This window comes from Desulfobacter postgatei 2ac9 (assembly GCF_000233695.2).
In the GTDB taxonomy this organism is placed as follows: Bacteria; Desulfobacterota; Desulfobacteria; order Desulfobacterales; family Desulfobacteraceae; genus Desulfobacter; species Desulfobacter postgatei.
Genome location: NZ_CM001488.1, coordinates 3,752,287 through 3,809,092, shown reverse-complemented (window position 1 = coordinate 3,809,092; position 56,806 = coordinate 3,752,287). Strand labels below are relative to the sequence as shown.

The 56,806-nt window shown below is 48.9% G+C and carries 58 protein-coding genes and 2 pseudogenes (1 of these 60 cut by a window edge); 11 read left to right on the top strand and 49 right to left on the bottom strand.

What is annotated here, in order from left to right:
• Window positions 1–11 precede the first annotated feature (11 nt).
• Genes DESPODRAFT_RS17625 through DESPODRAFT_RS17615 form a run of 3 tightly spaced genes read left to right on the top strand, consistent with a single transcriptional unit; the run spans window position 12 to window position 3,099 of the window.
• Window positions 12–980, top strand: a complete 969-nt coding sequence (locus DESPODRAFT_RS17625) for a universal stress protein (protein WP_004075481.1) — start codon at window positions 12–14, stop codon at window positions 978–980.
• A gap of 35 nt (window positions 981–1,015) precedes the next feature.
• Complete coding sequence (locus DESPODRAFT_RS17620) at window positions 1,016–2,191, top strand: acetyl-CoA C-acetyltransferase (protein ID WP_004075479.1); 1,176 nt, start codon at window positions 1,016–1,018, stop codon at window positions 2,189–2,191.
• 56 nt (window positions 2,192–2,247) lie between these two features.
• A complete protein-coding gene (locus tag DESPODRAFT_RS17615) occupies window positions 2,248–3,099 on the top strand; it encodes a 3-hydroxybutyryl-CoA dehydrogenase (protein WP_004075477.1) in 852 nt (283 codons plus the stop codon).
• 107 nt (window positions 3,100–3,206) lie between these two features.
• Here the strand turns inward: DESPODRAFT_RS17615 and DESPODRAFT_RS17610 are convergent, their stop codons facing one another.
• The 5 genes from DESPODRAFT_RS17610 to DESPODRAFT_RS17590 form a co-directional block, all read right to left on the bottom strand.
• Window positions 3,207–3,845: a class I SAM-dependent methyltransferase gene (locus DESPODRAFT_RS17610; protein WP_004075474.1), complete on the bottom strand. Its 639-nt coding sequence runs from the start codon at window positions 3,843–3,845 to the stop codon at window positions 3,207–3,209.
• Window positions 3,846–3,863: 18 nt separating this feature from the next.
• On the bottom strand, window positions 3,864–4,043 hold the full coding sequence (locus tag DESPODRAFT_RS17605) for a FeoB-associated Cys-rich membrane protein (RefSeq protein WP_004075472.1): 180 nt from the start codon (window positions 4,041–4,043) through the stop codon (window positions 3,864–3,866).
• Between the two features lie 24 nt (window positions 4,044–4,067).
• A complete protein-coding gene (gene feoB, locus DESPODRAFT_RS17600) occupies window positions 4,068–6,275 on the bottom strand; it encodes a ferrous iron transport protein B (RefSeq protein ID WP_004075469.1) in 2,208 nt (735 codons plus the stop codon).
• A 1-nt stretch (window position 6,276) separates the two neighbouring features.
• Window positions 6,277–6,510 (bottom strand): FeoA family protein, encoded by a 234-nt coding sequence (locus DESPODRAFT_RS17595; protein WP_004075466.1) that lies wholly within the window; start codon window positions 6,508–6,510, stop codon window positions 6,277–6,279.
• A gap of 215 nt (window positions 6,511–6,725) precedes the next feature.
• On the bottom strand, window positions 6,726–8,243 hold the full coding sequence (locus DESPODRAFT_RS17590) for an AMP-binding protein (protein ID WP_004075464.1): 1,518 nt from the start codon (window positions 8,241–8,243) through the stop codon (window positions 6,726–6,728).
• Between the two features lie 374 nt (window positions 8,244–8,617).
• On the opposite strand from DESPODRAFT_RS17590, the gene hutU reads away from it, so the two are divergent.
• The gene (gene hutU / locus DESPODRAFT_RS17585; protein ID WP_004075462.1) at window positions 8,618–10,636 is read left to right on the top strand and encodes a urocanate hydratase; all 2,019 of its coding nucleotides are present in this window, start codon (window positions 8,618–8,620) and stop codon (window positions 10,634–10,636) included.
• A 45-nt stretch (window positions 10,637–10,681) separates the two neighbouring features.
• Here the strand turns inward: hutU and DESPODRAFT_RS17580 are convergent, their stop codons facing one another.
• The 10 genes from DESPODRAFT_RS17580 to DESPODRAFT_RS17535 all read right to left on the bottom strand — a co-directional run bounded on the left by DESPODRAFT_RS17580 (window position 10,682) and on the right by DESPODRAFT_RS17535 (window position 19,845).
• The gene (locus DESPODRAFT_RS17580) at window positions 10,682–11,518 is read right to left on the bottom strand and encodes a metal ABC transporter permease (RefSeq protein WP_004075460.1); all 837 of its coding nucleotides are present in this window, start codon (window positions 11,516–11,518) and stop codon (window positions 10,682–10,684) included.
• Window positions 11,505–12,275: a metal ABC transporter ATP-binding protein gene (locus tag DESPODRAFT_RS17575; protein ID WP_157488532.1), complete on the bottom strand. Its 771-nt coding sequence runs from the start codon at window positions 12,273–12,275 to the stop codon at window positions 11,505–11,507. The genes DESPODRAFT_RS17580 and DESPODRAFT_RS17575 overlap by 14 nt, the downstream gene beginning before the upstream one ends.
• A gap of 38 nt (window positions 12,276–12,313) precedes the next feature.
• Entirely contained in the window at window positions 12,314–13,243 is a 930-nt protein-coding gene (locus DESPODRAFT_RS17570) for a metal ABC transporter solute-binding protein, Zn/Mn family (RefSeq protein ID WP_004075457.1), read from the bottom strand.
• A gap of 50 nt (window positions 13,244–13,293) precedes the next feature.
• A complete protein-coding gene (locus DESPODRAFT_RS17565) occupies window positions 13,294–13,740 on the bottom strand; it encodes a DUF1178 family protein (protein ID WP_004075456.1) in 447 nt (148 codons plus the stop codon).
• 45 nt (window positions 13,741–13,785) lie between these two features.
• Window positions 13,786–15,132, bottom strand: a complete 1,347-nt coding sequence (locus DESPODRAFT_RS17560) for a B12-binding domain-containing radical SAM protein (RefSeq protein WP_004075455.1) — start codon at window positions 15,130–15,132, stop codon at window positions 13,786–13,788.
• Complete coding sequence (ahbB, locus tag DESPODRAFT_RS17555; RefSeq protein ID WP_004075454.1) at window positions 15,122–15,601, bottom strand: siroheme decarboxylase subunit beta; 480 nt, start codon at window positions 15,599–15,601, stop codon at window positions 15,122–15,124. The genes DESPODRAFT_RS17560 and ahbB overlap by 11 nt, the downstream gene beginning before the upstream one ends.
• A gap of 55 nt (window positions 15,602–15,656) precedes the next feature.
• Window positions 15,657–16,778, bottom strand: a complete 1,122-nt coding sequence (mtnA, locus tag DESPODRAFT_RS17550; protein WP_004075453.1) for an S-methyl-5-thioribose-1-phosphate isomerase — start codon at window positions 16,776–16,778, stop codon at window positions 15,657–15,659.
• Window positions 16,779–17,047: 269 nt separating this feature from the next.
• Window positions 17,048–17,848, bottom strand: a complete 801-nt coding sequence (gene trpA / locus DESPODRAFT_RS17545; protein ID WP_004075452.1) for a tryptophan synthase subunit alpha — start codon at window positions 17,846–17,848, stop codon at window positions 17,048–17,050.
• On the bottom strand, window positions 17,841–19,070 hold the full coding sequence (gene trpB / locus DESPODRAFT_RS17540) for a tryptophan synthase subunit beta (RefSeq protein WP_004075450.1): 1,230 nt from the start codon (window positions 19,068–19,070) through the stop codon (window positions 17,841–17,843). The genes trpA and trpB overlap by 8 nt, the downstream gene beginning before the upstream one ends.
• A 40-nt stretch (window positions 19,071–19,110) precedes the next feature.
• On the bottom strand, window positions 19,111–19,845 hold the full coding sequence (locus DESPODRAFT_RS17535) for a GntR family transcriptional regulator (RefSeq protein WP_004075448.1): 735 nt from the start codon (window positions 19,843–19,845) through the stop codon (window positions 19,111–19,113).
• A gap of 316 nt (window positions 19,846–20,161) precedes the next feature.
• On the opposite strand from DESPODRAFT_RS17535, the gene DESPODRAFT_RS17530 reads away from it, so the two are divergent.
• Window positions 20,162–20,692: a hypothetical protein gene (locus tag DESPODRAFT_RS17530; RefSeq protein WP_040016080.1), complete on the top strand. Its 531-nt coding sequence runs from the start codon at window positions 20,162–20,164 to the stop codon at window positions 20,690–20,692.
• A gap of 89 nt (window positions 20,693–20,781) precedes the next feature.
• On the opposite strand, the gene DESPODRAFT_RS17525 is transcribed toward DESPODRAFT_RS17530, so the two are convergent.
• Window positions 20,782–21,093: a HigA family addiction module antitoxin gene (locus DESPODRAFT_RS17525; protein WP_004075444.1), complete on the bottom strand. Its 312-nt coding sequence runs from the start codon at window positions 21,091–21,093 to the stop codon at window positions 20,782–20,784.
• Window positions 21,094–21,721: 628 nt separating this feature from the next.
• Here DESPODRAFT_RS17525 and DESPODRAFT_RS20705 point away from each other — a divergent pair.
• Window positions 21,722–22,045, top strand: a complete 324-nt coding sequence (locus DESPODRAFT_RS20705) for a hypothetical protein (protein ID WP_040015765.1) — start codon at window positions 21,722–21,724, stop codon at window positions 22,043–22,045.
• Between the two features lie 622 nt (window positions 22,046–22,667).
• On the opposite strand, the gene DESPODRAFT_RS17505 is transcribed toward DESPODRAFT_RS20705, so the two are convergent.
• The 6 genes and pseudogenes from DESPODRAFT_RS17505 to DESPODRAFT_RS22000 all read right to left on the bottom strand — a co-directional run.
• Window positions 22,668–23,330 carry an AAA family ATPase gene (locus tag DESPODRAFT_RS17505; protein ID WP_004075442.1) on the bottom strand — a complete coding sequence of 221 codons (663 nt, stop codon included), beginning with the start codon at window positions 23,328–23,330 and terminating at the stop codon, window positions 22,668–22,670.
• Entirely contained in the window at window positions 23,327–23,749 is a 423-nt protein-coding gene (locus tag DESPODRAFT_RS21345) for a hypothetical protein (protein ID WP_040016078.1), read from the bottom strand. Before DESPODRAFT_RS21345 ends, DESPODRAFT_RS17505 begins: the two co-directional genes overlap by 4 nt.
• A 114-nt stretch (window positions 23,750–23,863) precedes the next feature.
• Window positions 23,864–24,703: a hypothetical protein gene (locus tag DESPODRAFT_RS21340; protein WP_040016077.1), complete on the bottom strand. Its 840-nt coding sequence runs from the start codon at window positions 24,701–24,703 to the stop codon at window positions 23,864–23,866.
• Entirely contained in the window at window positions 24,696–25,274 is a 579-nt protein-coding gene (locus DESPODRAFT_RS17490; protein WP_040016076.1) for a hypothetical protein, read from the bottom strand. Before DESPODRAFT_RS17490 ends, DESPODRAFT_RS21340 begins: the two co-directional genes overlap by 8 nt.
• Before the next feature lie 511 nt (window positions 25,275–25,785).
• A complete protein-coding gene (locus DESPODRAFT_RS20185) occupies window positions 25,786–26,283 on the bottom strand; it encodes a hypothetical protein (RefSeq protein WP_157488531.1) in 498 nt (165 codons plus the stop codon).
• Between the two features lie 204 nt (window positions 26,284–26,487).
• A pseudogene (locus DESPODRAFT_RS22000) lies at window positions 26,488–26,679 on the bottom strand (IS481 family transposase); the annotation flags it as partial.
• Between the two features lie 275 nt (window positions 26,680–26,954).
• Between DESPODRAFT_RS22000 and DESPODRAFT_RS17475 the strand changes: the two are divergent.
• A pseudogene (locus DESPODRAFT_RS17475) lies at window positions 26,955–27,218 on the top strand (transposase domain-containing protein); the annotation flags it as partial.
• Window positions 27,219–27,246: 28 nt separating this feature from the next.
• Here the strand turns inward: DESPODRAFT_RS17475 and DESPODRAFT_RS20450 are convergent.
• The 15 genes from DESPODRAFT_RS20450 to DESPODRAFT_RS17405 all read right to left on the bottom strand — a co-directional run bounded on the left by DESPODRAFT_RS20450 (window position 27,247) and on the right by DESPODRAFT_RS17405 (window position 41,366).
• Complete coding sequence (locus DESPODRAFT_RS20450; RefSeq protein WP_245531960.1) at window positions 27,247–27,573, bottom strand: hypothetical protein; 327 nt, start codon at window positions 27,571–27,573, stop codon at window positions 27,247–27,249.
• Window positions 27,574–27,660: 87 nt separating this feature from the next.
• Window positions 27,661–28,434, bottom strand: coding sequence for a tRNA threonylcarbamoyladenosine dehydratase (locus tag DESPODRAFT_RS17470; protein ID WP_004075425.1), 774 nt, complete (start codon window positions 28,432–28,434; stop codon window positions 27,661–27,663).
• Complete coding sequence (locus tag DESPODRAFT_RS17465; protein WP_004075423.1) at window positions 28,431–29,243, bottom strand: TatD family hydrolase; 813 nt, start codon at window positions 29,241–29,243, stop codon at window positions 28,431–28,433. Before DESPODRAFT_RS17465 ends, DESPODRAFT_RS17470 begins: the two co-directional genes overlap by 4 nt.
• A gap of 2 nt (window positions 29,244–29,245) precedes the next feature.
• Window positions 29,246–29,707, bottom strand: a complete 462-nt coding sequence (aroQ, locus tag DESPODRAFT_RS17460) for a type II 3-dehydroquinate dehydratase (protein WP_004075421.1) — start codon at window positions 29,705–29,707, stop codon at window positions 29,246–29,248.
• 122 nt (window positions 29,708–29,829) lie between these two features.
• A complete protein-coding gene (locus DESPODRAFT_RS17455) occupies window positions 29,830–30,429 on the bottom strand; it encodes an indolepyruvate oxidoreductase subunit beta (protein WP_004075418.1) in 600 nt (199 codons plus the stop codon).
• Window positions 30,430–30,448: 19 nt separating this feature from the next.
• Entirely contained in the window at window positions 30,449–32,296 is a 1,848-nt protein-coding gene (gene iorA, locus DESPODRAFT_RS17450) for an indolepyruvate ferredoxin oxidoreductase subunit alpha (protein ID WP_004075416.1), read from the bottom strand.
• Window positions 32,297–32,323: 27 nt separating this feature from the next.
• Window positions 32,324–32,632: a hypothetical protein gene (locus tag DESPODRAFT_RS17445; RefSeq protein WP_004075413.1), complete on the bottom strand. Its 309-nt coding sequence runs from the start codon at window positions 32,630–32,632 to the stop codon at window positions 32,324–32,326.
• A 188-nt stretch (window positions 32,633–32,820) separates the two neighbouring features.
• Entirely contained in the window at window positions 32,821–33,879 is a 1,059-nt protein-coding gene (locus DESPODRAFT_RS17440; RefSeq protein ID WP_004075411.1) for an AMP-binding protein, read from the bottom strand.
• Window positions 33,880–33,883: 4 nt separating this feature from the next.
• Window positions 33,884–34,921, bottom strand: coding sequence for an o-succinylbenzoate synthase (locus DESPODRAFT_RS17435; protein WP_004075410.1), 1,038 nt, complete (start codon window positions 34,919–34,921; stop codon window positions 33,884–33,886).
• Window positions 34,922–34,947: 26 nt separating this feature from the next.
• Complete coding sequence (menB, locus tag DESPODRAFT_RS17430; protein ID WP_004075408.1) at window positions 34,948–35,772, bottom strand: 1,4-dihydroxy-2-naphthoyl-CoA synthase; 825 nt, start codon at window positions 35,770–35,772, stop codon at window positions 34,948–34,950.
• Complete coding sequence (menD, locus tag DESPODRAFT_RS17425; RefSeq protein ID WP_004075406.1) at window positions 35,769–37,508, bottom strand: 2-succinyl-5-enolpyruvyl-6-hydroxy-3-cyclohexene-1-carboxylic-acid synthase; 1,740 nt, start codon at window positions 37,506–37,508, stop codon at window positions 35,769–35,771. The genes menB and menD overlap by 4 nt, the downstream gene beginning before the upstream one ends.
• Before the next feature lie 116 nt (window positions 37,509–37,624).
• A complete protein-coding gene (locus DESPODRAFT_RS17420; protein WP_004075404.1) occupies window positions 37,625–38,455 on the bottom strand; it encodes a DUF8832 domain-containing protein in 831 nt (276 codons plus the stop codon).
• Between the two features lie 239 nt (window positions 38,456–38,694).
• Window positions 38,695–39,441: a peptidoglycan-binding protein gene (locus tag DESPODRAFT_RS18880; RefSeq protein WP_004075402.1), complete on the bottom strand. Its 747-nt coding sequence runs from the start codon at window positions 39,439–39,441 to the stop codon at window positions 38,695–38,697.
• A gap of 92 nt (window positions 39,442–39,533) precedes the next feature.
• On the bottom strand, window positions 39,534–40,157 hold the full coding sequence (locus DESPODRAFT_RS17410; protein ID WP_004075400.1) for a hypothetical protein: 624 nt from the start codon (window positions 40,155–40,157) through the stop codon (window positions 39,534–39,536).
• A 300-nt stretch (window positions 40,158–40,457) separates the two neighbouring features.
• Window positions 40,458–41,366, bottom strand: coding sequence for a DUF3089 domain-containing protein (locus tag DESPODRAFT_RS17405; RefSeq protein ID WP_172635741.1), 909 nt, complete (start codon window positions 41,364–41,366; stop codon window positions 40,458–40,460).
• Between the two features lie 193 nt (window positions 41,367–41,559).
• Between DESPODRAFT_RS17405 and DESPODRAFT_RS17400 the strand changes: the two genes are divergently transcribed.
• Window positions 41,560–43,140 carry an IS66 family transposase gene (locus DESPODRAFT_RS17400; RefSeq protein ID WP_004075397.1) on the top strand — a complete coding sequence of 527 codons (1,581 nt, stop codon included), beginning with the start codon at window positions 41,560–41,562 and terminating at the stop codon, window positions 43,138–43,140.
• 353 nt (window positions 43,141–43,493) lie between these two features.
• On the opposite strand, the gene DESPODRAFT_RS20180 is transcribed toward DESPODRAFT_RS17400, so the two are convergent.
• The 6 genes from DESPODRAFT_RS20180 to DESPODRAFT_RS17375 all read right to left on the bottom strand — a co-directional run bounded on the left by DESPODRAFT_RS20180 (window position 43,494) and on the right by DESPODRAFT_RS17375 (window position 49,967).
• Entirely contained in the window at window positions 43,494–43,661 is a 168-nt protein-coding gene (locus DESPODRAFT_RS20180) for a hypothetical protein (protein WP_157488528.1), read from the bottom strand.
• Between the two features lie 6 nt (window positions 43,662–43,667).
• On the bottom strand, window positions 43,668–45,362 hold the full coding sequence (locus tag DESPODRAFT_RS17395; protein WP_004075394.1) for an AIPR family protein: 1,695 nt from the start codon (window positions 45,360–45,362) through the stop codon (window positions 43,668–43,670).
• Window positions 45,363–45,811: 449 nt separating this feature from the next.
• Entirely contained in the window at window positions 45,812–46,318 is a 507-nt protein-coding gene (locus tag DESPODRAFT_RS17390; protein ID WP_004075391.1) for a hypothetical protein, read from the bottom strand.
• Window positions 46,319–47,035: a hypothetical protein gene (locus DESPODRAFT_RS17385; RefSeq protein ID WP_004075389.1), complete on the bottom strand. Its 717-nt coding sequence runs from the start codon at window positions 47,033–47,035 to the stop codon at window positions 46,319–46,321.
• Between the two features lie 428 nt (window positions 47,036–47,463).
• On the bottom strand, window positions 47,464–48,459 hold the full coding sequence (locus DESPODRAFT_RS17380; protein ID WP_245531959.1) for a ParA family protein: 996 nt from the start codon (window positions 48,457–48,459) through the stop codon (window positions 47,464–47,466).
• Between the two features lie 356 nt (window positions 48,460–48,815).
• Complete coding sequence (locus DESPODRAFT_RS17375) at window positions 48,816–49,967, bottom strand: chorismate-binding protein (protein WP_004075385.1); 1,152 nt, start codon at window positions 49,965–49,967, stop codon at window positions 48,816–48,818.
• Between the two features lie 414 nt (window positions 49,968–50,381).
• Here DESPODRAFT_RS17375 and DESPODRAFT_RS17370 point away from each other — a divergent pair, with 414 nt between their 5' ends.
• Together DESPODRAFT_RS17370 and DESPODRAFT_RS17365 are read left to right on the top strand one after the other, a co-directional pair.
• Complete coding sequence (locus DESPODRAFT_RS17370; protein ID WP_004075383.1) at window positions 50,382–50,825, top strand: arsenate reductase ArsC; 444 nt, start codon at window positions 50,382–50,384, stop codon at window positions 50,823–50,825.
• 70 nt (window positions 50,826–50,895) lie between these two features.
• On the top strand, window positions 50,896–51,393 hold the full coding sequence (locus tag DESPODRAFT_RS17365) for an asparaginase domain-containing protein (protein ID WP_004075381.1): 498 nt from the start codon (window positions 50,896–50,898) through the stop codon (window positions 51,391–51,393).
• Here DESPODRAFT_RS17365 and DESPODRAFT_RS17360 read toward each other — a convergent pair.
• From DESPODRAFT_RS17360 to yedE, 5 genes are read right to left on the bottom strand one after another with little or no spacing between them, the layout of a single operon-like run.
• A complete protein-coding gene (locus tag DESPODRAFT_RS17360) occupies window positions 51,390–51,641 on the bottom strand; it encodes a hypothetical protein (protein WP_245531958.1) in 252 nt (83 codons plus the stop codon). The two genes, DESPODRAFT_RS17365 and DESPODRAFT_RS17360, sit on opposite strands and share 4 nt — an antisense overlap.
• Window positions 51,642–51,660: 19 nt before the next feature.
• On the bottom strand, window positions 51,661–52,530 hold the full coding sequence (locus tag DESPODRAFT_RS17355; RefSeq protein WP_004075377.1) for an NAD(P)H-hydrate dehydratase: 870 nt from the start codon (window positions 52,528–52,530) through the stop codon (window positions 51,661–51,663).
• Window positions 52,521–53,084 (bottom strand): putative Se/S carrier protein, encoded by a 564-nt coding sequence (locus DESPODRAFT_RS17350; protein WP_004075375.1) that lies wholly within the window; start codon window positions 53,082–53,084, stop codon window positions 52,521–52,523. Before DESPODRAFT_RS17350 ends, DESPODRAFT_RS17355 begins: the two co-directional genes overlap by 10 nt.
• Window positions 53,081–53,299: a sulfurtransferase TusA family protein gene (locus DESPODRAFT_RS17345; protein WP_004075373.1), complete on the bottom strand. Its 219-nt coding sequence runs from the start codon at window positions 53,297–53,299 to the stop codon at window positions 53,081–53,083. Before DESPODRAFT_RS17345 ends, DESPODRAFT_RS17350 begins: the two co-directional genes overlap by 4 nt.
• A 27-nt stretch (window positions 53,300–53,326) precedes the next feature.
• Window positions 53,327–54,418 (bottom strand): YedE family putative selenium transporter, encoded by a 1,092-nt coding sequence (gene yedE, locus DESPODRAFT_RS17340; RefSeq protein ID WP_004075372.1) that lies wholly within the window; start codon window positions 54,416–54,418, stop codon window positions 53,327–53,329.
• A 225-nt stretch (window positions 54,419–54,643) separates the two neighbouring features.
• On the opposite strand from yedE, the gene DESPODRAFT_RS17335 reads away from it, so the two are divergent.
• Window positions 54,644–55,999: a lytic transglycosylase domain-containing protein gene (locus DESPODRAFT_RS17335; protein WP_004075371.1), complete on the top strand. Its 1,356-nt coding sequence runs from the start codon at window positions 54,644–54,646 to the stop codon at window positions 55,997–55,999.
• A 5-nt stretch (window positions 56,000–56,004) separates the two neighbouring features.
• Here DESPODRAFT_RS17335 and pspF read toward each other — a convergent pair whose 3' ends face one another.
• Window positions 56,005–56,806 carry the 3' portion of a phage shock protein operon transcriptional activator gene (pspF, locus tag DESPODRAFT_RS17330; protein ID WP_245531957.1) on the bottom strand. It continues 308 nt past the right edge of the window, so only the last 802 of its 1,110 coding nucleotides appear in the window; the start codon falls outside the window, past its right edge; it ends in the stop codon at window positions 56,005–56,007.

Genomic DNA, 56,806 nt, shown 5'->3' with positions numbered 1-56,806 from the left:
AGGAGCAGACAATGAATCGATTCAACCACATTATGGCCTGTATTGACCTGTCTGATTACTCACCCATGACCCTGGGCTATGCCCTGGGCCTGGCAGGACGGGCAGATCTAAAGGTCACCATTTGTTCTATTGTCCCTTTGCGCGAAGTTAATCCGGTGTATATGGCCGGAATGATGTATCCCTGCAGGGAGGACACCAAAGAGTACCTGGAGGAACTTAAAGAAGCCAGGATTACCCAGATCAAGGAACTGATCCGGACACGTTACCCTGAATTCGACGGCAAAACCGATATCCGCATTAAAATGGGATATCCTGCCGAAGAGATCCTTACCATGATCGAAGAGGTCGACCCGGACCTTGTGGTCATGGCCAACAAAGGGCGTTCCAATCTATCGAGCTTCATGTTCGGCAGTGCCGCGGAATTTGTATTCCGTCACTGCAGAAAGGCCTTGTTCAGTGTCAGGGACAAACATATTTTTAAACGAATGTACTCAGGCAACGAACTGCCGGCACCCGGTGAGCTCCGAAACATTATGGCTGCTGTGGATTTTTCTCCCTGGACCGAACACATTCTGGCACGGGCGGGATGGATTGCAAAAATAACAGGTGCAAAGCTTCATGTGGTCCATTGCATCGGCACCAAGGAGCTTGCCTGGATAAAATCCCATTACATCCCTGAAAACACCTTTTCTGAAGAGGAATTTTTACCCAAGGCCAAACAACAGCGAAAAAACCAGCTTGAGGATCATATAAAGGCCGCAGGCATTGAGGATTTGGCAGGGATTGATATCACCATTGACTCGGGAGATCCTTGTGAACAGATACTTAGTGCGGCAAAAAACCTCAGGGCAGATGCCTTGGTTTTAGGCCCGTTAGGTCACAGTCGCTCGGTCAAATTTGTTCTGGGCAGCACCATTGAAAAAATTTTTCGTCACAGCCCGGTACCGGTGCTGCGTTTGAGCCCTGATATCTGCATTTAAATCTTATCTGTCTAAAGAGAATAAAGGAGTTTAGAATGAACAAAGCAGTTATCGTCAGTGCGACCCGAACCCCCCTCGGCAGTTTTGGCGGTTCCTTAAGCGGCATGGGCGCCACAACACTTGGGGGTCTTGTCATCAGGGAAGCAATCCGACGTGCTGATATTGAGGATGCCGTGGTGGATGAATGCATCATGGGAATGGTCCTGCCCTGCGGGTACGGCCAGAATCCTGGAAAACAGGCTGTGGTTAAGGCAGGCCTACCCTGGGAAGTGGAAGCCATTACCGTAAACAAGGTGTGCGGGTCATCTCTTAAAGCCGTTATGCTGGCAGCCCAGGCTATCCAGTGCGGCGATGCTGATGTTGTGGTGGCCGGCGGCATGGAGACCATGAGCATGGCGCCTTATTATATGGAAAAGGCCAGGTGGGGACATCGCATGGGGCCCGGACGCATTGAGGACCATATGGTCCATGACGGGCTGTGGGATGTTGTAAATGATTTTCACATGGGCATGTCCAATGAACTTTGCTCCGAGCGCTGGGAAGTGACCCGTGAAGACCAGGACCGCTTTGCAGCCCAGTCCTATGCCCGGGCCAACAAGGCTGTTGCCCAAGGGCGGTTTAAGGATGAAATTATGCCTGTTTCGATCCCCCAGCGAAAGGGTGATCCTAAAATCTTTGATACGGACGAATGCCCCCAGGAGACAACTTTTGAATTTTTGTCCAAAATGAAACCCGCTTTTAAAAAAGACGGCGTTGGCACGGCAGGCAATGCGTCCATCATCGCCGATGGCGCAAGCGCCGTGGTGATAATGAGCGAATCAAAAGCAAAAGAGCTGGGATGCACGGTCATGGCAGAAATCGGCGCCCAGGCCTCCTATGCCATTGATATGAAATATGTGCTCATGGCACCCATTTACGCCATTCCCAAAGTCTTAAAAAAACAGGGTATCGGTATTCATGAGGTGGATTTGTTTGAAATCAACGAGGCCTTTTCCGGCACCTCCACCGGCATCAACAAGGTCCTGGAACTGGACCCCGAAAAGGTGAACGTCAACGGAGGTTCCGTGGCTTTGGGGCATCCCATCGGCGCCTCAGGCGCGCGGGTTCTGACCACATTATTGTATGAAATGGCCAAAAGAGATGTGAGAACCGGCCTTGCTTGCCTGTGTTTAGGGGGGGGAGAGGCCGTGGCACTAGTTGTCAACCGGTAGCTATTGTCTGTTCTAAAAAAAACTTTTCCACGTTGACTGTATAGGAGAATAAAACAATGGAAGTAAACACCTTTGGTGTTGTGGGTTCCGGTCAGATGGGCAACGGCATTGCCCAGGTGGCTGCTGCGGCAGGAATGAATGTAATCATGAGCGACATTAAAGAAGAGTTCTGCGAAAAAGGCCTTGCAACAATTTCAGGCTCCCTGGACCGTCTGTTAAAGAAAGAAAAAATAACCCAGGCGGATAAGGATACCACCCTTGCCAGAATTACCACCACTACGGATTTAAAGGATATGGCCAAGGCCGATTTCGTGGTGGAAGCCGCCGTGGAACGTGAAGACCTGAAATTTCAAATATTCAGGAACTTGGACGAAATCTGCCCAGAGAACGTGATCCTGGCCTCCAACACGTCATCCATTCCCATCGGCAGCATAGCAGCCCAGACCTCCCGACCGGACAAGGTGATCGGCATGCATTTCATGAACCCCGTGCCCATGATGAAACTTGTGGAGGTCATCAGGGGGATTGCCACTTCCGAACAGACCTTTAAACTGACCTGGGATCTGTCCAAGAAATTCGGAAAGATCCCGGCCGAAGCCAATGACTTCCCCGGGTTCATCGCCAACCGGATACTGATGCCCATGATCAATGAGGCGGTTTTCTGTCTCTACCAGAGCGTCGGCACCAAAGAGGACATTGATACGGTCATGAAGCTTGGAATGGCACATCCCATGGGCCCGTTGACCCTTGCCGACCTCATTGGTCTGGATACCTGCCTTGCCATCATGGAAACCCTGTATGACGGATTCAAGGACTCCAAATACAGACCTTGCCCGCTGTTAAGAAAATATGTGCAGGCAGGATGGCTGGGACGCAAGACCGGCAAGGGATTTTACGATTACAAATAAATTTTGGTTTCGCGGCATCAGAATAGGGCATAACGCGATAAAAAAACATCAGTTGTTACAAAGAAAAGGCGGGGCATCATTTACCCTGCCTTTGATTCTTTTATCGTTTAAAGCAGGCTGGCAGAGAGATTATGGTTGCTTGCCGTCACTGTCCAGATGCTGATCACGCCCTGCGCATGCCTGATCTGTTGCCGTATTTTAAAACGACCCTGGATAACAGAGATCATACCGCCTTTTTTTACATAGGTTTTAAAATTACGATAATGCGCTTCACCAGCGAGGCGTTCAATTATGGTGGCAGCGATTTTGCTCATCATCTTGGCCTGATCATCCAGAGAAAAATCCACTAAAATAAGTTGACCGCCCGGCGCTAACAGACGATTCGCCTCCGCCAGCATATTATTTTGCATCTGGGCAGATTTTTCATGAACTGCAAGGGAAATGATAATGATGTCGAAACTTGCACCAGGCAGTCCTGTGTGCTGCACATCACATTCCATTAGCTTTGCAATTTTATTGCCTTTCCGGGCAACCTTAAGCATGTCGGAGGATATATCCACACCTGTTAAATTGCTGAAGCCTGCGTTTGACAATCTTCTCAACTGATCGCCGGTCCCGCAGCACAGATCCAGAATGCGTGCGTCATGGTCTGGAATCAGACGGATGATATCCTGCCGGATGTTTTTCAGGGCAAAAAAGAGTACAGGGTCGTATATTTTTGCAGCAAAAGCGCCTTGGGTATCCATTGTTCGCTCCCGATTCTGTTATTCCAACCGGTCAGTGTCTGAATGGTCTTTTGGGCTGCAGCACTTCTGCTGCGTGGAGGGCGTACACCCTTCACATCCGGAGCTGCATGAGGACTCTCCTTTAAAAATTTTGATCACTCTTCTGATCAAATAAAACAGGGCTGCGGCCACAATCAGTCCAACCAGAATATTTCCCATTTTTTCCTCCTTAACGTGTGTTTTTTAATTAACAATCAGGGAGCCGACCTGGTACGCCAACACTGACAGCGCAAAAGCCAGGGCCGTATTAAAACCCACTGAAAATGCCGCCCATTTCCAAGACCCGGTCTCCTTTGCAATACACGCAACCGTCACAAAACAAGGGGAGTAAAAGATTGTAAAAATCATCAGAGCAAAGGCGGTGACAGGCCCCCACCCAGGGGCTTTGGCAAGCCTTTGTCCCAGGGATTCTGTGCTTCCAGAGTCCACATCCCCAAGAGAATAGGCTGTTCCCAGTGTGGACACCACCACCTCCTTGGCTGCAAAACCACCCAGCAGGGCGATATTGGTCCGCCAGTCAAATCCGGCCAGGTAAGAAATTTTTTCAAGGGCTTTGCCGATTCTGCCGGCAAAAGAATTTTCAAGCCTGGTCAGGGATTTCCGACCGTCAATACCCGCCAGGGCATCCTTTACCTTCCGGGCCTCAGGGGAAAGCTCAGCGTCTTTATCTGCGGTGTCAATTTCCTTTAAAATCTCTGCCTGAACTGAATCAATGATAGCTGTACGCCGGGATTCAAATTGTGCCGTGGTTTTGTCATCCAGTCCGGGAAAGGTCATCATGGTCCAAAGAAGAATAGAGATACCCAGGATCACAGTACCTGCCTTTTTCATGTACTGCCAGGTTCTTTCCCAGGTGTGGATCCAGAGCCCTTTAAGGGTGGGCAGCCGGTAGGGGGGCAATTCCATGACAAAGGGCGTGGATTCTCCACGAATTACCGTACTCCTTAAAAGTTTTGCCACCAGCAGGGCGCCGATCCACGAAATCATGGTAAGGATGACCATGACAGTGGTCTGGCTCTTGGGAAAAAATGCTGCGACCAGCAGGGCATATACCGGAAGTTTGGCACCGCAGTTCATGAACGGTACAGTCAGAAGGGTGGCCAGACGTTCCTTGGGAGATTTCAGAGTCCGGGCCGCCATAACGCCGGGCACGGCACACCCGCCGGCAATGCCGCCGGAAACAATAAATGCCATGACAGAACTGCCGTGGAGTCCGAATATCCGGAATACCCGGTCCAGCATAAAGGCCATTCTGGCCAGATATCCTGAATCCTCAATAAAGGAGATACCCAGAAACATGAACATGATCAGCGGCACAAACCCCATGACACCGCCAACACCGTCAATGATTCCGGATACAATCATGGATTTGAGAAGGCCGTCGGGCAGGATCGCATCCGCCACCCCGCTGATCCAGCCAAAAAGCCCTTCAATCCATTCAACAGGCAAGGCACTGTAAGTAAAGGTAAACTGGAACAAGGCTGCCAGCACGCCCACCATCAGCAAGGGGCCCAAAAATCGGTTGGTCAGCACTTTGTCGATCTGATCCGAACGCTGGAGCCGGTTACGGTCATAGGCGAACCGGACCACATTTTGCTTGAGGATGGAGTTGATAAATCCGTATCTCTGGTCGGCAATCATGCCTTCGGGATGGGTATCAAGGGTCGCTGACATATGCCTGCCGACTTTTTCCCCAATTTCTATAAGTTTGCCGGCTGTTTCTTTACTGCAGTCCGCGCCAAGCTCCAAAATCTGATTGTCGTTTTCAAGATACTTAAGTGCCACCCAGCGGGGCGGATATCTATCTGTTAAAAAGTTGTTTTCCCGGATAATCTTTTCCATTTCATCCAGGGTCTTGTCAATGTCCTGGCCATAGGAGATCAATAAGGGTGCGGCCGGTTTGTCAATAGCTTTTGCCACTTGGGCCAGCAGCTCTTTTTTTCCCTTGCCGGTCCTCGCCACCATGGGAACCACAGGAACGCCCAAAAGCTCGGACAGCCTGTCGGCATTGATCTCTATGCCCCTTTTTTGGGCCACATCCATCATGTTCAGGGCCAGGCAGACCGGAATACCCATCTCCATGAACTGCACGGACAGGTAAAGGTTACGTTCCAGGTTTGACGCATCCACGATATTAACGATCATGGCGGGCTTTTCATTAACCAGGTAGTCCCTTGCCACCACCTCTTCCAGTGAATAGGCGGTCAGGGAATAGGTGCCGGGAAGATCAATGATTTCAAAAGTGCCGACCTCGGAAACGCAGGTGCCCTGTTTTTTTTCCACGGTGACCCCGGGGTAATTGCCCACATGCTGACGTGCACCTGTCAGTTCGTTGAAAAGGGTTGTTTTTCCGGCATTTGGGTTTCCTGCAAGGGCAATCGCTATGCTCATTCTATTCCACCTCCACCTGGATATAATCGGCTTCGTTGTTTCTTAAGGTCAAGGTGAAGCCCATGATCCGCAATGCCACGGGGTCATACAGCGGTGCCCTGCCCTGGACGGTAACTTCTTTGCCGGGTACAATTCCCATATCCCGTATCCGGCGACCCATTTCGCCCTGCGCTTTCACAGAGGTAATGACCCCGGTCTGGTTCCGCTTCATTTGTCTCAGGTTGATGACGGTCATTAAAAACTCCTTTTATAATTCACAATATACCTTGTGATGTTTTTTAACGTTATTGCGAATAAGTTTTATACAAATAACTTTTATTTTCGTCAATAAAGAAGTAATCATTATTGAACAATAAGAAAGAAAGGGAGAATAAAAAAAAGGTATGGCACAATCTTTGAGACAAAGCCTTTTGTCGACAAGGCGTGTGCCGGAGTTGCAATGTATGATGGTTATTGCCCGTGGGTATATTTTTCTTTAATTGCAAAACGGTCGATATCTCCTGCTGCAGTCAGGGGCAACTGATCAACAAACACAATGAATTTTGGTTTCTTAAAACCGGCAATCAGGGTGCCGGTGTAGGCAATTAACTCTTTTTCTTCAACGGTAAAGCCAACATTCAGGGTACACACGGCCTTGACGGCCTCGCCAAATTCCGCATCCGGCACGCCGAATACACATGCCTTCTCCACCGCCTCATGGCTGACAAGGGCATTTTCCACCTCTGCCGGAAACACGTTTTCCCCGCCGGGTTTGATCAATTCCTTTTCGGGCTTGCGGCCTTTGAAATAAAGGTATCCGTTTTCATCCAGCTGCCCCATGTCTCCTGTATGGTGCCAGCCGTTTCTGAATGTAAATGCATTAAGGTCGTCGGCATTCCAGTATCCCTTGAATACCAGGGGGCCTTTGATAAGGATTTCTCCGGTGCTGCCTGCCGGCAGGGCATTATCCAGATCATCGGCAACGATCATCCTGACCAGGGGCGATACCCTGCCCGCAGATCCGGGCGCTTCAAAAATGGGGGAAAACGTAATCAGGCCGGAGGTTTCGGTCTGTCCGTACATGATCCAGAATTTTGACCCTGTAACAGCTTCCCAAAGTCCTGCGGTTTCCGGGTTTTCAAGGCCTGCCACAAGTTCAAGGCCGGACAGATCCGGCGGCGTATCCTGGGACTGGATGCATTCCAGAATACGGCCCAGAATCGGTGGAAAGGATCCGAAAATCGATACATTTTGTTCCTGGATCAGATCGAGGCTGGATTGGGGGGAAAATTGGTCCATAATCACATTTTTCCCACCGGCCATGAGGGTGGCAAGCCCGATATTCACCCCCATGATGTGAAACAGGGGCAAAATATTTAAATAGGTTTTTGTTTTGTCCAGACCATAGGCATGCATAAGCTGAAGGTTGGCCAGGATAAGGTTGGCCTGACTGAGCACCGCCCCCCTTGGTTTACCCTGGACTGCTGCAGTGTGGATAATAATATAAGCAAGGTCCGGATCTGAAGCGGCGGCCAGTTCAACGGCACCCCGGGAATCCTGCGCATAGAGGGAAAAAAAATTGTCCGATAGATTGAAGCTGTAGACAATGCCGCTTCTCTCCTGAAGCAGGGGATCAATTTTGTCTTTCATTTCGTTATCATAAATGACCACCTGTGGAGCAGTGTCATCAAGGGCATGGGCCAGTTCTTCTTCGCCCAGGCGCCGGTTGATGAGCACAAGAGACAGGTTTAAGGCGGAAGCCGATGCAAACAGGTGAAAAAATGCCGGGTGGTTTTTGGCGACCACGGCCACACGGGTGCCGGCAGCCAGATTGAGTGTTGCCATACCCTTGGTCAGCCGGCAGGCATCGTCAAACAGTTCTGAATGGCTGCGGGTTTCACCATTAAAGTACAGGGCGCATCCCGGGCCGTTCATCTGTGCGTTTCTGTGAAAAAAATCAAATACAGTCAGTTGATGGGGTTTATTCATGACGCTTTCCTTAATTTTATAAGAAAGTCTGGGTACGTTACTCAGATCTTTCAACCTTTGTTGTGGGCTATGCCTGGCAGTTGATATGCCAGGTCAGCCCGTGGCTGTTCTTACAAACAAAATGACACGAGCCAAAAAACCGCTTACAGTTTCCCGGAACAGCCGGGATCTCAAATTTGCTGCCCTTTAACTGTCATGAATCTGAATGCATTGTCAAAAAGATTATTGTGCGGCACATGGAAAAATTTAGGAAACGATGAATCAAGATAAGCGTTGACATGTGTTTTTTCAGGCGATAATTTTTGTATATTCAAGCCAATCAAATCCATCGGCAGGCGTCATTCCCTGCCGGACAGCACGAAGGAGAAAAAGCGATGAGCAATCCGCCTGCCCCGTCTATGACCATCTGCCTGCCGGATACCCTTCCGCCTGAAAAACAATTTCGTCCGGGCGTCCGCAGGGCACCTGACAGAGGGTTTCGCCTGACCCGGTCACAAACCGCTGTGGCCCTGAAAAATGCTCTGCGCTATATCCCTGCAACGCTTCATGATGAACTTATTCCTGAATTTTTAGAAGAACTTCGGACCCGGGGCCGGATTTATGGCTACCGCTTTCGTCCCCAGGGGCATATCAGGGCAAAGCCCATTCATGACTACAAGGGAAGGTGTGTGGCCGGCAAAGCACTCCAGGTGATGATCGACAACAACCTTGATTTTGATGTGGCGTTGTATCCTTATGAACTGGTGACCTACGGGGAGACCGGCGCGGTGTGCCAGAACTGGATGCAGTATCAGCTGATCAAACGCTACCTTGCGGCGCTCACCGACCACCAGACCATGGTGATGCAGTCCGGGCACCCGCTGGGGCTCTTTGCCTCGGCACCGGACAACCCCAGGGTTATCATCACCAACGGGCTTCTGGTGGGGCTTTACGACAACCCGGAGGACTGGGAGATTGCCGTGCAGATGGGGGTCTCCTCCTACGGCCAGATGACGGCCGGCGGCTGGATGTACATCGGCCCCCAGGGGATTGTCCACGGCACCTACAACACACTTCTCAATGCCGGACGACAGATGTGCGGGGTGCCGGCGGACGGGAATCTGGCAGGACTGCTCTTTGTGTCATCCGGACTTGGGGGCATGAGCGGGGCCCAGCCCAAGGCGGCTAAAATTGCAGGGGCGGTCTCCATCATCGCAGAGGTGGATTCCTCCAGGGTGTTAACCCGGCATGAACAGGGCTGGGTGGATGTGGTTTCCGATGACCTGGAAACGGTTTACCGGAGAGCCAAATCCGCTGTAAAAGCAAAGGAAAACACCTCCATTGCGTTTCACGGCAACATCGTGGACCTGCTCGACTTTTTGATCAAAAAAAATTTGACCGTGGATCTGTTGTCCGATCAAACCTCATGCCATGTGGTGTATGATGGCGGATACTGTCCGGTGGGCCTGACGTTCGAGGCGCGCACCGAACTTTTGGCCAAAGACAGGACCCGGTTCAAGCGCCTGGTGGATGACAGCCTGAAGCGGCATTATGAACTGATTCAAAAACTCACGGCTAACGGCACCTATTTCTTTGACTATGGCAATGCTTTCTTAAAAGCGGTGTTTGATGCCGGTGTCAGCGGCGTGTCCAAAAATGGTGTGGATGCCAAGGACGGATTTGTTTACCCCTCCTATTTTGAAGATATCATGGGACCGATTTTCGATTACGGGTACGGCCCCTTTCGCTGGGTATGCCTTTCCGGCAATCCCGAAGATCTGGATAAAACCGATGCCGCGGCCATGTCCTGCATTAATCCGGACCGCCGGTCCTATGACCGGGACAATTACGTGTGGATCAGGGATGCCAAACAAAACAGACTGGTGGTAGGCTCCCTGGCCCGGATTTTATACCAGGATGCGGAAGGCAGGGTATCCATTGCCCTGAAATTCAATAAAATGGTCCGAACCGGTGAAGTCTGCGCCCCGATCATGCTGGGCCGGGACCACCATGACCCCGGCGGCACAGATTCCCCGTTCAGGGAAACCGCCAATATCCATGACGGTTCCAATGTGTGCGCCGACATGGCCACCCACTGCTTTGCCGGCAATGCCGCCAGGGGCATGAGCATGGTGGCACTGCATAACGGCGGGGGCACCGGCATCGGCAAGGCCGTGAACGGCGGGTTCGGCCTGGTACTCGACGGCAGCGAACGCGTGGATTCAATCATCAAATCCGCCATACTCTGGGATGTCATGGGCGGGGTGGCCCGAAGGAACTGGGCCGGCAATCCCAACGCAAGGGAGGTTGCCATTGCCTACAATACCCAAAACCCCAATGGCGACCAGATCACCATCCCCCACCCGGCGGACGAGGCAAAGATTGCGGCTGCAGTGAATAAACTGTTTGAATAAAAGGCATTATATCTATAGTCACAGTGAATACACATGACATTACCCCTATCGTTCTCCGGCATGCCGAAACGTTCTGGGTATAAAGTCCCGGAGTTTTTCAACACCCAGAGTGACCAGGAATACGGTGCCGGCCACCATGATGATGGCAGCCCCCGAGGTCAGGTCAAACCGGTAGGACAAATAGAGCCCCACCATGGTGAAACAGGCGCCCAGCAAACTTGAACCGACCATCATTGCCCCCAGGGAGCGGGCATATTTTTCCACCATGAACGGAGGGATGGTGAGCAGCGCAATCACCATAATCAGCCCGACCACCTGGATCACCATGACCACGGTGAGTCCAAGCATGGCGATCAGGGAAAAGTAGATCCCGTGGACCGGAAGCCCCCTCAGGCCCGCAAATTCCTCGTCATAGGAAACCGCCATAAGCTCCTTGTAGAAAAAGACAACCAGAACAAGAATCAGGGTGCCGATGATACCCATGATGACCAAATCTGATCCGGGCACAGTAAGAATACTGCCGAAAAGATAGCTCATCAGATCCACATTATACCCTGGGGTCAGATCCACCAGAATAATGCCGAATGCCATGCCCACAGCCCAAATCACGCCAATGACGGTATCCGCCCGTTGCCTGTTGTTCAGGGTAACTGCTGCCATGACCAGGGAAGCGCCCAGGGAAAACCCCATGGTGGAAGGGATCACCGGCCAGTTGAAATAAAATGCCATGCCGATCCCCCCATAGGCGGCGTGGGCAATGCCCCCGGATAAGAACACAATGCGGTTCACCACCACCAGCGTGCCCATGATGCCACAGATGATGCTGGTCAGCAGTCCTGCGGCCAAGGCATGACGCATGAACTCGTACTTAAGAATTTCCATCGTCTCCTCCTGCGTGCTTATGCCCTGCCCCGGGCAGGACCTTGGTCAACACCTGTACCCGGCACACATCTTCCACCGAGCAGGCATACATGGTTTCAAGCATCTGCCCTTTAATCTCCTCCTCGGAATGATAATGCAGCCCATGGTTCACGCAGGCCACGGATTTGACATAACTGGAAACGGAAAACAAATCATGGGTGACCACCACAATGGCCACATCTTTATTCAAGGTTTCAAGCAGGTTTAAAAAATCCCTCTGCCCTTTTGAGTCTATGCTTGCCGTGGGTTCGTCCAGAAGCAACAGACGCGGCCGGGTCATCAGAGACCGGGCAATGAACACCCGCTGGCGCTGTCCTCCGGAAAGTTCCCCAATCTTTTTGCGGGCATGTTCGGCCATACCCATGCGCTCCAGGGTGGCTAACGCCTCTTTTTCACACTCTTTCCGGGTCCGTCTGGACTGCCCGAAATGCCCTCCCGTACCCAGGCATCCCATGAGCACAACATCCAGGGCGGTAATGGGGAAATGGTTGTTGATATGGACGTTCTGGGGCACATATCCCAGGGCCTGGGTATGCCTGCCGGGACGCTCTCCCAACACTCGGATTTTACCTTTATCCGGCTTGATCAGACCCAGGATCAGACGAATCAGGGTGGATTTCCCTCCGCCGTTGGGGCCGATAAAGGCTATAAAATCATGTTCCCGGATGGTCAGATTGATGCCGGAAAGAACAGTTTCTCCATTGTAGGAAAAATCCACATCTTCAATCGTAACCAGGGCTTTTTTTAAAATCGCGACTATTTCAGGACCTCCTTGAACTGTTCAGCCACTTTTTTCATATTATCCAGCCAATCCAACGCCAGGGGGTCGGCTGGGATAACCTGTCCGTTGATCTCCTTGGCCACGAGTTCTGCACTTTTGGTTGAAAACTGGGGCTGGACAAAAATCACGTTGATGGCTTCGTCTCTGGCATGCCGGATCAAAGCCTGGAGCTTTGCCGGCTTAGGGTTCTTACCTTCTATTTCAATGGGGATCATTTTCAGCTTGTAATCCCTGGCAAAATAACCCCATGACGGATGAAAAACCATAAACTGCATGCCGGCATTGTCCTTTAGCATCTGGATCAAATGCTGATCAAGGGCATCAATCTCCTTAACAAAGGCATTATAATTGGCCGTGTAAAAATCCATATTTTCAGGGTCTGCGGCGGCAAGGGCGCCAAGGATGTGTTTGGCCTGGATCGTGACCAGCCTGGGAGAGAGCCAGATATGCGGGTCCAGTCCGGCATGGCCATGATCATTTTCGTGGTCACGGTCCTTTTCCGTCCGGGCTTTGTGATCATCTTGATCAGCATGCTCTTCCCCCCCGTGATGGTGGACACCCATGGGCTGTTTTTCTATCTCTTTATCTGTATGCACAATGGTCATATCCGGATTGGCGGATGCAATTTTGTTAAGCCAGAATGTTTCAAAGGGTACACCAATGGAAAAATAGAGGCGGGTTTTGGATAGTTTGGCCATCTGTGCCGGTTTTGGCTCATATGTGGCCGGGCTTGCCCCGGGTTGGACCATTACGGAAACAGCCACTTTATCTTTGCCGATTTGTTGCACAAAATATTGCTGGGGCACGATGCTGACAAACACGGGAAGCGGCGTTTTGGCCCAGACCGGTCCGCAGGAGATAATAATGACTGAAATAACAGCAAAACATTGAACAAATCTTTTCATGTCAGGCTCCTTTTATTCTTATATTGGGCAGGGCGCAGGAAACGAGCGAATTAATTGAAGTCTTCGTTGTCTGTGTTAAAGGTTGGAAGTTTAAATACCGGGACTCCTTCTTTTTCCAGGGTTTTTTCCTCTTCCTTGGTGGTGGTGCCCCGGATCTGTTTGAACTCTTTGACCCCGTAATGCATTTCCAAGGCTTCTTTTGCAAAGGATGAGCCTACATTTTCATAGTTGTTTTCAACGTACTGGGTCATCCTTTCGGCAAATTCGGCCATGGCGTCCAGTTGGGCCTGGGAAGCCATCTCCCGGCCTGAACCGCCGGAAACTGGGGCGGCCGATCTTCGTATGGCCACGGCAGACAGCTTGGGGCTTACTGAAAAACTGTCACACACGGGGCATTGCAGAAGGCCCTGCTCCTGCTGCCGGCTAAGATCGTCCCGGTCATCAAACCAGCCTTCAAAAACGTGCCCGTTAATGCATTCCAAATCAAATACTATCATAATTTTATTCAATTAAATTATATTTTATAATTAATGAGATATACGTTATTTCACTATCTTTTTCAATTGAGAAATGCGATCCAAATCCTGTTGCGAGCGCACACAGGGAAACAGACTGTTGTTGGTCAGCGCCGGATGGGCCGTGATATCAAAACGGGCATTTTTTACGGCATCCGCCCACATGGGGGTGTGAGGGATGGGGGTGTAATAGGCGAGAACCGGGGTTAGCCCCAGGCCTTTCACCAGGTTGACGGACGCTTCCACCTCATCAAGATTCTGGCCGGGCAGTCCACAGAGAAGGTAGGCGCCCAGCTGATCCTTTGCAAATCCTGATGTGCGCAGGTGATCCACAGCCGTAAAAAATTCATTCCGTTTCACCTTAATGTCGTGGCGATGGCTTGAAAAATCTGCGGTTTCAAGCCCCAGGCGGATGGTCTTAAACCCTGCTTTGAACATCAGATCCGCTGCTTTTGCCGAGATCTCTTTTATATGAACGGCATTGGGGGTGTGAAAAAAGATGTCCATTTTTTCATCAATAATGCGTTCAAGCAGGGGAAACGCATATCGTTCCGGATTAATTAGCAGCGCATCATCGTAAAAGGCAAAATTTTTCACCTGAAAATTGTTATGCCAGTGACAGAGCTCCTGAAAGACATTTTCAGGGGAGCGCCGCCGCAAGCGGGGTTCAAGAAAGGAAGAGGCGCAGTATTCACAGGAAAAGGGACACCCCCGGGAGGTCAGAATTGGCGCATAGGCAATGGCGTCCTGAAGATCCAGGGCTGCAAAGGGGGTGGTGTCAAGGTCTGCCGGGTCCGGCATCTCATTGAGGGTAAACCCGGTGTAGGTTTCAACCAGATCTGCCAGGACGGGTTCGGCCGGGCCGGTAATGACCTGATCTGCCCCGGAATATTTTCGGGCATGGGTTTCACAAAGCGTGGCATAAATACCGCCCAACACCACGGGCACGTCGGGAAAAATCTTTTTGAGCAGGGCAATGGTTTCAGCCACACCCGTGGCCCAATAGGTCATAAGCGAGGTAACCAGGATCAGGTCGGGCCGATCCATGGCCAGAAGATCCTGTTCAATCCACTCTTTTAACGCCCCGTACCGGGTGAATTTTTTACTGACATGGCCCAGATGGGCGTCAAGCGCCCGGGGTAAAGGAATCTGGGTTTTGTCAAAGGGGCCTCTGCCGTCCCAATACACCTTGACAGGATTTGTTTTCCGGGGGTGAAACCGATTCATGCAGTCCAGAAATGAAACCCGCACGCGGTTCTGGCGCAGGATGGCGGCAATGGTAAAAAGACCCAAGGGCCGGGCCCAGAAATCAAAAGCGGCAAAATCGTGGACCCAGGGATTGACGCAAAGAATGTGAGGCGAATCAGCTTTCAAAATACTGCATGGATGTTTTTTTCAGCTCCCGACGGGAAAACAGCAGGGTATAATCCTTTTCACCCGTGGCTTCTGAAACCTTTGCCGCAATGGCAAAGCATTCCTCCTCGGTTGCCCCGTGAACCATGGTGTACAGGTTCCTATCCCACCCGGGCGCAGGATCCCTCCGGTAGCAATGGGTGATCTCACGGAAGGAGGCCATGATGTTTCCCACCTCTTCCACCCGCTCTTCAGGCACTTTCCAGGCCACCATGGCATTGGCCTTGAATCCCGACTTCTGATGTTTAAGCGTGGCACCAAAACGACGGATCATATTTCTGTCATGGAGATTGGACAGCACTTCAAGAAATTTTTCTTCTGAAATCCCGATCTGTTCTGCCATTTCAAGATAGGGGCGTTTGCAGACCGGGATGTCGGTCTGTAACAGTGAAATTACTTTTTTTTCCAGGTCTGTGAGGGGTGTCGTCATAAACTGATTTCCAAAATCCTTTTTTCGGGCTGCGTCTTCACGCGCACCTGTTCTTTTATCCGATTTTTTTATCTGCTTTTTTGTCTGGGAACAATGCCATAATCTGTTCTTCACCGGCACCGCAAATGCCGCGTTCGGTGATAAATCCGCTCACAAGACGGGCCGGGGTCACATCAAATGCGTGATTGGCCGCCGGACTGCTTTCCGGCGGCACCAGAACAGATGAAATTTTTCCATCGCAAAACCCTTGAACGAATTTAATCTCGTCCGGGTCCCGCTCTTCAATGGGAATATCTTTTACACCGTCGGTGATGGTCCAGTCAAAGGTGGATGACGGAAGCGCTACATAGAAGGGCACATTGTTGTCCCGGGCAGCCAGAGCCTTGAGATAGGTGCCGATTTTGTTGGCCACATCACCGGCCCGGGTGGTGCGGTCCGTGCCGACAATAACCAGATCCACCATGCCGTGCTGCATGAGATGGCCTCCGGCATTATCCGTGATCACGGTATGACGGATACCGTGTTTGCCAAGCTCCCAGGCAGTCAGGCGCGATCCCTGGTTCAGGGGCCGCGTCTCATCCACCCAGACATGAATGTCAATACCTGCATCAAACGCGGTGTACATGGGTGCTGTGGCTGTGCCGTACTCGATGCAGGCAAGCCATCCGGCATTGCAGTGGGTCAGGATGTTTACGGGCTCACCGTTTTTCTTTTCAGCAATCTCCCTGATGATGGAGAGGCCGAATTCACCGATCTTCCGGCAATTTACAGCTTCTTCTTCCACAACGCCCAGGGCTTCTTTCAACGCGGCTGCCACCCGGGCGCCATATTCGGACGCGTTGAGGGCTTTCTCCATGACCCGGTCCACGCCCCAGGCCAGATTTGTAGCGGTGGGCCGGGCATCTCGAAGACGTGCGCACTCACGTTTCAACCATGCATCATCCGCCCCCTGGTTGCCCTTCTGCACCAGAATGACATAGACACCCAGCGCCCCTGTGGCGCCGATCAACGGAGCGCCTCTGACATACATCTCCTTGATGGCATGGATGACCTGATCATTGGTTGTCAGGTCTTGGACAATCAGCTCATGGGGCAGGCGTCTCTGGTCTATAACCCGAACGGTTTTTGACTCATTATCAAACCAGATGGGCCGCATCTGTTTTCCATCCACATTCATGGTGCGTTTCCTCTAAGGATTTTAGATTTTTTATTCTTTTTACAAGAAAGATATGAGTAGTGAGTATTGAGTCGTGAGATTTAAAACAAGCTGTTTTCTCACTACTCAATACTCACCACTCACCACTCATATCTTTCATTTTTTTGTTGTGTCCATTAGGGGCATGCTCGTTTATACCAGATCAAACACTTTATTTGTATCATAAAACCCAAAACCGGATCAGGAATCAAGGCGCAATGGTATTTTAACCAAATGGAAATATAAAAGCCTTATTCTGTCAGACTGCGAATAAACGGGCCAGTGGCATCCACCCCTTTTTGCTCCACCTCCCGGATGGTCTGGGAACCCACCACGGCAATGTCTGCTTTGCCCACAAGAAAATCAACGTCGGCCTTTTCTTTTACCCCGAAGCCCACGGCCGTGGGCAGCCGGGTGAGTTGCCTGCACAGGTCAAGGTAGTTCCCCATTTCTGAAGAGAACTGAGTCTCTTTTCCGGTAACCCCTTTTCTTGCCAGGCAGTAAATAAAGCCTGTGGCATGGGTATTGATCATCTGCATACGCTGATCCGAGGTTTCCGGAGAAAAGATAAACACCGGGGAGAGATGATATTTTTTCATGGCTGACAGATAATCACCTGCCTCTTCCGGTGGAAAATCCGGGACAATGGCGCCTTTTATTCCAATTTCCGACATGTGGGAGGCAAAGGCATCCATGCCGTATTTAAAGAGAATGTTGCCATAGGTCATGAACAAAAACGGAATGTCAAAATTGTCCGACACCTTTTGGGCAAACGCAAAACATTTTTCCACTGTGGCGCCACGGTCAAGGGCGGCCTGGTTGGCCTTGAGGATCACCGGCCCGTCTGCCATGGGTTCTGAAAACGGGATCTGCAGCTCCATCAGGTCCACGCCTGCGTCCACCATCTGCCGGACAATTTCAAAGGAGGCGTCAAAGGAAGGGTAGCCCATGACAATATGGGTCATCAACAAAATATCTTTTTTCTTTCGCTGTTCCCGGATATAGGTTTCCAGAAAGGCGGGGGCAGGTGCCGAAGTAATTGTATCACTCATTTTGATATTCTCCTGCTTTGGAACAGATAAATTCTTTCCATTTGGGATCGCCAATGGCATCGGCCACGGTGAAGATGTCTTTATCCCCCCGGCCGGACTGGTTGATGATGATGATATCATCCGTTGACATGTTTGCAACTTCCTTAAAGGCGCCTGCAAAGGCGTGGGAGGACTCCAGGGCCGGGATAATGCCTTCCAGCCGCATGGTCAGCTTAAGGGCGTCCACCACCTCGGTGTCCGTGGCATATTCAAACCGGGCTTTTTTCTCATCCCGCATATTGGCAAGAATGGGGGAGACACCGACATAGTCGAGACCTGCGGAGATGGAGTGGGTCTCTTTCATCTGGCCGTCACTGTTCTGCAAAAAATAGGTTTTATAACCCTGGGCAATGCCGGGGCTGGCATCTTCGGAACAAAGCCGCGATGCATGACGACCCGACGCAATACCTTCACCCCCGGCTTCAACGCCCACAAGTTCAACCGGATCATCCATGAATCCCTGAAAAAGCCCCATGGCATTGGAGCCGCCGCCCACACAGGCAAAGACCTTGGACGGCAGCCGGCCTTCGGCTTTCATGATCTGGATACGGGCTTCCTTTCCAATAATGGACTGGAACCAGGAGACCATTTCAGGAAAGGGGTGGGGTCCGCAGGCGGTTCCCAATACATAGTGGGTGGTGTCCATGTTGGTGACCCAGTCCCTGAATGCCTCGTTGATGGCATCTTTGAGAATCCGGGTGCCGTCGGTGACCGGCACGACGGTGGCGCCGAGCTGCTCCATCCAGAATACATTGGGCCGCTGGCGCAGTACATCCACCTCACCCATGTAGATGGTGCAGTCAAATCCGAACTTGGCCGCCATGGTGGCCGTGGCCACACCGTGCTGGCCCGCGCCTGTTTCGGCAATCACCCGTTTTTTACCCATCTTTTTGACTAAAAGCCCCTGCCCCATGACGTTGTTTGCCTTATGGGCGCCTGTGTGGTTGAGGTCTTCGCGTTTGATATAGATTTTTGCCCCGCCAAAGTGACGGGTAAGGTTTTCGGCATAGGTCAAGGGCGTGGGACGGCAGGAATAAGTTGCCATCAGGGTTTCATATTCTTCCCAGAAACGCTTGTCTTCTTTGGCCAGCCTGAACCGCTCATCCAGCTCATCAAATGTGGCCACAAGGATTTCAGGTAAAAATGCCCCGCCAAAGGGACCGTAATATCCGCGGTGTTTCATGTATCTGCCTTTCTTAAAATGGTTGGCAATTTGATTCGGGTCATAAATTTATATCTGAATTTTTAATGGTCTGGGAAAAGGCAAACCGGTCCGTTCGGCAAAACAGCACCGAATAAATCGCACCAGGCGCTTTGGGAAAATTTAACAGCCGCCGGACCACCAGAATCGGCTCTAAAGGCGACATGCCCAGAAGAGAGGCCCGTTGTTCATTCAAGGGCTCCACCTGGAACTGCTGGGTGCCGTCGGAAGGTGCCAGATAAAACCGTTCGGACACCACCCGGGACAAGGAGTTATCCCCAAGCGCCATATGCTCAATACCCGCAAACAGATCCGGGTCCAGAAAAATATCCTCCAGCAGCACAGGTTCATCCCGGGCCACGGTCAAACGGGACATGGCAAAGGCGGGTTTGCCGTGGAACGGATTTTCCACATCACCTGTAACGGTTTGTTTATTCAAAGGTAAAATCACTTTTTTTTGCGTAGGCACCCCCTTGGTTGAAAATGCCCGGGAGGTCCCGGCAAGGGAAAACAGATCAATTTGCGGCGACGGTTCCTTCACAAAGGTTCCGGACCCACGCCTTCTTTGGATCAGTCCCCGTTGCACCAGAATATCCATGGCCTGACGCACGGTGGGGCGGCCCACCCCATATGATTTTGCAAGTTCCGTTTCAGACGGAATCATATGCCCGGGCGGATACATGCCTTCCCGGATACGGGACTGGAGCTGTTCGCAAATCTGGTGATACAAGGGTATGGGGGAGTCAGGATTCAGCATAGCCGGTATTGCTCTTAAGTTTGCAGCTGTTCGGAAATTGTATTTTACTTGTTATCCGGCGGGCTGTTCAATTAATAATACCGGCATCATAGTTAATAATATGTCAAGTTGTCAAGACATTTTAACAAATCAATTCTATTTAAAGAATGCAAGTCAAAACAACCTTGCATAGACGCCTTTATTTTGTTACGAAATACATACAGCAACGAAAAACAGATCTACACTGAAAAAAATGGAAGCCGTAAGCCATAAGCACGATTTTTCATAGGGCCTTGCAGATCCAGTACTCCCAGGATATCAAACTGCCGGTAAAAACGTGGATAAAGATATTATTTTGGCAATCCTTTTGGAGGGCATTACCATGGACAACAAATATTTCACAATCATCATTCTCATTCTGACTGCGGCCGCAACACTGCTTTGCGGCTGCTATCCGAAACGGGTCGGCCCCCTTGACCCAGAAGGAAAACAGCTGACCTGGGAACAAATGGACCTGAGCCAGCGCAAGGCCCATATGCGTCAAAAGGTTCTGCCGGTTGCCGCCGATGTCTTCGGCACCTGGCAGCCGGAACGGTTTGCCCGGGTAGATTGCAGCCTCTGCCATGTCCAGGGAGAGACCCAGGGTATATATGACATGCCCACGGCTGCCCTGCCCCGACTAAGCGGAGCCCTGCTTTTGGGCCCCGAATTCGACAGGGCTCCGGAAACCACCCGGCTCAAACTCGACCGCCTGGTTCCAGAAATGTCTGCAGCCCTGGGCGTCAAGCCGTTCAGCATTATCACCCGCACAGGCTTTGGCTGCTATTCCTGCCATTTGGGACCAAATGGCGCGATGTTCGGGAATTAACGGGCTGAAGTATGTTTCTTGTTTGCATTAAGTAAGCTGTCCCCGGAAATCCTTGAAATCCTTAATCCTTGGATGGTTACCCGCCGCTTTCAAGCAGTAATTGGTTGTAAAGGGATAATTTCATCCTCGATTTTTGTCATATTCTGTTTGGCCATTTTAAGGTCATAGCTGATTTGTAGGTTCATCCAGAATTGCGGGGTGGTGTTGAAGTATATAGCCAACCTGAGAGCGGTATCAATGCTAATCCCTCTCTTTTGTCTTATCACATCATTGATCCGAGGTGCTGGTACGCGCAAAGCAACAGCCAAAGCGTTAGCACTCATATTTAATGGTTCTAAATATTCTTCTTTGATTATTTCTCCAGGATGGATTGCTCTCATATTATTCATATTCATATTCATAACCTGTTCCTCCTAATGATAGTCTGTTATCTCTACATCGTATGGTTCATCAGACCATGCAAAGCATACACGCCAAGGAGGCAATCTACATTTTTAGAATGCACCCGTTCTTGTTTGAATTGAGTAAGCTGTCCGTATGCCGTAACAACTGTAGTTCTAACAGGTTAAAGTCCTGAAGGAGGAATTATCCGTACGCCTTCTTAGCACCGGGAAGCAGCGTCTGGGTAACCAGAGGTTGTAAGTTTCTTATGGGCAAAGATGCAGGCCGTAACGAAAGTGAACCTATATGTAGCCTCGTCAACTAATTGAAGATGCCGACCTTTTGGACATCAAGGGAAGGCCGTAGTGCCTGGGAGTAGAAAACGGAAATCCTTTCAGGTGATCTTCCGGGGTAGCAGGGATGGCATGTATCGGAAGAATTGCAGTGCAGTGCGGGAGACCCAATGCGGTTACGGTGAAGGGCCGTTAACTGATGGATATAAGGAGATCCGAAATTCCATGGGGCTGTATTGGGAGTCGGAGGGGTTCATAGTACCGATTGAGGCTGAGGGACAACATAACCCCGGCCAAGGAAAGGGACCCTACTTTGTTCACGTAACTAACGAGCGGAGGATCAGGAGATTGCAATATGCTACTAACTCCGGATAGGATCAGGACGCTTCAGAGGAAGCTCTATTGTAAGGCCAAGCAGGAACCGGATTTTCGTTTCTATTCTTTATATGACAAGGTCTACCGGGCTGACATCCTTGGTCATGCCTATCGCCTTGCCCGGGCAAACAAAGGTGCACCTGGAATAGATGGTGTCAGCTTTAAGTCCATAGAGAAGGATGGAGGGGAAATCAAATTTGTGCAAAAGTTGGAATCCCAACTTACGCAAAGTGGAAAAGGGCGCAAGCCTTACAGCGAAGAACATCGGAAAGCCGTGTACGGGAGAACCGTATGCACGGTTTGATGAGGGAGCATTGAGGATGCAAGGCCTTTGGAACACGTAGTAGCCGCGTGCGGCAAGGCGTCTCGAATATAAAAAGGGCTGAAGAAACCGGCCGAATCAGTGCTCTACTCTACCCAGAATACAAAGTATCTGCATGGCAGAGTGTAGATAAAGAGATGATACAAATAGCACTGAATAATATAATTCTCCAGAATTTGAACATCAAAATTCCTTATGTTGTGATTTTAGAAATGATCAAAGTGAAAATAGGTTATGAGTAACAAGTGGAGGATGGAAAGTCAATTGGGCACTAAGTTCCGAGAACTTTAATTATCGTTTGATGAGATTCAAATAGTGTAACGCTTTTCATTCCGCCTGATTCAGGCAATTGAATCAATTTCTTCTTTAAATCAAGTTGGTTATATTTAAATTGTTATGTGTCTCAACAATCAAAATAGTGTAACGCCATTAGTATTTCTCCAATATTACAGCAAATTGCAAAACATTTTGACTTTTTCAGCGCTGTGACGGCATCATGAAAACAAAGATTGACAATCGGATTTGAGATGAGATTCATGAGAATAGGCCATCTGCCGGCAAATCGGCAAATGGCCTATAGGGTCGTGCGGGTGTTTTTTATAGATTACTGGGGAGGCAGGTCGGATATAAATTCAAGGGCAAGATTGATGTCCACAAACTGATACTTCAGTTCTTTTGCCCTGTCCCGGCAGTCTGTACAGATTTCCTGGAACTTGCGCATATCACCTTTGACGGTCATATAGATCTGTTCGACGGCTTCCTGCTGAATGTCTTTGTATTCCGAGATAAAATCTTCCACCACAATGGGGTATAAAATTAAGGTTTTCAATCGGCTGAGAATATCGGGATGGTTCCGGCTCAGATAGGTTCTGACTTTGGGCAGCCCGGCAAACACAACCGGAACACCGGCATCGATGATCCGCTTGAGATACGGCCATACCCGGGTGTCCAGATCGCTGGCTTCGTCAATAATAATGAAGTAGTTGGACAAAGCGCAGATCATTTTCAGGTACTGGGGGGTCCGGCGATAGGTGGCCGGGGTGTCATAGTTCAGTTCCCGGAGGATAGATGCCAGGGTTTCATGAATATTGAACAGGGAGTCCACCCATATGGCATGGCGTTTTTTGGGACGCAGCGATTTCAGGAACCTTGTTTTTCCTGCCCCGAAATCTCCTTCGATCAATACACTCTGGCCCCGGTATATCCGGCTGTAAGTTGCGCTCAGATAAGAGATCCGGCGCTTGTCACTGATAAAATCCTCTTTCATGTGATATCTCCATGCAAGGCGTATGGTGCCACATGACCGGCATGCATTGACTTGTGGCAATCCAGAGCAAATGCATTAAACAGGGCCTTGCCTTTTTGCTGTAGGGGTTGTCTCATTTTTTTCATGTACGTGTCGTATCGTTGCTGATGCTGCATGTAAATCGTTTTCGCCTGTTTCAAATCAATGCCTCTGTAATAAATTTCGATCAAGGCGGGTCTGTCGACAATCATACTGCGTTGTTCCAGAAAATCGATCATCTGGGAGATCTCATCGGGCTGTGTATGGATATCCCTGGTAACCGGCGGGCCATCGAACGGCTGACAGGCAAGGCCTTCACCCAGAAGGACACCATCCTCGCGGTATTCCTGAATCAAACCACTGTTTCTCAGATCCTGGAGGGTAATGTCCAGGAGCGTCACGGTAATGGTTTCTTTTTTTCCCTGGTTGAAAATGGTGGTGGGAACGGTTTTGACAATCCGGTCTTCAAACGCCTTGATGACCCGTATTTCAAAATTGTGAAGACTTCTGTGGGTCTATTCAAGGTGCGCTTTGTCTTTCGGGGAGTGAATCCGTGAAAAATCGGATTTCATAAAAAATCCACCCGGTGTGGAATGCGCCGTATTCAATGCGTTGATGGGCCTTTTCAGGTTTAAAAATCCTTTGGCATTGTCCGGCCGGATGCAGATGGTGTCCAAAGGAAATTCGGTTCCCTGTAGAAACCGGATAAACAGCTCCAGGGAGTTCATACTGGTTTCTTCAAACCAGGCATCCAGATCGAACATGTGACGGGACCCGGTATCAAATATTTCAATGGCCTGCGGGGCCTGCCAGTTGCCGTTTTCATTTCTGATCCTGAGATACCGGAACCGGCAGCCGTCAATCTGGATCAGGGCAAAGACCGGTTCCGACTTGAAAGTGTGCTTGACCGGGATGTCTTCATCAGTATCCGGCTTTTCAAGGTAAACTTTGAGATTTTCACTTTTCACAAGCCGTCGAAGCGCCTGAAGGCTGATGGACCGGCAAAATTCCTGTTCCAGCCAGTAGTGGCAATTCTTGATGGTTCTGGCTTTGCGGGTAATAAAAATAAATCCCGGGGACAATGGATCACAGGAGCTTTTGACCATTTCTATAAACCGTATCTTGACGGCTTCATCCAGGGACCGGGGACGGCCGCTGCATTTTCGACCCTCCATCACCCCTTTACCAGCCAGGAACAGCGGCCGGGGAATGATGCCGGTTTTCCGGTACTGGTCCTTGTAATATTTTTTAGCCCTTCGCCTGGCAGATCCGGTCTTGTTCATGATTTTTTTATGGAGCAGCAGATAAAACCGGTCGTCAATGCTCAGATCACTTGTGTCTTTCTGGTCATCCATCACCAATCCCCTTTGACAGAATCTTTTCTTTGACAACCCGGTTCCATAACAGGGCGGCCTGACGGGATGTTGACTGCCAGTTTTCATGCCGGGCAACACGCACTTGTTCCAGCATGGTCTTGACTGCGGCCATGTATTCCGGAGTGATCCGGTCGCTCCAATCAGGCCGAGCCGGTTTTTTCATACCCTGGACGGTAATGAACCGTTTGATATTCTGCGCAGTCAGTTCACTGCCGCCGGCCAGAAAATCTTTCCATACCCGGCGCTGTTCCATGGGCATCAATGGCGCAAGATGGCGGACCTGGGATTCGTTGACCGGCAGAATGTCTCCAATTGGAGAAAGATTGTGGATGACTTCGCAATACTTGATCAGCCGGTATGCATGTGCCCGGCTGATATCCCAACGCGCTTTGGTATAGGCTTCAAATGTGTCAAACAGTGCCAGTTTGTACAATCGGTTGTCCCGGATTTCTTTCAATGCCCGGCCAGCCTGACAAAAATCTTCCTGGTTGCTGGAAATCAGGGACTCCAAATGGGCAAGTTGTTTGTGTCCGCTATCAACTGAAGTCACGACATGGGCCTCCCGATACCGGCGACAAGGGTTCTCAATGTCTGTGCCGATACTTTTTGCGATATGGGCAGATTTTTCAAAAACAAGACACTGTCTTTGAATCCGCATCCCCTGACCGTCATGACCAGATCAATGGTGTTGAAATTTCTTTCACACCGGAAGCACCTGGCCAGATTGGTGTTCGGATTAACCGCTGTCTGAAATTCATTGCAGATGGGGCATAGAAAACAAAAAAAACCGTCCCTGATTTTCGAGGGATCTGCAATTGATCCCTGATCAGCATATCTACCGGTATGTTGTTCCTCAGATCAAATAACTCCCGGGATGAAAACCTGATTTTCATAAAGCACCTCTTATGTCTGTTGTTCCAAGATGCAATTTTTATATCAGCGGCAGTCACTCCATGTCATTTGCCTCTTGAAAAGAGGTTTAGATTAGTCTGGCTGTATCTTTATAATTATCAATAAGTTATATCCATGATGCCTCTTAAAATTAAAGTCGGATTACTTTGTTAATATCCATATATATTACAGTAGGTTATCCCTACCATGCCTCTTGAAATCACCTGTCGATTAGTCGGGGAAAAATCCGGCGATATATCATGGGATTCCGGCAGTTCCGGAACAACCATGGCGGGTGACCTGAAAAACCAGATACTCGATAATGACAGCATTTGTTTTGCCCACCCGAGTAACGATGATATCCATTGGCAAAATTGGTTCCGTAAGGGTTGCTCGGGGTAAAAAGGTGGTGGGTGAATGGTTCGGTCGCGCCTATTGACCAGCAGGCGGCCTCGTTGATTTTTCTTTCTGTTCTTCTTCATCGATTGTCTGGAGCTTATCAGCGAGATAATTGTTTTTGAAATATGCTTTATTCTTCCTGTTCCATTGTTCACATTGTCTGCGGTGAAGTTCTTTTCGACATGCCGGACCGCACGTCCTTTGTCGCTCTTTCTGCTGAGCAATGGGCTGAAACCATTTCCGGCAAATACAGCAGGGACGTTTTCCACGTATATTTTTTGCCATAGTAAAATCTCCAGCGTTCAAAATTGGACAAAAATATACGCAAAATCGAACATGAGAAAGGGCGGCGGGTATTGGCGGGATAGCGGGGTATTTATTTTATTGATTGGCGGGGTATTGCGGCGGGATATCCGTTACAGTATTTCGTCACTGATTCTAAGGTATGGCGTTACACTATTCGATTCTTACCAGCCCAGACGGGCAAGCCCTTGTGTGGTTTCCTCTGCCAGCATTGCCGACCCGTTATCGGTCATCAATGACCTGGGCAACCTCCGTTTCATAAACGCCTGGATCAATCCATGAACCAGGCACTGGGCAGTTTCTGCCAGATAAAACTGCAGGTGGCAGCAAATACGGGAATGGTCATCAAGGATCGCCAGTACCATAGGCTGAAGCCAGTTCCCGGACGCATCCAGCAGTGCTTCGGGCATGGACCAGCGTATACCTGCATCGAATCGAGGTTTTCGCCCCAGGACAACTACCGGATCATCAGCCTCTTTGGCTTTATAATACCACCGTTCAATGGTCGATGCACCCAATGTGAATTTGCGGTTTTCGTCAATGGGGTGTTGATAAATTTTTTGTGAAAGCCGTTGAATTTCCTGCTGCAGCTGCCCCTTGGCAGGCGGGCTGGACAACAGGAACAGGCCGCACTCACAATAATGTGGTTGAAAATGAAATAAGACCCTTTGTGGTCGGTAGAAAAAATTGGTTATTTTCGTGTACATCCGAAGGCGCCAGGGCCAGTGCCTGCATTTACAGCCTAATCGAAACCGCCAAGGCCAATGGACTTGAACCTTATTGGTACCTCAAATTTCTTTTTGAAAATTTACCGGAAGCCATGACGGAAGACGAATTTAAAGCTTTGATGCCACAAAACGTGGATAAAAACTTGCTGGAAAACTATACAACACCCCGATAGGCTTAAAAAGGTGTGGTTCATACACTGCTTACGTTGTAATGACGTCAAAACCATAGGTGCAATACATCGGAGCAATTTGCTGCCATTCAGAGGATCTCCACTTTTCCCCGTAATTGGTGCAACCGGGACTGTCGCACTGCTTGGGCCAATAACCGACTTCCACTGTCGATGACAGGTTTTGTACAATTTTATGTCCGCTTGAATAACGACTCAACTCCAGTTGTTCACCACATAACGGACATTGATCTAATTCGCAAATGTACATTTCCGATGTTTGAGGGTATAATGTATGACGTGTTCTCATGGCATGTTCTCCTTTGAGAGTCTTTGTTTTTGACAAAACATTTATTGCCATGAGAACTTCCTTTATTCAACCCTTTTCGGGGTGAGTTTTGCGGTATTGCGAAAATCCACTTCATAGACCTGTAAAATCTGAAGTGCGCTATTCAGCGGTAAGGGTCTTTGCCACAAACCCTGCGAGGGTCAATCCGAAACACCCCGGCACCCAGGCGGCAGATCCGATGGGCGGCCTTGGGCGGCCATGACCGCCTTCCACATGATCCTGCTCCAGGAGATCCACGGCGTCTTTATCCTCAAAGGGTTCCTTGTTCAGTGGGGGCTCAATGGAATAGACACAGGGCACGCCGCTTGAAAGCCCCCTGCGGCGCAGCCGTCTTCGCACCATCCGGGCCAGGGGACACACTTCGGTGTCAAAAAGATCTCCTGTCCGAATCATGGAGACATCGGTTCTGCCTGCAGCTCCCATGGAGGATACGAGATTAACCCCCATCTGTTTTGCCCCAAAGATCAGAGCGACCTTTGCGTTGAGTCCGTCAATGGCATCCACCACCATGTCCAGGTCCGGGCTTAAAAACTGGGAGAGGCTGTCGGCATTGACAAAGGAGGTATGCAGAACCACCTCGCAATCAGGATTGATGTCCAGGACCCGGGCCCGGGCCACGGACGCTTTTTCCAGCCCCAGGGTGGAGTGCAGGGCATAAATCTGCCGATTGATATTTGAGGCGTCCACCCGGTCAAAATCCACAAGCCGTAAATAGCCGATGCCGGACCGCGCCAGAGCCTCCACCACAAAAGAGCCCACAGCACCCAGCCCGAATACGGCTACCCGGGAATGCTTAAGCCGATCAACCGCCGCCGTTCCCAGCAGTTGCTCAAGCCGGGCAAAAGGGCTGATCAGACTTGAATCCCGGGTCATCTGATTTTCGCCTTTGGGTTTAAAACAGACCCAAAGAGATTCAGGCTGTTTTCATATCCATGCCGGGCCAGGGTTTCAAATGCCATGCCCCTTCTTTCCGCTGCCACCCTGACAATCTTTGGTACATTGGCCGGCTCATTTAACGGTGCTTCCCCGGGATGGGCATCCAGAATAAACTGGGGCACAATATCCGGGGTGTCGGTCTCGAATACGATTCGGTCCAAACTGACCGCCCCTAACGCCTGAATCACCTTTTTGGCATTGGGCCGGGTGACTGATCCGGAAAAGGAGATATAAAGGTTGAATTTCTCAAGGACCGGAATAAGGTCGGCAGACCCGGAATAGGAGTGGATGACACCGCCGGCAGTCACCGGTCCATGGTGTTTCAAAATTTTCACTATTGCGTCCCAGGCTTTGCGGACATGGATGTTAATGGGTCGGTTGAGCTCACAGGCCAGGGCCAGATGGGTTTTGAACACATGAACCTGCAGATTCCGGTCCGCGCTCTTGTCCATGAAATCAAGCCCGGTCTCCCCTACCCCGGCGGGTATTTTTTCCAGCCATTGACCCAGATTCCGTGCCCAATCCGGGCGCAAAGTATCAAGGAACCAGGGATGAATCCCCAGACAGGGCACCACACAGGAAAATTTTTCCGACAATTGGGCTGTAATCCCAAAATTTTCTTCCATGGTGGCACAGGTGGCTATTTTTTCCACCCCGGCGTCTTGCGCCCGCAGAACAATATCCGGGGCGTTATCAATTATCCGTGGATCATGGAGATGCGTATGAACATCAATGAACCCGGTCATGCTCAGCAAGCCAGGGCGTGGAGAAAATCAAGGGCCATAGAATAACCATAATGGCCGAATCCGGTGAGCTGGCCCGTGGCAATACCGGCAATCATGGAGGTGTGGCGGAAGGTTTCGCGTTTATGGATGTTGGACAGATGCACCTCCACAATGGGGCATGACAGCATGGATAGCGCATCGCGCAGGGCCACGGATGTATGGGTCAGGGCCCCCGGATTGATAATCACACCGGCAGGGCCCTGTTCAAACGCGGCATGAATATAATCCAGAATTGCGCCTTCGTGATTGGACTGAAAAAAATCCAGGCAAAGCCCCAATGCATCTGCACGCGCCTTGAGTTCCCCGTTGATCTGATCAAGGGTAAGCGACCCGTAAATATCAGGCTCCCTTTTCCCCAGCATGTTCAAATTGGGACCATTGATGACATGAATGATACCGGGTGTTTTCTGGGACTGAGTATTCATCGTTTCCTCCTCCAGCAAGTCTAAATTTATTCTCACACAAACCCTCAAAGGCACAAAGGTCTATAAAATAAAACCTTTGTGCCTTAGTGTCTTTGTGTGAGATTTTCAACAACGGTTTTCAGTCATACAGTGCCGGCAGCGGCAGCCTCAAATCCCAGATCAAAGGCATGAAGGTTCATCTCCACAAGCGCCGGTTTAATCCTGCGCCTGATCGCTTCCTTGACGTTTTCCTTGGAAAAGCCGAGGGCGCCGGTCTGGATCAAGGCACCCAACAGCACAATATTCACGCTCATCGGGGAACCGGCTCTTTTGGCCAGTGCCATGGCGTCTATGGCCACAAGGCCGGCTGTCTTCTCCTTGAGCACCCGTTTGATTTCGTCCACTTCAGGATAAACCCCTTTGCCGATAGCCACGGTAAAGGGCGGCAGGGTGGCGGTATTGGTAATCACTCGTGTATTGGCAGAGCACCGGCCAATGGCGCGCAGGGTTTCAGCCGGTTCAAATCCCAGCAGGATGTCGGCTTCCCCGTCGGAAATAATGGAGGAGGAGGCATCGCCGAAAATAATGGAGGATTCCACCACGCCGCCGCGCTGGGCCATGCCGTGGATCTCGCTCATTCTCACCTCCACCCCTTCAATAAGCGCGGCTTCGCCCAGGACCTTGGATGCCAGAAGATTGCCCTGTCCGCCGACCGCAACGATGATCATTCTTAATGTTTTCATATCGAACTTGTCTCCTTGTCTATTTCAATGGGCGGATGGCGTTTTCAGGACAGATCTGGGCGCACAGAGCACAGCCCACACAGGTATCGGCATCAATTTTCACCCGGCCCGCTTCAATGTAAAAGGAGGGACAGGCGATCCCATTGATGCACGCCTTGTGATCCGTACATTTATCAGTTACCTCGAAGGGCCTGGGCTTTTTCAGTTTAATGCTCTTTGCCCAGAGGATACAGGGCTCTTTGGAGATGACAACGGAGACACCCTCAAAGGCCATGGCCTCTTTAAGGGTTTCAATGCTCTTTTTCACTTTAAATGGCTTGATTACGGAAACATGTTCCACACCCAGGGCTTTGACCAGGGTTTCAATATCCACCCGGCCGTACCCGGACATGCCCATCAGTTCCATATCCACACCCGGGTGGGGCTGATGACCGGTCATGGCGGTAATACCGTTTTCAAGGATCACCAAAGTGAAATTGTGGCGGTTGAACACGGCATTGACAAGGCCTGTAATCCCTGAATGGAAAAAGGTGGAGTCGCCGATCACGCTGACCACCTTCTGGTCCGTGGCCTTGCTGAAACCGCATGAGGTACTCACCGAGCCGCCCATGCAGATCACAAAATCCCCAACGGACAACGGCGGCATAAAACCCAACGTGTAGCAGCCGATATCACTGGGGTGGATAACATCCATTCCTTCAGCCGCCTTTTTAATGGCGTAGAAGGTGGCCCTGTGGGAGCATCCGGAGCACAGATTGGGGGGACGGTTGGCAATTTCCGGCACATCGGAGGTATCAATCTTCGGGGCCGGGGTATAGTCTATGCCGAAAAAGGCCGCGATCTTCTCCCGGACCATGGCGGGATGAAATTCCCCCAAGGGTGTAAACAGCCCATCTGTCTTGCCCTGGATGGGTATGACAAGACCCGCTTCCTGGGCAAAGGCCTTGACGGCCTCTTCCATGAAGGGTTCACCCTCTTCAATGACAAGCACCTTTTCACAGCCGGCCAGAAAATCTTTAATCTTATCCTTGGGCAAGGGATTGGAAAACCCGGGGCGAAGAATCTTGACCTGTGATTCGATACCAAGGTCTTTTACAGCATCCAGGGCATAATGGTAGCTCACCCCGTTGGCCACAACGCCCTGGACACCCTGCCCCGTAACAAAATTGAACTTCGAGGCTTCAGACATGCCGGCGGCCTTGTCCATACGCTCCAGAAGCTTGACATGCAGTCCCCGGGCTACGGCGGGTACGGTAACGCAGCGCATAGGATCTCTTTCAAACCGGCCTTTTGTCTTTCTTTCCTTGATCTGGCCAAAGGTCACAAAGGCGTTGGAGTGGTTGATCCGGGTGGTGGTACGCAGGATGACCGGCTGTTTAAGGGTTTCGGAGAGCTCAAAAGCCTCTTTGATCATATCCTTGGCCTCGGCCACGCAAGAGGGTTCGAGCATGGGCAGATGGCCGAACTTGGCATAGTAGCGGTTGTCCTGCTCGTTCTGGCTGGAGAACATGGCCGGATCGTCGGCCGTTAAAATCACCATGCCGGCGGTTACGCCGATATAGGCAAGGGTCATCAAAGGATCGGCAGCCACGTTGAGCCCCACATGCTTCATCATGCAAAAGGTGCGAAGCCCTGAGTTGGCAGCAGCGGCGGCGACTTCCAGGGAGACCTTTTCATTGGTGGAATATTCAAAATAGAGATCCGATTCCCTGGACATCTGGAACAAATTCAAAGAGACTTCCGAGGACGGGGTCCCCGGATATGTGGTGGCAAAGGCGACACCGGCTTCAACAGCGCCCCTTGCAATGGCTTCGTTGCCCAGGAGCATGATTTTCTCTCCGGGGCTGTCCTTTAACAGTTTATGCATGCGCACAGCTCCTTCTATATTTTAGTTTCAGGCATAAAGTTTTTCAGCATGAGCCAGGGAAGAGGCATACCCTTTGAACCCTTGGGTATCCTCACAGGAGTTAATGGCACTGGAGGCAAAAAACCCTTCCACCATGGTCTTTTCCCCATGACGGATCAACCCCATGAACAGCACCGGGACAAGGCTGAGCCCATTTTTACCGGTCTCAACACTGAAATCCAGGGGCTCTTCAGTCTGGTACACGGCAAACAGACTGTTTTGGACAGGCATCAGCTGAACAATTTCCGGGTGTTCATGGTGATGGTGGTGATCGTGATCACTACAATGGTTACACATGATCTTTAAAGCCTTTCATTATTCCAGGTTGAGGGCACCTAACGCTTAAACCATCAGGTCTTTGCCGGCAAATAACACAGACCTTGTACCCTAAAAACAGCTTAAGCCCTCAATAATATCGAAATTTATTATAGAATTAAAGGTTTTTGCAAAAATTTTTTAGATTCATGTCGTGTTTCAGCTTTCTGTTACAATTGTCTTATAATTTTTCCTGTTTCAGTACGCTTGAATGGCTTTTTAAACACAATTTTTTTCGGGCGTTCGTAGCGGTCCAGGTATTGCTCGAACAGTTGTGCCACTTTTTTTTCAAAAAGCTTGTCAAGCATTGTTTCAATAACCAGCACCATGCAGTGACCAAGGGTTTCATCGGGCAGGGAGCCGATGAAAAAAGGGTGTTCAATGGCTTTTTCCAGCTTTTTTTCGATGATTTCAGGAAAATACTTAATGCCGCCTGAAATGATCACATTATCCGCCCGGCCTAAAATACGAAAGGTGGCACTGTCAATAAGTTCTGCCAGGTCGTTGGTAACAATAGGGGCGGATTGGTCCAGGCCCGGCATTTCAATGGTAAGAGACCCTTTTGGGGAGAGCCCCACGCAAATATCCCGCAGACAGTGGAAAAGATCAGATGCATCCGGCCCATTGATCCGGCGAAGGGCGATGTGGGTGGCGGTTTCGGTCATGCCATAGCTTGCAAAACAGGCCGTGGGCACGGTTTGAAGTGCGGTTTCAAGGGTTGCCGGAAGCGCGGAGCCGCCGATGAGCAAGGCCCCAAGGCCCTCAAACCGTTCCGGATATGCCAAAAGCTTTGTGACCTGGTTGGGCACCATGGCGGCGAACCGAAAGGGGGTATCCCGGCACTGGGACAGGAAGGCAAAACCATCGGTTGGTTCTGCGGTGCATAGATCAAGCCTGCCCAAAAGTGCCCTGACCACCATAAGTTTCCCCGCGATGTACCTTAGGGGCAGACACAGCAGAAGGCGCTGGCCGGGTTTGAGTTCAAAAAATTCAAGAGTGCGCATGGCGCTTTGGGCCACAAAGGTTTTCTTCAAAAAAATGGCCTTGGGCGGACCTGTGCTGCCCGAGGTATGTACGGTGATGGTGTTTTCCGGCCCATACCACTGGGTTAAAAAATCAATGAGATCGGATTCGATGCCCGGGGGGCAGACCTGAGCGCCCTCCTGCACAAGCCTTTTTATCCGGTGTACGGTACCGTTGACGCATAGGGTATCAGGAAAAATAGTCACAGACTTAAAAAATCCCCGGAAAAACAAACCGTTTGCCCGGATCAAAAAAGAGTTGTTCCCCCCGGATTTCCAGGGGAGAGTCCAGATTATTGGTAAATAACTTCCCCGTACCAAGGCCCTGGTGCAAATGGGGCTGCTTTAAAAAAGTCCACTGGGCAATGGCGTTTAACCCCAGATCAGATTCAAGGTAAGAGGTGACCCACCAGCCCATGCCTCGGGCATCGGCCAGTTCAACCCATTCGTCACACCCTTTCATCCCCCCGTGCAGGCTGGGTTTCAGCACCAGGTAATGGGGGGAAAGGGTATCCAGAAGACGAATTTTTTCTTCACGCTTCGTAATCCCGATCAGTTCCTCATCAAAGGCAATGTCCAGGGGGGACTTTCTGCACAACCCGGCCATGTGCTGCCACTGTCCTTTGGCAATGGGCTGTTCAATGGAATGAATACCCAATTCGGCCAGCTGCCCAAGCCGGTCCAGAACCTGGTCCGGGGAAAAGCCGCCATTGGCATCCACCCGCAAAATGACGTCGTCGGCACTGTATTCAGACCGGATATCTTTAAGGATGGCAAGCTCTTCCTCAAACTGGAGCGCCCCGATTTTAAGCTTAATGCAGCGCCACCCCGAATCCAGTTTCTGCCGGACCTGCTCTTTCATGAACGACAGGTCCCCCATCCAGATCAAGCCGTTGATGGGGATACCTTTCTCACCCCGGGTGAAGCCGGAAGGAAAAAGAATCTGCGTACCGGCTTGTTCCAGATCCCCCAGGGCGGTTTCCAGCGCAAACCGCACCGAAGAGGGCATACGCTCTTGATCGGCCTGGGCACAAAACCCATCCGGGTCTGCGGCAAGCGCCGCAAGGACCTGTTCCACCTCCGGAATGGTCTCAGCGCTCAACCCCGGTAAAGGCGCGCACTCCCCCACCCCGATCCGGCCCTCTTTTTCCAGAACAAGATACCACACCCGGCGATGGTTCAGCACCCCCCGGGATGTCCCGGCCGGCCGTTTAAACTGTAATTTATGTTCAATGACACGAGCTTTCATTATTTATTGAACCCATTCAGAACAGGTTAAGGGAACTTCGGAAATTTATTGAAATCCGGCTTTCTCTTTTCAAGAAACGCGTTTTTGCCTTCCTGGGCCTCCTGGGTCAGGTAATACAAGAGCGTGGCGTTACCGGCAAACTCCTGGAGCCCCACCTGACCGTCGAGTTCGGCATTGAGCCCCAGTTTGATCATGCGAAGGGCCAAGGGGCTGTGTTCCTGCATTTTCATGGCCCAGGCCACAGTCTCATCTTCGAGCTGCGCCAGGGGCACCACCTTATTAACAAGCCCCATTTCCAGAGCCTCGGCAGCCGTATACTGACGACACATGAACCAGATCTCCCGGGCTTTTTTCTGCCCGATCGTGCTGGCCAGATAGGAGGAGCCTAATCCTGCATCAAAACTGCCCACCTTGGGGCCGGTCTGGCCAAATATGGCGTTTTCGCTGGCTATGGTGATGTCGCACACCACATGGAGCACATGGCCGCCGCCGATGGCAAACCCGTTGACCATGGCGATCACGGGCTTGGGCATGGAACGGATTTGCTTCTGGACTTCAAGGATATTCAGCCTTGGGGTGCCGTCCTTGTCAATATAACCACCCACCCCTTTCACATTCTGGTCGCCGCCGGCGCAAAAGGCCGTATCCCCTGCCCCGGTCAAAACAATTACATTGATACGCTGATCCTCCCGGCAAATGCGCAAAGATTCGCTGATCTCATGGACGGTGGTGGGACGGAAGGCGTTGCGGTAGCGTTCACGGTTGATGGTGATCTTGCCGATGCCCTCATAATACTCAAAAAAGATATCTTCGAACTCTTTGATGCTTTCCCAGTGGCGTTTTTCTGTCATTTATTCGTCTCCGTATTAGTTATTCTCTTTTTAATTTCCGAAAACAGTCCCTTAAATACCTTTGTGTTGGTCCGGGCATCCGTAAACACCTCTAGCAGGGTGGGGACAATCCGGCCGGGATTATATAATTTTTCAAGGGCCATGTCCAACTGGGAAGCTGAGCCGGCCTGCAGGTAGTCAAGGCCGAATGTCGATGCAAAGCCCTGGGCCTTTGCACTGTGGCCCGCAAAAAAATAGTTTTGAAACACCCCCTGATTATCCTCTCCGGTGCAGCCGGCAAGGTCTTCCACGAAACTGAAAATATTGCCGCCGCCGTTGTTGAGCAGAATAATCCTTAAATTTTTCCCCAGGTATTTATTCCACAATCCGTTGGAATCGTAGAAAAAAGAGAGATCTCCCAAAATAAGCGTATTGATCTTAGAGCTGCATGAGGCATACCCCACCGCCGTTGAGACAGAACCGTCAATACCGCTGGTTCCCCGGTTGCCAAGCCAGGTAACCTCTTTGATGCCGGGGGTTAACACGGCATATCTCACGGTGGAGCTGTTGCCAAGATGCAGGACTGAATCTTCCGGCACTGCCTTTAATGCGCCGGCACATGCCGTAAAATCACTAAAAGGGGCCCGGTCCAGATAATGTTTATAAATTTGGAGGGTCTCTTGCTCGCGGTCTTTCCAGGCCCCGGCATAACCGCCGGATGCCTTTTGGATCTGCATATCAGCCAATTGTCCAAAAAACAGTTCCGGGGACATGGCACAAACCCTGGTCAATGCCTGGTAGGTGTCCATATGCCCACCACCGGCATCCACATGAATATGCTCGTGTGGTTTATTGGCTCTTAAAAATTGCCGTATACGCTTGGATACAAAATGCCTGCCAAAGGTAATGAGCAGATCAGGCTGAAACACGGCTGCATCGCCCGAGGATATGGACCCAAGCACAAGTTCCGGAACGGCACAGCAGCAACCGGAAGGTATCTGCAGATTGGCCAGGTGCTCGGCGGCAACCACGGCACCGGTTTTTTCCGCAAACAGCGCCAGGGAACTGTCAAGTTCTCCATTGCCCTGGGACTGGCCTGCCAGTACAAGTATTTTATCTGCCCGGCCGATCTCTTCGGCTGCTGCGGCCAACGCCTTTTCGTCAAGATTGATCCGTGTCTGTGCATTCCCGATCACTTTAACATCAGGCAGTTGCGCATCCATGGTCCGGTGCAAAGGCTCTTCAAGGGGAATGTTGATATGCACAGGTCCGGGCGCATCAGACACGGCCGTATTAAGTATTTCGTTGATTAACCGCGCACCGGACCAAAGCCGGCAGTCCGACTCCTCCAGGGGCAGCGAACACGATTGCTTGATAAAATTTCGGTACAGCGCCGTTTGCTGGATGCACTGGTTTTCCAGCTGATCTATCCAGTAGGCGGGCCGGTCCGCAGTCACCACGATCAAAGGGATATTCTGGTAAAAGGCCTCAGCCACAGCCGGGGCAAAATTAATTGTAGCCGTACCGGAGCTGCACACAATAACAACCGGGTTTTCCTTTGCCTGGGCTAACCCTAAGGCAAAATAACCGGCACTGCGCTCATCCACAATCACCCTGCAGTCAAATTGTCCGCAGCCTGCCAGGGTATGAATCAAGGGACCGTTCCTGGACCCGGGGCACAGGACAATATCAAAAATCTTTTTACTTAGGAATAACGATGCAAGCTGCTGCACATGGCGCTTTGTTGAAATCATCATGTCTGCTCCCCAACTATCATCAACTTAAATTTCTTAGTACATTTTACCCGTTTTGTCTAGGGAAAATGCTAAAGCAAAAACTTATATCCCACACCTAAAGGAGTGGGTTTTACGGCCTAAAGGCCAGGACTATAATCGCGGTGCTGGACGAAATCAGCAGTCACCACTTCGTTTTTATAGTTAAACTGACACCAAAGTTTGTAAATGCCCGCAGAAGGGAATTGGGTTTTAAATTTTATCAAAGATGGTTCCCCCTCTTTCATCGCATGAGCATGGATATAGTCATTGACGTTCAATATCTCTGATTTTCTGATTACGACAAGATGAGCTTTCTCACCGAGAAACGGATGCAAACCTTTGACAGGGCTGTCATCCGATACCATTTTCAAATCAAAGGCAACAGTTGTTTCTTCATTCGTTTTCACTGTTTTCGGCGAGACATCCATACTGACCTTGACATCTCCGACAATTATTTCGGTTTTTTTTGTATCCGGAACGGTCAGCGGTCTTGCGGTTCCTTTTATGCGGAGTTTGAGCACTGAAATCTGCTCTCCGCTATTTTCCGGTTTGTAATCACTGAAAAGAGTATACTCTCCGGCATCGGGGAAACTGGTTTCTGTCAGAAAACTGCCGTCTGCCTTATAATCAGGATGAAGATGACGGAAAAATTCCAGATCATCACTGACAATGATCAGATGCATCAGTTTTTCCTGAAATGTTTCAAACCGTGTAACATTCCGCTCTTTTTCATCTTTAATAAGGATCGTTATCGGAAAAATCTGCTCCTGTCTGATTTCAGACGGAACAGACATTTCAGCCTTAAAAGATTTCACTGCACTACCTGATGAGTGCGATCCATGCTTGGAATGATCAATCTGCCCGTTTACAGTTGAAGCGGTGATCATCAACAATATTACCATGATTACTTGAAGATAATTTTTCTTCATACATACTCCTTGTTAAGAATACTTCGGTAATTTTTTTCAGACTCAATAAATTCAGTAGGTTATGAAATTAGAAAATAAAATTCAGTTCCAATAATTTCAATTAGTTACAAAAATTTAACCTTTCAAATCCCAAAAATTACCGAACTATTGTGTTAAGACAGGGCGTAGAAGTTTAATTTTACTCTGACCCCATTTATCCTGACCCCATTTATCGATTATGCGATATTTTGCACATGGCGTCATTTCTTGGCTCTTCGTAGTTCAACAATAAGTTGATTTGAAATCTCACCGTTTTCGGTCAATCCCTGCTTGGATTGAAACTCCTTTATCGCTTGTTTAGTTTTTGCGCCGATAATTCCATCTGCGACACCCACCTGATAACCAAGACTAGATAATAGCGTTTGAACTTCCTTTATTTTTTCTCTTTCTTTCGCCTTTCTATCTTTTGCAGTTGTATAACCCAACTGTTTACCGAACAACGTTTTAAAAGAAAGATTGCAGTTTGTAATCGCTGGATTGTCAGTGCCTCCTGTTTTAAAGGGAGACGTTTGCCCGGGCAATATTGGATTGTAATCAATTAGCGAATCTTCGGATTTGACTAGAGTTCCATCTTTTGTGCGGAACTCACCAACGGCCATAACGTTTTTAATGCTTTGACTAGAAATATTTTTCACTTCGCCTCGAACAAAGACATAACTATATTCTTTGTCACATTTCCACGAGATTACCTCAAGCGGAGGTGAATATTCTCTCGGTGCCAAATAGCTTGATGAATTTGAGGAACTGCTGGACGTAGTACTTGGACTCGATGAACGTGATGTTGTTGATGGACTAGAAAAATATCCGATAGCCCAAAGAACAATAAAAATTGTAACTATCCATGTTAAGAGAGAAGTCTTCTTTTTGGCGGGCGCACCGCATTTGGGGCATTTCTCAGCTTTCTTACTTATTTCTTCGCCGCATTCTTTGCATTTCGTTAATGCCATTGATTTCTCCGTTTCTTTTTACGCATAACGTGGAACTCACCGGACCGGCGCTGTTTGCCGGGTCCGGTGAAGTGACTGGTTGTGCTGTAATTTTATATGGTTGTCAAATAAAGTTCATTACAGTACGCCGATAGTCCTCTACGAAACAATTCTCCAATACCGAATATATTTTGGTTTTCTTCTATCCACTCTGTGATCTGTTTCAAGTCAGAATTTTCATAGAACTTTGCAGCTTCTTGAAGACTAAGTTGGCTTAAAATAGGTTTTGCAAGAATTACAGACTTCCAATCGATATTTCTGGGTTGCTCACCTAATGTTGAAACCACTGTCGTATCATGAATATCTGTTTTGGATATATCAGCATGAACATTGACATGTCTTAACATATACATTGCATGAACCAATGGATTCTTCGAATCACTTATCTTTGGAGGCTTAAAGCCTATGTTGCTTTTTCTGAAGTCTCTCCTCGCAGCATCTTCAATTGAGTAAAACTCATTCAACCCAGCCCGCAGATAAGCAGAATTGCGCCAGTTTTCATATTCTTTGTTTGCATTACATACAAACATAATTGAAGCTTGTGATCTCTCATATGTTTCTTTGAAAACAGAACTATTCTTAAATTTATCTTCCAAGTTACCATCTAAACGGATGAAAATGTCCATTCCATCAATTTGAGGCAGTAGGGAAAAATCCAACTTCCTTTTCTTGCTCATGTTCTTCTCTTTTTTATATGCACAATCGCGGTGCTGGACGCAGTCAGCACCGCGATTCTCGGCGGCGGAGCCGCCGTGAACAAGTGATTATGTAGTTTTTTTCTGTAAAACTCCAACAAATAACCTGTACAAATCCTGTATCAATAAAAAACGAAATTGACAATCATTTTGTGCCGGTGTTATAATAATTAGGGTCAGAGTAAAATTATTTTCAAGATAATTGTTCAAATTATAGTTAAAATTAAAAAATTCAATTTTACTCTGACCCCATTTATCACGCATTTATCACGATCATCAAACTTATTTATGGGTAAAGGCATCGATGCGTTCGGCAATATTGACCTTAAGATTCTCAAAAAAGAGTGAATAGTCAAAGGCGTGGTAAACCCCTTCCGGGAAATGGCCACCTTGGACAGTAACCAAGGCGATATTCTCGGGTTGGACTATCAGGCCACCATCTACAATCTGAGCCGAAGTGAAATGCGGGTAGGTAGTGGCTTTGTCAGCACTATCAAAGAAGACAGAACCAAGGTTCTTCTTAGCGGGGACAAAGGCGCTGTCCATGCTCCACGATAGGGGGTTGACCGCCAGGGCGCCCTTTTTGAGAGTCGGCGCAATTGATTGTCGTCCCGCAGCCATTGTATTGTAAGAGATAACACAGTTAGTTTGATCTGAACGTTCACACATGCGTACCGAGGGATTAATAGCAAGATCCTCCGAGGTCAAGGACCACCCGGGAAGTAAGGCCGCAACAAGCAGCTTTTCGGCGTCGGTTGAACCCCAATGCTCGATGAGAAGATCCGTCAAGATCATGGAACCCTGGCTATCGCCTGCCAAGAAAAAGGGGCGACCGTCATTTTCATATTTCAGGTAATAGGACAGCGCACGCCAGACATCACTATGCACAATCTCTTGCAATGGTGCGGCGTCAGAATCACTCAATCCCAGACCGGCCAAATTCATCTGGCGATACATTGGGGCGTAGATATTCACCTGTCCTTCAAAGACAGAGGCCATAGTCTTTATCGTCTCCATGGCAGCTGCCCTCATGTCCGGTCTGGTCGTATCCATTATCCAATCCTTATCATTAAACAGGACCGTTGGATAAACGAAAAAAACATCAACCGGGGTTGTGGGGGCGGCAGGTTTGACTATCCAGCCGTCCGGTGCCGTATAGTCTGGAGCTTTCGGCAGAGTCTTTAGATCCAAGGGGGGCCTCAATGCCGTTGACTTAAGAAAAACAACCATAAAATCAAGCTGTTATGTAACATTTTAGTAACTTCTCAATAAGTGTGGGTGATTATTAATTTGTAAGGGGCTAATACTTGCAAAAAGTACTTTCCTTCTTATTTTTTGTCTATAACAAATTTCGACTTAATCATGTTGTGTTCTGGAGCGAAACATGACCGTTAAAATTCCAAAAATTGATCAGATTCCCGTAGAAGAGCAGACGTCTTGGGTTTTAACGCTCTTGGAATGCATCAATGCACTTGCTGAAGAAAATCAGGCCCTCCGTGATGAAATTGCCCGCCTTAAAGGGGAAAAACCCAGACCGAAAATCAAGCCATCCAGCCTTGAAGGAAACCACAAAAAACCGGAATCATCAGAGAAACGTCCTGGTTCAGCCAAGCGTCATAAAACCCAATCCTTGGAAATACATGAGATCGTCAAGGTAGCTCCAGAGAATCTTCCTTCGGGGAGTACTTTTAAAGGGTATAAAGACTTTGTGGTACAGGGGCTTGAAATGAAACCGCATAATATCCGCTACCGTCTGGAAAGATGGGAAACTCCGGATGGCCGCACCCTTACTGGAAAACTTTCTGCTGAGTTGAACGGAAGTCATTTCGATGTCTATCTGAAAAGATTTATACTTTACCAGTATTACCATGGCCATGTTACCCAGCCTATACTTCTTGAACAGTTGCATGATATTGGCTTTGATATTTCCTCCGGACAACTCAGCAACATTATTATTGAAAACCATGACGCCTTTCATGATGAGAAAGATGCCATCCTTGATATAGGCCTGTCAGTCTCTACGCATATCAATGTAGATGACACGACTGCCCGACACGAAGGTCAAAACGGCTACTGCACCCATATCGGAAATGAATTTTTTGCCACTTTTCATAGTACCGACAGCAAAAGCAGAATCAATTTCCTGAAGCTTTTGCAGGCCGGCCGCACAGATTATATCATCAATGCAAGCGCTTTATCATATATGATCTCTCAAGGATTGCCACAAGATTCTCTCACGCTTGTCACCAGCAAACTTTTGACGGTATGCAAGGATGATATTGCGTGGGATGAATTCGTGAAATTACTTGGCATTGAAAAGCCGCTGCATATCAAGATTATCACTGAAGGTGCGCTAGTCGGAAGTTTAATTGAACACGGTTTCAACACAGACATGGTTATCGTCAGTGATGATGCCGGACAATTCAATGTTCTAATTCACGCGCTGTGCTGGATTCATGCAGAACGTCTCATCAATAAATTGATCGGTCTTACGGATAAGCAGAAAGAGGCTGTAAAATCCATCAGGTCCGACATCTGGGACTTATATGCTTCCCTCAAAAATTTCAAAGAGCAGCCGGATGACCAGAAAAAAGCCGATATTGAGGCCCAATTCGATAAAATTTTCACTCAAAAGACCTGTTTTGCTTCCTTGAACAATGCTTTGAAGCGGATTTATCGAAATAAACCTGAATTGCTCAGAGTTTTGGATTTTCCGCATATCCCTCTTCACAATAATACCAGTGAAAATGATATACGAGATTATGTCAAGCGTCGAAAAGTCAGCGGTTCAACTAGAAATGACCTGGGTCGAAGATGCCGGGATACGTTCACAAGTTTGAAAAAAACATGTCGCAAGCTCAATGTCTCGTTTTGGGATTATCTTGAAGATCGATTATCCGGCTTGAATGAAATTCCTTATCTTAGTGATCTCATCATCAACAAAGCTCTCAATTTGTCTGTTTAACTGCAATTGAATTTGGCTGACCTTTGTCTTTTTACCCGGACTTATTGAGAAGTTACACATTTTATTAAATGTTTCACTGCCTTTCAAACCGATCCAGTAATTTTCAAAAATACCAAGATGTCTGAATATAAAGGTCATGGAAATTTCGAGAGGTTCACCCCTCCCTCACGCCTTGCTCAGATATAGAACCTTAACATATTGAAATGACGCGTCATTTTCTTAAGTCAACGGCATTGAGGGGGGCCTGGCAGGAGCAAAATGGTGAAAGGTAAAAAACGAAGATCAGAATCATCGAATACAAGATGGGTAACTTATTGTTTTTCATATCAACTCCCGATGCTTTTTCGTTGTGTTTACAATTCGCTATAATCGCGGTGCTGGATGCAGTCAGCACCGCGATTCACGGCGGCGGAGCCGCCGTGAACGTTGCTAATCAGCCGCGCCGCTTTTTGCGTCGGCTGATTAGCCTTGTTGGAAGTGTAGTTAAAATCTTTTTGGACTCTTGTTGCCCCGCTCTGCATGAGAGGTCATTCTGCGGGCTTCTTCAATAAATTCGGCAAGAGATGAAGTATTTCAATAAGATCTCCACGCCTGAATGTGGCAGCCAAACGTTGTAGACTCACGTCCTGATCTTTATACAAAACGCTTAAAGCCACCTTGATCAGACTCATTGCGCCAGAATGGTATTCATCGCCTTTTGTCTCGATAAGCTTGCGCGCATCATCAAATATACGATGGTCAAGCTGGTTGCACTTGATCCCCAGTTGGGTAAGTAATGAATCACCCATAAGCATCGCGACAAAACAGGATGAGTACCTGATAAAATCGGGTGCACCAACAGCTGGCCGTTTGCGTTTGTTCTCAGCAATTCTAAATAAGAGAACTGCAATTATTACTTGAGCACCATTCAAGTCATCAGTAAAAATGATATCATAAAGTTTTCCGAAATGCCCACTTGTCATAAATTTTCCTTGGTGCGGGCGGTGACGCCAGATAGAAAGAACGGCTTCAGCCGCTGTCCCACTGGTAATGTCTGTGGCTTTTGTAGCCACCTCGCTTCTCTGCCGTCTGTAATTGTAGCCCAACTCTTCTATCGACATGGCAAGTTTCCGCTGCCGGTCGTCATTTGAGCGTAAATCTCGCAGATCAACAGGATTCTGGCTATTGGTCGCATACGTGATATTCCGAACTAAGTCTTCCTCGCCCTTTGGCAACTCATAAATTCTAATAAGGACCGATGCGTTTGGAGCAGTTACAGTGCCGGAACCAAGTATTCGTTGAATTGTTTTACAAGTTTGTCCTCCGTTGATAACCTGCATTCCTGACAGTTTCACCAACCAATTTTCATCTTGTAAAGCGTTATGTTGAAACTGGTTGCAGGTTAAAGTGATGCCATTATTGTAAAAATAGAAATTCGACTGCTCGCCAGGAATTGTCAGTGTTTGAGCAATTCCCTCATTAATACGGTTACCCAGCAATCCAAGATAACGTCGAATATTCCTCTCAAGAAGTCTATCCCCATTCCTATCAAAGACAGCAGCAAGCTCGGACACTAAAATTCTGCCGATTAAAACCCTACGGAAATTATAATCTTCGACAATAGCTTTACCTGTAAGCCGAACCGTATCATTTACAGGTTTCAGCGATTGAATTATTGCCACCAGACCATCATGATTGATGTGCTCGAATAAAACCTGCCCCCCAAAGCCTGTATGATTTATCAGTTCCTGAGCCTCCGCTTTCCAAAACAAACCATTGTTGCAGGCAACCACTCGAACTTGTGGAAGATATCCATCCGCAACAAACGAACGAATTTCCTCTATCCTTGGCTTCAAGTTTGGATTAACTGTGATGGCTTTGTAAGGGTCAAACAGTGTTCCTACCGCCTGAATCAATTTCTCGATTCCTGTTTGCGGGAAGTTTGATGTGCCTTCAAGGTCGGATTTATATTTCCCCTGGAAGAGAGTGACGCTGAACTCACTATCCTGAATTTCTCCTATTTCAATAGCATCAACACCGAAATCTCCTCCACCTTCAGTTAGACATTCAATTGCCTCTTCTTCAGTTAATTCCAGAAGTGTCTTTACGGATAGTACAACGAATGCAGCTGAACGCAATTTATTATCATCGTTCTTAAATTTTGCCTTTTCCTCGATTGCCGTTTTCTGCCGATCGGCTAAAGCTCTTACCTGTTGATCGATAATACTTGCATTTATATTCATATATTGTCTCATTGTTGATTCTAAGAAATTTTGTTGTTTCAAGATGGAGCCATATCTTGAGTTACACTTCCAATCGCGGTGCTGACCGGCGCCGTGCGCCGATCAGGCAGACGCAGTCTGAATGATCGGTGTGCGGTGTCCGGTCCAGTACCTTGTTCTGGCGCCAGAGGCGCCGGGACAAGGTGCTGGACGCAGTCAGCACCGCGATTCTCGGCGGCGCAGCCGCCGAGAACAAGTGATTATGTAGTTTTTTTCTGTATAACTCCAACAAATGACATGTACAAATCCTGTATCAATAAAGAACGAAATTCACAATCATTTTGTGCTACCTCTTAGCGTAATCTTAGGACATCTTACTTAATTAACTCGGATTATGTAAGATGTCCCCAGAATTAGAGCAGTTTGTCGAAGCCAAGTTTTTCCGAAAACCAAGGGCTTTCGAAAAGCCGCTAGTCCCCCGGGTCGGCTGCAGCGTTTTGTTGGGAGATTGAAAGTTCATATACCATTGTTTTTGTATCAGAAATATCCTTCTTCATATGATCCAAAAGCATCTTATTCTCTTGTATTTTAAGATCTTGTAAATGATCATTTTTTGCTAAATCGTTTTCGGTGCTTTTTATGTCAGTTAATTTTTCACTTTGAGTTGTCAAAATCGTTTCATAACGGGTAAATGCAACTTTTGAATCGAAAACTAAATAAACAATTCCAGCAGAAAGTGCACATAGAACCCATACTAACCAGTTATTAGAAAAATGATCTCTAATTTTTTCACCCGGATCTATCGGGCGTTTTTTCAAAGTATCGATTGAAGATAGATCTTCGCCACTTTGATTTGTTTCCTCAAAATCAAGACTTTCATCCACGGTAGGCTGATAATCCTGCACCCCAATATATCGCCTATAATTTCTTTTCATTTGATCAGTTTTGGGGACATGAACATTTCTGCCAGTCTTCATTTATACCTCCACATAATTTGTATTAAGCCAAGGGAGATATTGATTCGTAACAAAACTTTGTGCTGAATCCATAAAAGGAGCAAATTTAATATGACTGGCTTTTTCTAAAGGGGGGCTATAACAAAGCTGATAGTCAATAGACATAAAGATTTCATCTAAATCAGACTTTTTAATTATATTGAAAATGGCGTTGCAGTAATCATTAACATCTCTTTTAACAAAAGCCTCTGGAACAGGCATTTTTTTTGAAAAACTCAAATTTATATCATTAACCCCTTCTAATGTTTCGCCTATAGTTTTATCAACAAAGCTTTGGGCCAAATCATCAAGAGGAAAAAGATATCGATTAACAAGACCTATTCTAATGATTTGTTGAATCTTGAATTCTGACATAACGCCTTGGATGATTTGGTCATTGAAATTTTTTAAAATTTCATCATATTCTGAACTGTTAAAACCATCCTTAGAACCAAATTGAATTTCTAAAATAAAATTGGAATTATCAATACTGAGTTTATCGTCGGTAGCAGAATTATACATTATTCTTTGGCCGACATTGTTAGCAACTCTGGGGAAGACTTTAGGATTAAAATAGGAGTCCTGAGCATATAAAATAGTATCAAGAATTTTTCCTAATTGATCTTCAATTGAAAAATTTGCTCTAAATCTTATCCCTGCTGCGACTCCGATTAGATACTCACTTAAATTTTCTATCATGTTATCTCCAATAATCTTCCAAGAGTGGCAATGAGCGTTTATTTACTCCCAACGTTGAGTTAAGCGGCTGCCGAACAGCCAAAAAAAGAGCCTCCGACGGTAGATGCCCGCCTTCAACTCATTTGTTGGACGATCGGGTTAGTTTTGCACGGCGTCCCGCCCCTTGGGTAAAAGCATCAAAACCCTCTCTGTCCGCCCGTTAGGGCTTCGTCCAATCGCGGTGCTGACCGGCGCCGTGCGCCGATCAGGCAGACGCAGTCTGAATGATCGGTGTGCGGTGTCCGGTCCAGTACCTTGTTCTGGCGCCAGAGGCGCCGGGACAAGGTGCTGGACGAAGTCAGCACCGCGATTCACGGCGGCGCAGCCGCCGTGAACGCAGAGTTCACCAGTGTGCGGTGCCGTTTGCCGCATCTGCGTGAAACGACTTGTTATACAACATCCAACAAAGTATCCACTATTGGCTTGAATAGTGCTTTGGAATCTCTTGCAGTAGAAATATGCGCCCCCTTTAACCCATCTTGCGACGTGCAATAGAAAACGGGTTTTCGGGCTTCTTGCGAATAAGGAATGAGACTATGTAAGTTTGGTATCTTACCTAAATTCCATGTACCATCATCCCACTCAATTGCTTGATCATTAGGCGCTAATTTTTCAACAACATTAGCTTTCACCGCATTTTCTACTCTGTTACCAAATATTGACCAGCCCTTGGTCATGCCAGCAGGGGACTGTCTAATGTTGTGTTGTTGCATCACGTAACCGAGAAACTTTGGCTTGCCCGGAGGTAATGCGAGCCCATCTCCAGACCAAGCCTCATGGCATTGCCCCCACTCTTTGTTCCATACAACCAATTTATTCCCTAGGTTTTCGGTACCACGTATTGAAAACAAATCGGGCGACATTGGAATAATGAAATAATCACTGGCACCAAGCACTGCTCTATTCAGAGCACCTAAGTTTGGCCCCAGATCAAGCATAACAACGTCAGCATTTACCTTTTCAGTGCACCATATTATATAGCGATACAGGGCCGACTGAACACGAAGAGCTGGTTCGGCACCACCTTTAGCGGAGCTCCAAGTATCGCCAAGCGAATCTTCAAAGTTACTTAGGAGGACATCTCCAGGAATTAAATATAAATTACCTGAGCCGCTTGATACCGTTGTTGGTTGGCGTTTACGTATATCCCCAACCCCTTTATAAACATCCTCAACAGCACGCCAAATACTATTACCTCTGGTTGCATTCCATGCCTTTTCCAATTCCGAATCAGATAAGCAATAAGCAGACAAGTTACATTGCGCGTCTGCGTCGACCATTAATACAGTTTTTCCATGCTCTGCCATCAAGTGCGCGACGTGAAACATGTAGGTGGTTTTTCCGACTCCGCCTTTATTGTTAAAAATGCTTACAATTTTCATCATTTCCTCTTTTTTGTATAATCGCGGTGCTGACCGGCGCCGTGCGCCGATCAGGCAGACGCAGTCTGAATGATCGGTGTGCGGTGTCCGGTCCAGTACCTTGTTCTGGCGCCAGCGGCGCCGGGACAAGGTACTGGACGCAGTCAGCACCGCGATTCTCGGCGGCGCAGCCGCCGAGAACAAGTGATTATGTAGTTTTTTTCTGTATAACTCCAACAAATGACATGTACAAATCCTGTATCAATAAAGAACGAAATTCACAATCATTTTGTGCCGGTGTTATAGCGGTGTCATAGAATTTTCGAACGGGATAACATTCAAAGTGTGGGGTTAAATATAAAATCGGCGCCAAAGGCGCTTCACCCTCTTGTTTCTTGTTTCCAGTCTCTTGTTTCTTGTCCCTGCAACGCCTCTATGGCGTTTAAAAGCGTTCTGGACTTTTGCGTGGTCTCCTCCCACTCCTGTTCGGGGTTGGAGCGGGCCGTGATTCCCCCGCCGATGTAAAGGACATACTGGTTGTCTTCAATTTCCATGCTGCGCAGGTTCACATAAACGTCCGTGCCGCTTTGTCCAAGACGCCAGGGTCCCAGGAACCCGGTATAATACCGCCTGTCGTGGGGTTCAAAGTCCTGGATAAAACGAGCTGCAGCAACCTTGGGCAAACCGCAGACCGCAGGCGTCGGGCAAAGCTGTTCAACAAATTCTCCAAGCCGGTCTTGGATTGGGTCTCCGGAAAAAAAGAAAGAAGTTTTCAAGTGGGCCACGGTGGCTGTCTCAAGATCCTGGGGCCCCTTTGTCTGGTAGGTTGAAAAACCAAACCGGTGGAGCACATCCACCGTGTACCTGGAGACAAAGGCCTGCTCTTCAATCTCCTTGGTAAACCAGCAATACCGGCCATCGGGACGCCGGGGCTGGGTGCCGGCCAGGGACACGGTCTGGGCATGCCGCCCATCGGAGCGAAACAACAGTTCAGGGGTGGCCCCCATCCAAAGCCCGGCCTTAGGCAGATTTGCCACAAAGACAAACACAGCCGGGTTTGCGTCGTGCATCCCAAGAAAAAGCCGACCCATGGATTCACTTTTTCTCTCTTTGCAAATCCGCCTGGAGACAATGACCTTGGAAAATTTTGCGGCGTTGATCTGTTCAATGGCATGGTTGACGCACACCAGGTAATCATGAAACTCCGTTGAGATGCAAGGGTCTTTTGTTTCGCGACTAAAAGGGGCCGATGTCAGGGATTCCGGGTTAAACGACTGGATCTGATTATACCCTTTCAGGTGTATGGCCGGCTGCAAAACAATGACAGGCGCATTGTCCGATATTTTAAACGGGGCAAACACAAATCCGCGGACCCGGCTCAACGCCTCTATACTTGCCGGGAATATGATATCATTTTCCGACCCGGCAATCAGTTGTGGGCTGTCACTCGACGATTGGAACCAGCAGGCAAATGCGACATTTTTTTCTATCAGATCATCAATCAGACAATCAAGCTGTGTAACGCTGTTCATCCTGTTCCTAATTTTTTACCGGCAGCGGCGGCAGACGCGACCATTACATAAATCTTAACAGTTTATTTCTTTATTATATTTCAACCTGAGCGGTTTTTTTAACATCCCTGGTTCATGAATAACAGTTTTTTTTGGCGGGATGTTTAATCTCCCATTAAATTCATTTTCTCATAAACGTCTAACAATTATTTGCTACATGTAATTCATTTTACATTTGATAGTCTAAATCTCAATTTTTCTGATTAAAGACTTTTTAAGAACAGCCATGGGCTGACCTGGCATATCAACTGCCAGATATAGCCCACAACGAAGGTTGAAAGATCTGAGTAGTGAGTATTGAGAAAACAGCTTGTTTTAAATCTCAATACTCACTACTCACTACTCATAACTTTCTTATAAAAGGGGTAAAGTTACATGTCAAAAAAAACGATACTTTTTGTTTGTGAAATGAATACTTGTCGCAGTCAAATGGCTGAAGGTTGGGCTCATTACCTTTATCCGGATAAAATTAACGCTTTTTCAGCAGGAATCCGCACTGGCCCGCTTGACCCGCTTGCCGTTAAGGTAATGAAAGAGGCCGGTGTTGACATCTCTGGTCATGAAACCCATGAAGTTAAGGATTTTATGAAAAAAGATATTGATTGTGTCATAACCGTATGTAATACCGCAGCGCAAAAATGCCCAAGTTTTGCGGCTGAGGTAAATGTCATTTGTCAATCCTTTGACAACCCTCCAGAGTTGACTAAAAATTTAAATAACGAAGATGAAAAACTTGCTGTTTATCGACGCGTCCGGGATGAGATCAGACTTTTTGTTGAAGGGTTGCCGGAAAAAATTACCAGTAAAATTATTGGATAGGTAAGGCCCCTGGTCAGAATTTAAGGGACTAAAATACCGGTTATTGATTTTATATTAAAAAGGGACAGGCATGGACACCATTTCGATTATTGCTACCGGCGGCACCATTGATAAAATTTATTTTGATGCAAAAAGTGAATATGAAGTGGGGCCGCCAAACGCCATTGAGGTGCTTAATCATTTTAACCTGCAAGTCCCTTACACCATTACATCACTTCTGCGTAAAGACAGCCTTGATTTAACGGATGAGGACAGGGAACTTATCGCCGAAACGGTTGCGGCAGACCCTTGCAGGATGATTATTATCACCCACGGAACAGATACCATGCCCGAGACAGCCAGGCACATCATGGCCCATGGCGGCGCAAAGGATAAAACCGTTGTGCTTACAGGCGCTCTGCTTCCTGCTATGTTCAGTCATACAGACGCAGTTTTTAATATCGGCTGTGCCCTGGGCGCTGTTCAAAAGGCTTGCCCCGGTGTTTATATAGCTATGAACGGAAAAATATTTATGGGGGGAAAAGTAATGAAAAACAGAGAATTGGGCAGATTTGAAGAAAAATTTTAAGTACTCGCCCTGGAGTTGCGGGCGGCATTTCGCAACTCTTGAACCAGGGCCGCTAAATCCAGGTTGTATTTTTCGGCAACCGCGTCAAGGGACTCAAAAAGCGCGTTGCAGCAGATGCATTCCCCTGCCCTGTCATCCCAGCGTTTGAACACCTCCTGGGTAGCACTGTATGTTGAAACAATATCAAGCACAGTCATGCCGGGCTCAATTGCGCTGATCAAAGAACTTTTTTCTGATTTATCCGTCACTTTTTCACTGTTTTTTTTATTATTGATAGTCCGGATCTGCCATAACCCGGGCCAGAGCTTTGGGAATCTGTAAGATAAGGTCCATAACCTGTGAGGCGGGTGTCGGCCTGGCAGCCACCCCGGCCATTCGATTGACACGGGCTGCAATGCGGCAGGCTTTTGGGATGCTTTTCCCGGATTCAATCAAGGCGCAGACAATGCCGGTCAGGGTGTCTCCGGTACCGCCCATGGCCTCCATGGCTTCGGCAGCAGGTTTGCTGACCTGACCTGTGATTTCACCGTCAGCCACCATATAATCAACACTGCCTTTTACCAGAAGGTGGCGGGCCCCGTTCCGGTGTTCATGGGCCCGGGCAATAAGATCCGGCACATTATTGTCCTGGTGCAGAATAAACCCTCTGGTGTAAAAAGGATGGGGCGCAGTTTCGTCAGCCAGAAAGGAGAGTTCCCCCACATCCGGAGTAAAAAGATCATAGCTTTGCGCCTGGCCGCTCATCTTGGCCGCGTACATGAATCCGGCGTCTGCAACGAGAACAGGCCTTTTCTCCATCTCTTCAACGGCAAAAAGAACTTTATTGTGCCAGTCTACGTCAGGCTGAAGATAGTGAAACGCCAGGGTGGTTGGCGCCATACCCGGCAATTCCCGGGACAGGTGTTCATAAAGTTGCCGACTGCCCTTACCGGTGCCGATGTCACCGACCAAAGCGGTTTCCACCGGCAGCGGCCCAAGCACTTGACAGGCGGCCAGCACTGCGCCGACCAGGGCCGGGGTTCCCCGGTTCACAGGCACACGGACACCGTTGACGATCATATCAGCACCGTCCAGGAGCGCCGGCCCCAGAGTTAAAGGAAAGGTCTCATCCGGCACTGTACCGACAATCAGGAGCATTGGCGAATCATCTCCTTATGCGCCAGTTCCAGGGCGTATCCGCAAAGTGTATGTCCGATTTTGCCGGGTCTTGGGGCCTCATCCAGGTGTCTGCCGACCATTTCCCGGGCAAGGTAGGGTACATCCGGGCACCCGCCGCCTGAAATATTGACGATGATTTTTGTTTTCTTTTCAATGGTCAGTTTCATGTTGGCGGCCCGGACCATGAGGTAATCGCCAAAATCCTTGGTATGAAAAAGGTCCACAGGCTTGAGCAACGGATGGGTCACCGGCACCACTGCCAGGGGCACAAGCCCCGCCTCTTCAAGCTGTCTTGTCAGCATCAGCCTTTCAATGAGGGGAAACTGAATCACCAGATCGCACCCGCTTTGGATTCCGGGGGGAGGACCCATTACCTTGATCTCCCACCCCCGGGATTTTAAAAAATTTTCCGCCTGGATTACTTCGGATGTGTTCTCAAACACCAGAATGCCCAGATCTTCCTTTACCTTCCGGGCCTCATTTTTCTGTGTCCGGTTAAACAGGCGGGATATGCGTTTGAACACCAATATCATCCTTTCCGGATAAAAATCTGCGTCTTATCGTCATTGTCCTTGATCTCAAAAACGCTCCAGCCTTTACTCTCTGCGGCCCGGACCACATTCTCCCTGGAGGCCATGTTGTCCACGATAACTTCTAGTTCACCATCGCTGCCGGATTTTATGGCATCCAGGGTCATCAGTACCGGCTGGGGGCAGGAAAGTCCCCTTGCATCGACTATTTTGCTCATTGTATATTCCTTATCTTTTTATTCAAATTAAGCGGCAATTTTCTTTTTCATGGCAAATCCGATGAACAGGCAAACGGCAAAACCAACGATAACCGCGGCGATACCGTGGGGTCCAAGCCCCTTGGGAGAGCTTGCCAGTCCGAAATTATGGGCAAAGGCCGCACCGACAATCATTCCCAGCACAAAGACGGACGCATCGGTATCCCCTTCACCGGCCAGGAAAAGCTGACGACCCGGGCAGCCGCCTGCCAGGGCAAAGGCCAATCCGGCCAGAGCCATACCCAGAAAATTCCAGACATGAAGGTCGTGGGCCACAGGCTGGCCTGTAAATCCTGGATGAAACTGGCCAAGAACGATATTGGCAACGCAGGCGAAAATCAAAAGGGATAAAAAGCCTGAAAGCAGATGGGTCTGGCCGAACAAAATCAGGTCCCGAAGGGCACCCATGGTGCAGAAGCGGCTGCGCTGGGCTAAAAAGCCAATGCCCAGGCCCACCACAAGGGAAATGAGCAAAGGGGCGTGCATGGCCCCCGGACCGTTAAGGCTGTAAAACAGCACGCCGCTTTTATCTTGCCCCGGCACCTGGGGATAGATAAACATGAGACTCAAAAGACCGAGCATCAGCAGGGGCAGCATCCATCCGGCACCTGTATGGGTGGCCTGGGAGCGTCCCAGGTTATACCCGTTTTTCAGGAACATGACCCCGATCCAGACCCCGAAGCCCAAGCCCAGAAGTCCCGGAACGGCATTCAGGTCGCCGCCGGCCAGGCGAAGCACGGCCCGCCAGGGACACCCCAGAAAAACAAGGGCACCGATCATGGCAAAAACACCCAGGACAAAACGAACCATGGGCGCTGATCCGCACCGTGGTTTAAACTCCTTAAAGCTGTAGGCCGCAACCAGGGAACCCAGCACAAATCCGATAATTTCAGGGCGGATGTACTGGACAACGCCGGCCCTGTGCAACCCGATGGCTCCGGCGATATCCCGTTCAAAACAGGCAACGCAGATTCCCATATTTCCCGGATTCCCAAGTTTCTGTAAAACAGCGGCAAGAATTCCGATCACAGCGCCGACAAAAATGATGCCGACGCGGGTGGAAAAAAAATTTTTAGCCATGGCCCGGCTACCTCCTATACATTTCATTATTTATAACAGGTTTCACATTCAGCATTTTTTTGTCATTCATGACTATTTTTTTCCAATTGATTATGACAATAAAAAGTTTGAATCTTGATTTGAAATCTGAATATTTGCGATCAAAATCCTTTAAGCCCACCCCCTGATATGATAAAATTAATTTTTCAGTAAATGTTTCAACCTTTTTTTTCTTTTGGAGTTAATATGGTCCGTTTCCGAAAACAATCGGTCTATTTATCTATCTTCACCCTCATTATAATCTGTGTTTACGGGGCTGCCGCTCCGGTCTGCCGGGCAGCACAGCCCACGGCCCCCCCAGAGAATACTGAGCTTTTTCCGGTTTATGACCTGATCAAACCCAATGTGACATTCTGGACCAATGTGTTTACCCAATACACCCGGGCCCAGGGCCTGGTCCACGATATGGAAAACCTGTCCATAATTTATGAAGAAATCAAACTCGACCCTGCCAAAACCAAGGAAGCGGCCCTGGCAAACAAGGCGATCAAAAAAAACGCCCTTGAAAAATATAGCACCATATTGACGACGCTTTCAAAGGGCAAGGTTCCGGAAACGCCCATGGAAAAAAAAGTGGCAGCCCTGTTCCCGAACAAAACAAAACCCGAGGCGTTCGGGCAGGCAGCTAAAAGAGTCCGGGTGCAAACCGGATTAAAAGAACATTTCATGGAAGGGATAATCCGCTCAGGTGCCCTGATAGATGAGTTTAAAATGATAATCAAATCCTATGGCCTGCCCGAAGACCTGGCCTACCTGCCATGCCTGGAATCGGCCTATAACATCCAGACCTACTCAAAATGCGGGGCTGCCGGTTTATGGCAGTTCACCCATTATACGGGCAAGATGTTCATGGATATCGACGATGTGGTGGATCAGCGCCGGGACCCCATTGTCTCCACCCATGGGGCAGCCCGGCTTCTGAAAAAAAATCATGACAAGCTTCAAAACTGGCCCATGGCCATTACGGCATACAACCACGGCCTTTCCGGCATGTCCCGGGCAAAGGATAAGCACAAGACCTATCCTGAAATATACACAAATTACCGCAGCCGATCCTTTGGATTTGCCTCACGCAATTTTTATCCGGAATTTATCGCCGCCCGCCAGGTAGCGAAAAATTATGTTAACTATTTCGGCAATATTACCCTGGATAAACCCGGACAAAAGACCCGGTACAAGGTTAAAGGATATGTGGCGGCAAAGGATATTGTCCGCAAACTGCCCGTGGATCTGGAAACGTTGCAAGCGATGAACCCTGCGTTCAGGGAACCGGTTTTTGACGGCAGAAAACACATCCCGCCGGGGCAAACCCTGTATCTGCCCAAGCATATATCTCCGGATCTGCTGGACAAAACGCTTGGACCTTTATACCAAACGGCCCAGAGACCCACCCCCTTTCACCGGGTGGTCAGGGGGGATACCGCCAGCAGTATTGCCAAGGCCTACCAGGTCCCTCTTAAAGACCTGATCGCACTCAACGGTCTTGGGAAAAAAGCGGTGGTCCATGTTGGCCGGACCCTGAAAATCCCGCAAATTAAATAGAACGATTACATTCCATGCTTTTTTTTCAGGCCCCGCAACTGGTCATAGGATATTCCAAGGTTTGCTGCAGCCTCTTTCTGATTAAACCGGGCAGCCGTCAGGGCCTGAGATAAGCGGAATCGTTCAAGGGCAAACACCGCCTTTTTCAGCGGCAGACCCGACAGTTCCGCCAGTGTCAGAACAGCTTCTTCATGGGTGCCCAATCTCTTCTCTGTATCTCGGATTGACTTTCCATCAGCTGATAAAGCGGCTGTCCTGTTTTCAACCTGTTCGATGGATGATGTCCCAGGCCCGGGCAAGGGGTCGAAGGGTGAAGAAAACGGTGAAAAATCAATCCGGGTAATAACGGGGCCGTTTGTTTTATACACGGCACGTTCCACGACATTCTTCAATTCCCGGACATTGCCTGGCCACCCATGGGCCTCAAGGTCATGGGCCGCTTTTTTCCCAAATTCCGGCACCTGGTCAAACCCCAGCTCAAAGGCTATGCGTCCGGCAAAATGATTGGCAAGCAGCATGACATCCCCATTGCGCACCCGCAGCGGAGGTACATAAATCACCTCGAAGGAGAGACGGTCCAGAAGATCCTGTTTAAAAAGGCCGGCGCGGACCATTTGCGCCAAATCCACATTGGCTGCCCCCACGATGCGAACATCGGTATGGACAGGATTGACAGCCCCCACCCGTTCAAACCGGCCGTATTCCACCACCCGAAGAATCTTTTCCTGGACTTCCATGGGAATATTCCCGATTTCATCCAGAAACAGGGTTCCGCCGTCGGCCTGTTCAAACCGCCCGATCCGACGG

Coding starts and splice junctions, on each gene's coding strand:
- mtnA (WP_004075453.1), bottom strand. CDS start 16,778: ATGAATGTGGATGGAAAACAGATGCGGCCCATCTGGTTTGATAATGAG.
- DESPODRAFT_RS21340 (WP_040016077.1), bottom strand. CDS start 24,703: ATGGATGACCAGAAAGACACAAGTGATCTGAGCATTGACGACCGGTTT.
- DESPODRAFT_RS17465 (WP_004075423.1), bottom strand. CDS start 29,243: ATGACCGGGTTCATTGATGTTCATACGCATCTCCATGATCCACGGATA.
- DESPODRAFT_RS17590 (WP_004075464.1), bottom strand. CDS start 8,243: ATGAATAAACCCCATCAACTGACTGTATTTGATTTTTTTCACAGAAAC.
- DESPODRAFT_RS20705 (WP_040015765.1), top strand. CDS start 21,722: ATGCTACTAACTCCGGATAGGATCAGGACGCTTCAGAGGAAGCTCTAT.
- DESPODRAFT_RS17380 (WP_245531959.1), bottom strand. CDS start 48,459: ATGATGAAAATTGTAAGCATTTTTAACAATAAAGGCGGAGTCGGAAAA.
- DESPODRAFT_RS17345 (WP_004075373.1), bottom strand. CDS start 53,299: ATGAGCAAAATAGTCGATGCAAGGGGACTTTCCTGCCCCCAGCCGGTA.
- DESPODRAFT_RS17570 (WP_004075457.1), bottom strand. CDS start 13,243: ATGAAAAGATTTGTTCAATGTTTTGCTGTTATTTCAGTCATTATTATC.
- yedE (WP_004075372.1), bottom strand. CDS start 54,418: ATGGCTAAAAATTTTTTTTCCACCCGCGTCGGCATCATTTTTGTCGGC.
- DESPODRAFT_RS17580 (WP_004075460.1), bottom strand. CDS start 11,518: ATGGAAATTCTTAAGTACGAGTTCATGCGTCATGCCTTGGCCGCAGGA.
- ahbB (WP_004075454.1), bottom strand. CDS start 15,601: ATGACGACACCCCTCACAGACCTGGAAAAAAAAGTAATTTCACTGTTA.
- DESPODRAFT_RS17375 (WP_004075385.1), bottom strand. CDS start 49,967: ATGAACAGCGTTACACAGCTTGATTGTCTGATTGATGATCTGATAGAA.
- DESPODRAFT_RS17625 (WP_004075481.1), top strand. CDS start 12: ATGAATCGATTCAACCACATTATGGCCTGTATTGACCTGTCTGATTAC.
- hutU (WP_004075462.1), top strand. CDS start 8,618: ATGAGCAATCCGCCTGCCCCGTCTATGACCATCTGCCTGCCGGATACC.
- feoB (WP_004075469.1), bottom strand. CDS start 6,275: ATGAGCATAGCGATTGCCCTTGCAGGAAACCCAAATGCCGGAAAAACA.
- DESPODRAFT_RS17595 (WP_004075466.1), bottom strand. CDS start 6,510: ATGACCGTCATCAACCTGAGACAAATGAAGCGGAACCAGACCGGGGTC.
- DESPODRAFT_RS17525 (WP_004075444.1), bottom strand. CDS start 21,093: ATGAATATGAATATGAATAATATGAGAGCAATCCATCCTGGAGAAATA.
- DESPODRAFT_RS17420 (WP_004075404.1), bottom strand. CDS start 38,455: ATGAAGAAAAATTATCTTCAAGTAATCATGGTAATATTGTTGATGATC.
- iorA (WP_004075416.1), bottom strand. CDS start 32,296: ATGCATAAACTGTTAAAGGACAGCCCCGGAGAGAAAATCATGCTCCTG.
- DESPODRAFT_RS17400 (WP_004075397.1), top strand. CDS start 41,560: ATGACCGTTAAAATTCCAAAAATTGATCAGATTCCCGTAGAAGAGCAG.
- DESPODRAFT_RS17390 (WP_004075391.1), bottom strand. CDS start 46,318: ATGAAGACTGGCAGAAATGTTCATGTCCCCAAAACTGATCAAATGAAA.
- DESPODRAFT_RS17615 (WP_004075477.1), top strand. CDS start 2,248: ATGGAAGTAAACACCTTTGGTGTTGTGGGTTCCGGTCAGATGGGCAAC.
- DESPODRAFT_RS17395 (WP_004075394.1), bottom strand. CDS start 45,362: ATGAATATAAATGCAAGTATTATCGATCAACAGGTAAGAGCTTTAGCC.
- menD (WP_004075406.1), bottom strand. CDS start 37,508: ATGATGATTTCAACAAAGCGCCATGTGCAGCAGCTTGCATCGTTATTC.
- DESPODRAFT_RS20180 (WP_157488528.1), bottom strand. CDS start 43,661: ATGCAGAGCGGGGCAACAAGAGTCCAAAAAGATTTTAACTACACTTCC.
- aroQ (WP_004075421.1), bottom strand. CDS start 29,707: ATGAATACTCAGTCCCAGAAAACACCCGGTATCATTCATGTCATCAAT.
- trpA (WP_004075452.1), bottom strand. CDS start 17,848: ATGAGTGATACAATTACTTCGGCACCTGCCCCCGCCTTTCTGGAAACC.
- DESPODRAFT_RS20450 (WP_245531960.1), bottom strand. CDS start 27,573: ATGGCAATAAATGTTTTGTCAAAAACAAAGACTCTCAAAGGAGAACAT.
- DESPODRAFT_RS17335 (WP_004075371.1), top strand. CDS start 54,644: ATGGTCCGTTTCCGAAAACAATCGGTCTATTTATCTATCTTCACCCTC.
- DESPODRAFT_RS17535 (WP_004075448.1), bottom strand. CDS start 19,845: ATGCTGAATCCTGACTCCCCCATACCCTTGTATCACCAGATTTGCGAA.
- menB (WP_004075408.1), bottom strand. CDS start 35,772: ATGACAGAAAAACGCCACTGGGAAAGCATCAAAGAGTTCGAAGATATC.
- DESPODRAFT_RS17445 (WP_004075413.1), bottom strand. CDS start 32,632: ATGTGTAACCATTGTAGTGATCACGATCACCACCATCACCATGAACAC.
- DESPODRAFT_RS17350 (WP_004075375.1), bottom strand. CDS start 53,084: ATGATATTGGTGTTCAAACGCATATCCCGCCTGTTTAACCGGACACAG.
- DESPODRAFT_RS17385 (WP_004075389.1), bottom strand. CDS start 47,035: ATGATAGAAAATTTAAGTGAGTATCTAATCGGAGTCGCAGCAGGGATA.
- DESPODRAFT_RS17370 (WP_004075383.1), top strand. CDS start 50,382: ATGTCAAAAAAAACGATACTTTTTGTTTGTGAAATGAATACTTGTCGC.
- DESPODRAFT_RS17435 (WP_004075410.1), bottom strand. CDS start 34,921: ATGAAAGCTCGTGTCATTGAACATAAATTACAGTTTAAACGGCCGGCC.
- DESPODRAFT_RS17470 (WP_004075425.1), bottom strand. CDS start 28,434: ATGACCCGGGATTCAAGTCTGATCAGCCCTTTTGCCCGGCTTGAGCAA.
- DESPODRAFT_RS17505 (WP_004075442.1), bottom strand. CDS start 23,330: ATGAAAGAGGATTTTATCAGTGACAAGCGCCGGATCTCTTATCTGAGC.
- DESPODRAFT_RS17620 (WP_004075479.1), top strand. CDS start 1,016: ATGAACAAAGCAGTTATCGTCAGTGCGACCCGAACCCCCCTCGGCAGT.
- DESPODRAFT_RS18880 (WP_004075402.1), bottom strand. CDS start 39,441: ATGGCATTAACGAAATGCAAAGAATGCGGCGAAGAAATAAGTAAGAAA.
- DESPODRAFT_RS17410 (WP_004075400.1), bottom strand. CDS start 40,157: ATGAGCAAGAAAAGGAAGTTGGATTTTTCCCTACTGCCTCAAATTGAT.
- DESPODRAFT_RS17610 (WP_004075474.1), bottom strand. CDS start 3,845: ATGGATACCCAAGGCGCTTTTGCTGCAAAAATATACGACCCTGTACTC.
- DESPODRAFT_RS17365 (WP_004075381.1), top strand. CDS start 50,896: ATGGACACCATTTCGATTATTGCTACCGGCGGCACCATTGATAAAATT.
- DESPODRAFT_RS17455 (WP_004075418.1), bottom strand. CDS start 30,429: ATGAAAACATTAAGAATGATCATCGTTGCGGTCGGCGGACAGGGCAAT.
- trpB (WP_004075450.1), bottom strand. CDS start 19,070: ATGAAACACCGCGGATATTACGGTCCCTTTGGCGGGGCATTTTTACCT.
- DESPODRAFT_RS17565 (WP_004075456.1), bottom strand. CDS start 13,740: ATGATAGTATTTGATTTGGAATGCATTAACGGGCACGTTTTTGAAGGC.
- DESPODRAFT_RS17605 (WP_004075472.1), bottom strand. CDS start 4,043: ATGGGAAATATTCTGGTTGGACTGATTGTGGCCGCAGCCCTGTTTTAT.
- DESPODRAFT_RS17355 (WP_004075377.1), bottom strand. CDS start 52,530: ATGCTCCTGATTGTCGGTACAGTGCCGGATGAGACCTTTCCTTTAACT.